The sequence below is a fragment of the Streptomyces sp. NPDC033136 genome, from assembly GCF_055578235.1.
In genome coordinates this window covers 55742-110116 of sequence record NZ_JBVIPD010000007.1, presented here as the reverse complement: position 1 = coordinate 110116, position 54375 = coordinate 55742, and the positions used below count along the sequence as shown (strand labels likewise).

The 54375-nt window shown below is 71.6% G+C and carries 55 protein-coding genes and 4 pseudogenes (2 of these 59 only partly in view); 24 read left to right on the top strand and 35 right to left on the bottom strand.

The genetic code is table 11. The features are described from left to right. On the top strand, positions 1-748 hold the final stretch of the coding sequence (locus ACZ5TL_RS15510; RefSeq protein WP_468590178.1) for a glycoside hydrolase family 15 protein. The gene continues 1088 nt to the left of window position 1, outside the view; 748 of the gene's 1836 nt are visible here — the last part of the coding sequence; its start codon lies off the left edge, out of view; the stop codon is at positions 746-748. Positions 749-752: 4 nt separating this feature from the next. On the opposite strand, the gene ACZ5TL_RS15505 is transcribed toward ACZ5TL_RS15510, so the two are convergent. Continuing rightward, on the bottom strand, positions 753-1712 hold the full coding sequence (locus tag ACZ5TL_RS15505) for a hypothetical protein (RefSeq protein ID WP_468590177.1): 960 nt from the start codon (positions 1710-1712) through the stop codon (positions 753-755). 185 nt (positions 1713-1897) lie between these two features. Between ACZ5TL_RS15505 and ACZ5TL_RS15500 the strand changes: the two genes are divergently transcribed. Both ACZ5TL_RS15500 and ACZ5TL_RS15495 read left to right on the top strand, forming a co-directional pair. Continuing rightward, positions 1898-2113 (top strand): heavy-metal-associated domain-containing protein, encoded by a 216-nt coding sequence (locus ACZ5TL_RS15500; RefSeq protein WP_468590175.1) that lies wholly within the window; start codon positions 1898-1900, stop codon positions 2111-2113. 2 nt (positions 2114-2115) lie between these two features. Further along, positions 2116-4404 (top strand): heavy metal translocating P-type ATPase, encoded by a 2289-nt coding sequence (locus ACZ5TL_RS15495; RefSeq protein ID WP_468590174.1) that lies wholly within the window; start codon positions 2116-2118, stop codon positions 4402-4404. Between the two features lie 12 nt (positions 4405-4416). Here ACZ5TL_RS15495 and ACZ5TL_RS15490 read toward each other — a convergent pair whose 3' ends face one another. After that, positions 4417-5073 (bottom strand): class I SAM-dependent methyltransferase, encoded by a 657-nt coding sequence (locus ACZ5TL_RS15490; RefSeq protein ID WP_468590522.1) that lies wholly within the window; start codon positions 5071-5073, stop codon positions 4417-4419. 162 nt (positions 5074-5235) lie between these two features. On the opposite strand from ACZ5TL_RS15490, the gene ACZ5TL_RS15485 reads away from it, so the two are divergent. Then, positions 5236-5937 carry a phosphatase PAP2 family protein gene (locus tag ACZ5TL_RS15485; RefSeq protein ID WP_468590172.1) on the top strand — a complete coding sequence of 234 codons (702 nt, stop codon included), beginning with the start codon at positions 5236-5238 and terminating at the stop codon, positions 5935-5937. A gap of 351 nt (positions 5938-6288) precedes the next feature. Here ACZ5TL_RS15485 and ACZ5TL_RS15480 read toward each other — a convergent pair whose 3' ends face one another. The 9 genes from ACZ5TL_RS15480 to ACZ5TL_RS15440 all read right to left on the bottom strand — a co-directional run bounded on the left by ACZ5TL_RS15480 (position 6289) and on the right by ACZ5TL_RS15440 (position 16718). Beyond that, positions 6289-7050 (bottom strand): cupin domain-containing protein, encoded by a 762-nt coding sequence (locus ACZ5TL_RS15480; RefSeq protein WP_468590171.1) that lies wholly within the window; start codon positions 7048-7050, stop codon positions 6289-6291. Next, positions 7044-7970 (bottom strand): DUF6807 domain-containing protein, encoded by a 927-nt coding sequence (locus tag ACZ5TL_RS15475; RefSeq protein WP_468590169.1) that lies wholly within the window; start codon positions 7968-7970, stop codon positions 7044-7046. The genes ACZ5TL_RS15480 and ACZ5TL_RS15475 overlap by 7 nt, the downstream gene beginning before the upstream one ends. Beyond that, positions 7967-9082, bottom strand: coding sequence for a Gfo/Idh/MocA family protein (locus tag ACZ5TL_RS15470; protein WP_468590168.1), 1116 nt, complete (start codon positions 9080-9082; stop codon positions 7967-7969). Before ACZ5TL_RS15470 ends, ACZ5TL_RS15475 begins: the two co-directional genes overlap by 4 nt. Before the next feature lie 375 nt (positions 9083-9457). Next, positions 9458-9949, bottom strand: a complete 492-nt coding sequence (locus tag ACZ5TL_RS15465; protein WP_468590166.1) for a hemerythrin domain-containing protein — start codon at positions 9947-9949, stop codon at positions 9458-9460. A 243-nt stretch (positions 9950-10192) separates the two neighbouring features. Next, positions 10193-12181 (bottom strand): DUF2264 domain-containing protein, encoded by a 1989-nt coding sequence (locus ACZ5TL_RS15460; RefSeq protein WP_468590164.1) that lies wholly within the window; start codon positions 12179-12181, stop codon positions 10193-10195. A 22-nt stretch (positions 12182-12203) separates the two neighbouring features. Continuing rightward, positions 12204-13259 carry a LacI family DNA-binding transcriptional regulator gene (locus ACZ5TL_RS15455; protein WP_468590520.1) on the bottom strand — a complete coding sequence of 352 codons (1056 nt, stop codon included), beginning with the start codon at positions 13257-13259 and terminating at the stop codon, positions 12204-12206. A gap of 43 nt (positions 13260-13302) precedes the next feature. After that, positions 13303-14952, bottom strand: coding sequence for an extracellular solute-binding protein (locus tag ACZ5TL_RS15450; RefSeq protein WP_468590163.1), 1650 nt, complete (start codon positions 14950-14952; stop codon positions 13303-13305). Positions 14953-14979: 27 nt separating this feature from the next. After that, positions 14980-15867: a carbohydrate ABC transporter permease gene (locus ACZ5TL_RS15445; protein WP_468590162.1), complete on the bottom strand. Its 888-nt coding sequence runs from the start codon at positions 15865-15867 to the stop codon at positions 14980-14982. Next, positions 15864-16718, bottom strand: a complete 855-nt coding sequence (locus ACZ5TL_RS15440) for an ABC transporter permease (protein WP_468590160.1) — start codon at positions 16716-16718, stop codon at positions 15864-15866. The genes ACZ5TL_RS15445 and ACZ5TL_RS15440 overlap by 4 nt, the downstream gene beginning before the upstream one ends. Positions 16719-17331: 613 nt before the next feature. On the opposite strand from ACZ5TL_RS15440, the gene ACZ5TL_RS15435 reads away from it, so the two are divergent. The 7 genes from ACZ5TL_RS15435 (at position 17332) to ACZ5TL_RS15405 (ending at position 23391) form a co-directional block, all read left to right on the top strand. Then, a complete protein-coding gene (locus tag ACZ5TL_RS15435; RefSeq protein ID WP_468590158.1) occupies positions 17332-18441 on the top strand; it encodes a GDSL-type esterase/lipase family protein in 1110 nt (369 codons plus the stop codon). Between the two features lie 245 nt (positions 18442-18686). Then, on the top strand, positions 18687-20321 hold the full coding sequence (locus ACZ5TL_RS15430; RefSeq protein WP_468590157.1) for a cellulase family glycosylhydrolase: 1635 nt from the start codon (positions 18687-18689) through the stop codon (positions 20319-20321). A gap of 220 nt (positions 20322-20541) precedes the next feature. Next, positions 20542-21660 (top strand): acyltransferase family protein, encoded by a 1119-nt coding sequence (locus ACZ5TL_RS15425; RefSeq protein WP_468590156.1) that lies wholly within the window; start codon positions 20542-20544, stop codon positions 21658-21660. 186 nt (positions 21661-21846) lie between these two features. Further along, a complete protein-coding gene (locus ACZ5TL_RS15420) occupies positions 21847-22422 on the top strand; it encodes a TerD family protein (protein ID WP_468590155.1) in 576 nt (191 codons plus the stop codon). A 77-nt stretch (positions 22423-22499) separates the two neighbouring features. Next, on the top strand, positions 22500-22922 hold the full coding sequence (locus tag ACZ5TL_RS15415) for a hypothetical protein (protein ID WP_468590153.1): 423 nt from the start codon (positions 22500-22502) through the stop codon (positions 22920-22922). Then, a complete protein-coding gene (locus ACZ5TL_RS15410; protein ID WP_468590152.1) occupies positions 22910-23173 on the top strand; it encodes a hypothetical protein in 264 nt (87 codons plus the stop codon). Before ACZ5TL_RS15415 ends, ACZ5TL_RS15410 begins: the two co-directional genes overlap by 13 nt. Beyond that, complete coding sequence (locus ACZ5TL_RS15405; protein WP_468590151.1) at positions 23161-23391, top strand: twin-arginine translocase TatA/TatE family subunit; 231 nt, start codon at positions 23161-23163, stop codon at positions 23389-23391. The genes ACZ5TL_RS15410 and ACZ5TL_RS15405 overlap by 13 nt, the downstream gene beginning before the upstream one ends. Before the next feature lie 12 nt (positions 23392-23403). On the opposite strand, the gene htpG is transcribed toward ACZ5TL_RS15405, so the two are convergent. The 3 genes from htpG to ACZ5TL_RS15390 form a co-directional block, all read right to left on the bottom strand. Further along, positions 23404-25302, bottom strand: a complete 1899-nt coding sequence (gene htpG, locus ACZ5TL_RS15400) for a molecular chaperone HtpG (protein ID WP_468590150.1) — start codon at positions 25300-25302, stop codon at positions 23404-23406. An 85-nt stretch (positions 25303-25387) separates the two neighbouring features. Continuing rightward, positions 25388-26101, bottom strand: a complete 714-nt coding sequence (locus ACZ5TL_RS15395; RefSeq protein ID WP_468590148.1) for a class F sortase — start codon at positions 26099-26101, stop codon at positions 25388-25390. Positions 26102-26217: 116 nt separating this feature from the next. Next, entirely contained in the window at positions 26218-26955 is a 738-nt protein-coding gene (locus ACZ5TL_RS15390; protein WP_468590146.1) for a hypothetical protein, read from the bottom strand. A 263-nt stretch (positions 26956-27218) separates the two neighbouring features. Here ACZ5TL_RS15390 and ACZ5TL_RS15385 point away from each other — a divergent pair, with 263 nt between their 5' ends. Both ACZ5TL_RS15385 and ACZ5TL_RS15380 read left to right on the top strand, forming a co-directional pair. Continuing rightward, positions 27219-27359, top strand: coding sequence for a hypothetical protein (locus ACZ5TL_RS15385; protein WP_468590145.1), 141 nt, complete (start codon positions 27219-27221; stop codon positions 27357-27359). Positions 27360-27365: 6 nt separating this feature from the next. Further along, on the top strand, positions 27366-27719 hold the full coding sequence (locus ACZ5TL_RS15380) for a hypothetical protein (protein WP_468590144.1): 354 nt from the start codon (positions 27366-27368) through the stop codon (positions 27717-27719). A 30-nt stretch (positions 27720-27749) separates the two neighbouring features. On the opposite strand, the gene ACZ5TL_RS15375 is transcribed toward ACZ5TL_RS15380, so the two are convergent. From ACZ5TL_RS15375 to ACZ5TL_RS15365, 3 genes and pseudogenes are all read right to left on the bottom strand, one after another. Further along, positions 27750-28037 (bottom strand): DUF3040 domain-containing protein, encoded by a 288-nt coding sequence (locus tag ACZ5TL_RS15375; protein ID WP_468590143.1) that lies wholly within the window; start codon positions 28035-28037, stop codon positions 27750-27752. A 248-nt stretch (positions 28038-28285) separates the two neighbouring features. Next, positions 28286-28548 (bottom strand): annotated as a pseudogene (locus tag ACZ5TL_RS15370) (arabinose isomerase); the annotation flags it as partial. A 126-nt stretch (positions 28549-28674) separates the two neighbouring features. Further along, a complete protein-coding gene (locus ACZ5TL_RS15365) occupies positions 28675-29088 on the bottom strand; it encodes a helix-turn-helix domain-containing protein (protein ID WP_468590141.1) in 414 nt (137 codons plus the stop codon). A gap of 76 nt (positions 29089-29164) precedes the next feature. Between ACZ5TL_RS15365 and ACZ5TL_RS15360 the strand changes: the two genes are divergently transcribed. The 3 genes from ACZ5TL_RS15360 to ACZ5TL_RS15350 are packed head-to-tail and all read left to right on the top strand — an operon-like array spanning position 29165 to position 31860. Continuing rightward, entirely contained in the window at positions 29165-30016 is an 852-nt protein-coding gene (locus ACZ5TL_RS15360; RefSeq protein ID WP_468590139.1) for a class I SAM-dependent methyltransferase, read from the top strand. Between the two features lie 51 nt (positions 30017-30067). Further along, positions 30068-30778, top strand: coding sequence for a ThuA domain-containing protein (locus ACZ5TL_RS15355; RefSeq protein ID WP_468590138.1), 711 nt, complete (start codon positions 30068-30070; stop codon positions 30776-30778). Further along, a complete protein-coding gene (locus ACZ5TL_RS15350) occupies positions 30748-31860 on the top strand; it encodes a Gfo/Idh/MocA family protein (RefSeq protein ID WP_468590136.1) in 1113 nt (370 codons plus the stop codon). The genes ACZ5TL_RS15355 and ACZ5TL_RS15350 overlap by 31 nt, the downstream gene beginning before the upstream one ends. A 5-nt stretch (positions 31861-31865) precedes the next feature. Here ACZ5TL_RS15350 and ACZ5TL_RS15345 read toward each other — a convergent pair whose 3' ends face one another. Beyond that, positions 31866-33344, bottom strand: a complete 1479-nt coding sequence (locus ACZ5TL_RS15345) for a glutamate-cysteine ligase family protein (protein ID WP_468590135.1) — start codon at positions 33342-33344, stop codon at positions 31866-31868. 121 nt (positions 33345-33465) lie between these two features. Between ACZ5TL_RS15345 and ACZ5TL_RS15340 the strand changes: the two are divergent. The 3 genes and pseudogenes from ACZ5TL_RS15340 to ACZ5TL_RS15330 form a co-directional block, all read left to right on the top strand. Continuing rightward, positions 33466-33893, top strand: a pseudogene (locus ACZ5TL_RS15340) (MFS transporter); the annotation flags it as partial. A 182-nt stretch (positions 33894-34075) separates the two neighbouring features. Further along, entirely contained in the window at positions 34076-34957 is an 882-nt protein-coding gene (locus ACZ5TL_RS15335; RefSeq protein WP_468590134.1) for an SDR family oxidoreductase, read from the top strand. Between the two features lie 55 nt (positions 34958-35012). Continuing rightward, positions 35013-35744, top strand: a complete 732-nt coding sequence (locus tag ACZ5TL_RS15330) for a maleylpyruvate isomerase family mycothiol-dependent enzyme (protein WP_468590133.1) — start codon at positions 35013-35015, stop codon at positions 35742-35744. 6 nt (positions 35745-35750) lie between these two features. Here the strand turns inward: ACZ5TL_RS15330 and ACZ5TL_RS15325 are convergent. Beyond that, positions 35751-35924 (bottom strand): annotated as a pseudogene (locus ACZ5TL_RS15325) (MarR family winged helix-turn-helix transcriptional regulator); the annotation flags it as partial. Positions 35925-36043: 119 nt separating this feature from the next. Between ACZ5TL_RS15325 and ACZ5TL_RS15320 the strand changes: the two are divergent. Next, positions 36044-36328 (top strand): DUF6332 family protein, encoded by a 285-nt coding sequence (locus tag ACZ5TL_RS15320; RefSeq protein WP_468590132.1) that lies wholly within the window; start codon positions 36044-36046, stop codon positions 36326-36328. Here the strand turns inward: ACZ5TL_RS15320 and ACZ5TL_RS15315 are convergent. Continuing rightward, positions 36292-36399, bottom strand: a pseudogene (locus tag ACZ5TL_RS15315) (DNA-binding response regulator); the annotation flags it as partial. The gene ACZ5TL_RS15320 and the pseudogene ACZ5TL_RS15315 sit on opposite strands and share 37 nt — an antisense overlap. A gap of 25 nt (positions 36400-36424) precedes the next feature. Continuing rightward, complete coding sequence (locus tag ACZ5TL_RS15310) at positions 36425-37138, bottom strand: TetR/AcrR family transcriptional regulator (RefSeq protein WP_468590131.1); 714 nt, start codon at positions 37136-37138, stop codon at positions 36425-36427. A gap of 156 nt (positions 37139-37294) precedes the next feature. Between ACZ5TL_RS15310 and ACZ5TL_RS15305 the strand changes: the two genes are divergently transcribed. Next, complete coding sequence (locus ACZ5TL_RS15305; protein WP_468590130.1) at positions 37295-37744, top strand: nitroreductase family deazaflavin-dependent oxidoreductase; 450 nt, start codon at positions 37295-37297, stop codon at positions 37742-37744. Here ACZ5TL_RS15305 and ACZ5TL_RS15300 read toward each other — a convergent pair. Then, positions 37728-38969, bottom strand: a complete 1242-nt coding sequence (locus ACZ5TL_RS15300; protein ID WP_468590129.1) for a geranylgeranyl reductase family protein — start codon at positions 38967-38969, stop codon at positions 37728-37730. The genes ACZ5TL_RS15305 and ACZ5TL_RS15300 overlap by 17 nt on opposite strands. 191 nt (positions 38970-39160) lie before the next feature. Between ACZ5TL_RS15300 and ACZ5TL_RS15295 the strand changes: the two genes are divergently transcribed. Further along, entirely contained in the window at positions 39161-40516 is a 1356-nt protein-coding gene (locus ACZ5TL_RS15295; RefSeq protein WP_468590127.1) for a M20/M25/M40 family metallo-hydrolase, read from the top strand. 62 nt (positions 40517-40578) lie between these two features. Continuing rightward, on the top strand, positions 40579-40836 hold the full coding sequence (locus ACZ5TL_RS15290; RefSeq protein WP_468590125.1) for a hypothetical protein: 258 nt from the start codon (positions 40579-40581) through the stop codon (positions 40834-40836). A 4-nt stretch (positions 40837-40840) separates the two neighbouring features. Here the strand turns inward: ACZ5TL_RS15290 and ACZ5TL_RS15285 are convergent, their stop codons facing one another. From ACZ5TL_RS15285 to ACZ5TL_RS15225, 13 genes are all read right to left on the bottom strand, one after another. Further along, complete coding sequence (locus ACZ5TL_RS15285) at positions 40841-41947, bottom strand: ABC transporter ATP-binding protein (protein WP_468590123.1); 1107 nt, start codon at positions 41945-41947, stop codon at positions 40841-40843. A gap of 26 nt (positions 41948-41973) precedes the next feature. Further along, positions 41974-43071: an ABC transporter ATP-binding protein gene (locus ACZ5TL_RS15280; RefSeq protein ID WP_468590121.1), complete on the bottom strand. Its 1098-nt coding sequence runs from the start codon at positions 43069-43071 to the stop codon at positions 41974-41976. Between the two features lie 32 nt (positions 43072-43103). Beyond that, positions 43104-44096 (bottom strand): ABC transporter permease, encoded by a 993-nt coding sequence (locus ACZ5TL_RS15275; protein WP_468590120.1) that lies wholly within the window; start codon positions 44094-44096, stop codon positions 43104-43106. 78 nt (positions 44097-44174) lie between these two features. Further along, complete coding sequence (locus tag ACZ5TL_RS15270; protein ID WP_468590118.1) at positions 44175-45860, bottom strand: ABC transporter substrate-binding protein; 1686 nt, start codon at positions 45858-45860, stop codon at positions 44175-44177. A 77-nt stretch (positions 45861-45937) separates the two neighbouring features. After that, the gene (locus ACZ5TL_RS15265; RefSeq protein ID WP_468590117.1) at positions 45938-46969 is read right to left on the bottom strand and encodes an ABC transporter permease; all 1032 of its coding nucleotides are present in this window, start codon (positions 46967-46969) and stop codon (positions 45938-45940) included. A gap of 304 nt (positions 46970-47273) precedes the next feature. Beyond that, on the bottom strand, positions 47274-48317 hold the full coding sequence (locus ACZ5TL_RS15260) for an NUDIX hydrolase (RefSeq protein ID WP_468590116.1): 1044 nt from the start codon (positions 48315-48317) through the stop codon (positions 47274-47276). 140 nt (positions 48318-48457) lie between these two features. Beyond that, a complete protein-coding gene (locus ACZ5TL_RS15255) occupies positions 48458-48658 on the bottom strand; it encodes a hypothetical protein (protein ID WP_468590114.1) in 201 nt (66 codons plus the stop codon). A gap of 92 nt (positions 48659-48750) precedes the next feature. After that, positions 48751-48987, bottom strand: coding sequence for a hypothetical protein (locus tag ACZ5TL_RS15250; protein ID WP_468590113.1), 237 nt, complete (start codon positions 48985-48987; stop codon positions 48751-48753). 50 nt (positions 48988-49037) lie between these two features. Further along, positions 49038-49313 carry a hypothetical protein gene (locus ACZ5TL_RS15245; RefSeq protein ID WP_468590112.1) on the bottom strand — a complete coding sequence of 92 codons (276 nt, stop codon included), beginning with the start codon at positions 49311-49313 and terminating at the stop codon, positions 49038-49040. 145 nt (positions 49314-49458) lie between these two features. Beyond that, entirely contained in the window at positions 49459-51861 is a 2403-nt protein-coding gene (locus ACZ5TL_RS15240; protein ID WP_468590111.1) for an ATP-binding cassette domain-containing protein, read from the bottom strand. A 117-nt stretch (positions 51862-51978) separates the two neighbouring features. Continuing rightward, complete coding sequence (locus tag ACZ5TL_RS15235; protein ID WP_468590110.1) at positions 51979-52395, bottom strand: VOC family protein; 417 nt, start codon at positions 52393-52395, stop codon at positions 51979-51981. 10 nt (positions 52396-52405) lie between these two features. Beyond that, positions 52406-52852 carry a helix-turn-helix transcriptional regulator gene (locus tag ACZ5TL_RS15230; RefSeq protein WP_468590109.1) on the bottom strand — a complete coding sequence of 149 codons (447 nt, stop codon included), beginning with the start codon at positions 52850-52852 and terminating at the stop codon, positions 52406-52408. A 230-nt stretch (positions 52853-53082) separates the two neighbouring features. After that, positions 53083-54036, bottom strand: a complete 954-nt coding sequence (locus tag ACZ5TL_RS15225; protein ID WP_468590108.1) for an ROK family protein — start codon at positions 54034-54036, stop codon at positions 53083-53085. Between the two features lie 267 nt (positions 54037-54303). On the opposite strand from ACZ5TL_RS15225, the gene ACZ5TL_RS15220 reads away from it, so the two are divergent. Next, positions 54304-54375, top strand: partial view of a LacI family DNA-binding transcriptional regulator gene (locus ACZ5TL_RS15220; protein ID WP_468590106.1) — the 5' end (the start) only. The gene runs 915 nt beyond the window's last position; the window shows 72 of its 987 coding nt (coding positions 1-72); it begins with the start codon at positions 54304-54306; its stop codon lies off the right edge, out of view.

Here is a 54375-nt window from a genome sequence, read left to right as displayed (position 1 = left end):
CCAGCTCGACATCTACGGCGCGCTGGTCGACTCCGTCTACCTCTACGACAAGTGGGCCCGGCCCATCTCCAGCGACCAGTGGGACGACATGTGCGCGCTGGTGGACTGGGTGTGCGCGCACTGGGACCAGCCCGACGAGGGGATCTGGGAGACCCGGGGCGGGCGCAAGAACTTCCTGTACTCGCGGCTGATGTGCTGGGTGGCGATCGAGCGGGCGATCCGGATGGCCAACCGGCGCGGCCTGCCCGCCGACCTCCCCCGCTGGCGGGAGTGCCGCGACACGATCTACCGGCGGATCATGAGCCGGGGCTGGTCCGAGAAGCGCCGGGCCTTCGTCCAGAACGAGGACGGCGACGTGCTGGACGCGGCCCTGCTGATGATGCCGCTGACGAAGTTCATCGCCCCGACCGACCCGAAGTGGCTGTCGACACTGGACGTGCTCACCGAGGAGCTGGTGTCCGACTCCCTGGTCTACCGCTACGACTCGCGCTCCAGCCCGGACGGACTGCGCGGCGACGAGGGCACGTTCTCCATCTGCTCGTTCTGGTACGTCGAGGCCATGGTGCACGCCGGCCGGATCGACGAGGCGCGCCTGGCCTTCGAGAAGATGCTGACGTACGCCAACCATCTGGGTCTGTACGCCGAGGAGATCAGCCACACCGGGGAGCAGCAGGGCAACTTCCCGCAGGCGTTCACCCACCTCGCCCTGATCAGCGCGGCGTTCAACCTGGACCGGGTGCTCGGCTGAGCACTCAGTGCCCGTGGCCGTCGTCCGCATGCCCCTCGGGGGTACCCGCATCGGCCGCCGCTCCCCCGGCCCGGACGGTGAACGCCGCCGTGTGGACCTTGCCCTCGTGCTGGAAGTCGAGGAACAGGCGGTAGGAACCGGCGCTGGGCGCCGTGGCCGTGAACGAGATGTCCGGGCCGGGCCTGGTGGTGCCGTCGCCGGGTTCGCCGTTCGGGTGGACGTGCAGGTAGGCCAGGTCACCGGAGCGCAGGGCGACCAGGTGGCCGTACGCGCCGAGGTAGGGCTGCAGGTTCGTGACGGGCTTGCCGTCGCGGGAGACCTTCAGCGTCAGTTCGCCCGCCTTGCCGGGACGCAGGGCACCGGCGAGCTCGACCTCGTAGCCGTTGGCGTCGGCCGTGGTGCTCGGTGCGGGCAGGTCCTTCGGCCGGTACGGGCCGGAGGCGGCCAGGTCCGCGCCGAGGGTGAGGTTCCGGGCGTTCTTCGCCGCCGGGGTGAAGTCGGCGAAGACGCGGTAGCCGCCCGCGCTGGGCAGGTCGACGGGGGTGCTCCAGGTGCCGTCGGCGGCGCGGGTGGGGTGCAGGTGGCGGTAGGTGAGCAGGTCGCGCGAGGCGACGACGAGGTGGAGTTCCTTGTCGTGTTCGCGCTGGTAGGCGGTGACCACGCGGCCGTCGGCGTCCCGGACGGCGAAGCGCAGGTCGGCGCGCTGCCCGGCGGTGACGCGCGGGGTCTTCAGGTCGAGGGTGTAGCCGCCCTCGGAGATCTGCAGGCCGCCGACCGGGGGTGTGTCGTGTCCGGCGTGGGCGCCGCCCCCCTCCGGCTCCGGTGACGGCCGGGCATGCTCGTCCTCCTGCTGCGGCAGGCTGTCGGCGACGACGGGGCCGAAGCCCTGGCCGACGCCGTAGGCCGCGCCGAAGGTCGCGGCCAGGGCGGCGGCGAAGGTGCTGATCCTCAGTCCGGTGTTCATGACCGTCGGCTCCTTCAGATACCCGGTCCCCGCTCGGATGCGGGGTCTCCATGCAGCCCACAATACCCCTAGGGGGTATGAAGTCAAACCGTCCCCGCGCTTGTTTCGTATACCCCTCAGGGGTATATATGAGACGGCAGGGGTACCCCCGGCCCGTATATGTGATTCCGATCGAGGAGGCACCGATGCCCGCCACCACCTACATCGTCTCCGGCATGTCCTGCGGCCACTGCAAGGCCACGCTGACCAAGGTCATCGGTGAGCTGGACGGCGTCAGCGGTGTCGAGGTCGAACTCGACACCGGTCGCGTCACCGTCACCACTGCCGGGGAGCCCGACGACGCCGCGATCGCGGAGGTCGTCGACGAGGCCGGCTACGAGCTGACGGGGCGGCGGGTCTGATCATGACCGCCACCACCGGCAGCGGAACCACCGGAATTACCGGAACCACCGGAACCAGAACCGCAGGCACCGAGGTCGAGCTCACCATCGGAGGCATGACCTGCGCCTCCTGCGCGGCGCGCATCGAGAAGAAGCTCAATCGCATGGACGGGGTCACCGCCACCGTCAACTACGCGACCGAGAAGGCGAAGGTCAGCCACTCGGGCGAGGTCTCCGTCCAGGACCTGATCGCCACGGTCGAGGCGACCGGGTACACCGCCCAGGAGCCCGCACCCGCCGAGGAGCCCGGCGCAGAGGCCGCCGGGGCCGACGACGGTCTGCGGCCGCTGCGCGAGCGGCTGGTCACGGCCGTGGTGCTCGCGGTGCCCGTCGTGGCGATGGCCATGATCCCTGCGCTGCAGTTCGAGTACTGGCAGTGGCTGTCGCTCACGCTGGCCGCGCCCGTCGTGACGTACGCGGCGTGGCCCTTCCACAAGGCGGCGTTCACCAACGCCCGGCACGGCGCGGCCACCATGGACACGCTGATCTCGGTGGGCACCTCGGCCGCGTTCCTGTGGTCGCTGTGGGCGCTGTTCTTCGGCACGGCGGGCACGCCGGGCATGACGCACCCCTTCGAGCTGACCATCGAGCGCACGGACGGCGCCGGGAACATCTACCTGGAGGCCGCCGCAGGCGTGACCGCCTTCATCCTGGCCGGGCGGTACTTCGAGGCCCGCGCCAAGCGCAAGGCCGGGGCGGCACTGCGGGCACTGCTGGAGCTGGGCGCGAAGGACGTCACCGTGCTGCGCGACGGCGGACGTGAAGAGACCCTTCCCGTAGCGGAGTTGAGCGTCGGCGACCGGTTCCTGGTACGCCCGGGAGAGAAGATCGCGACGGACGGGACGGTGGTCGAGGGCTCCTCCGCGGTGGACGCCTCGATGCTCACCGGCGAGTCCGTGCCCGTGGAGGTGGGCGAGGGCGACCCGGTCACCGGCGCCACGATCAATGTGGGCGGGCGGCTCGTCGTGCGTGCCACACGGGTCGGTGCCGACACGCAACTGGCGCGGATGGCCCGGCTGGTGGAGGACGCGCAGAACGGCAAGGCCGCGGCGCAGCGGCTCGCGGACCGGATTTCCGCCGTGTTCGTGCCGGTCGTGATCGCCCTCGCCCTGGGCACGCTGGGCTTCTGGCTCGGCAACGGCGCCGGGCTGACGGCCGCCTTCACTGCCGCCGTCGCCGTCCTGGTCATCGCCTGCCCCTGCGCCCTGGGGCTGGCCACGCCGACCGCGCTGATGGTCGGCACCGGGCGGGGCGCCCAGCTCGGCATCCTCATCAAGGGCCCGGAGGCGCTGGAGTCCACGCGCCGGGTCGACACCGTCGTCCTGGACAAGACCGGCACCGTCACCACCGGCCGGATGACCCTGCTGGCCGTGCACACCGCCGACGGCACCGGCGAGGCCGACGTGCTGCGGCTGGCCGGGGCATTGGAGCACTCCTCCGAGCACCCGATCGCCCGTGCCGTCGCCGAGGGGGCGCTGGAGAAGCTGGGCACGCTGCCCACGCCGGAGGACTTCGCCAACGTGCCCGGACTCGGCGTGCAGGGAGTCGTCGAGGGCCACGCCGTGCTCGCCGGCCGGGAGCGGCTGCTCGCCGACTGGGCGATGGAGCTGCCGGAGTGCCTGGCCCGAGCCCGGGCGGCGGCCGAGGACGCCGGGCGCACGGCCATCGCGGTCGCGTGGGACGGCGAGGCACGGGCGGTGCTGGAGGTCGCCGACGCGGTGAAGGAGACGAGCGCGGAGGCGGTCGGCCGGCTGCGTGCGCTCGGGCTCACGCCCCTGCTGCTGACCGGCGACAACGAGGCGGTGGCCCGGTCCGTCGCCCGCGAGGTGGGCATCGAGGAGGTCATCGCCGAGGTGCTGCCGCAGGACAAGGTCGACGTCGTCAAGCGGCTGCAGGCCGAGGGCCGGTCGGTGGCCATGGTCGGCGACGGCGTCAACGACGCGGCGGCCCTCGCCCAGGCCGATCTCGGACTGGCCATGGGCACGGGCACGGACGCCGCGATCGAAGCCGGCGACCTGACCCTGGTCCGCGGCGACCTGCCGGCCGCGGCGGACGCCATCCGCCTCGCCCGCCGCACCCTCGGCACCATCCGCTCGAACCTCTTCTGGGCCTTCGCCTACAACGTGGCGGCCCTCCCCCTGGCCGCGGCGGGCCTGCTCACCCCGATGATCGCCGGGGCTGCCATGGCCTTCTCCTCGGTCTTCGTGGTGGGCAACTCACTGCGGCTGCGGACGTTCCGGGCCGCCGGCTGAGGCGGTAACGGCTCAGCGGCGGTGCCACACCAGCGTGTACCGCCAGAGCAGGCGGCGGCGCAGGCGGGCGCCGGGCAGGGTCGTGCGGGCCTCGCGGGCGATCTCCGGGAACGTCAGGTCCGGCTGCCGCACCGGCGCGGTCATCGCGACCGGGCGCGGGGCCCGGCGGCCCCGGTTCTTCACCAGCGCCATGACGATGTTGAGCGGGATCGACGCCACGCCGAGAAGGTGGTCGGCGGGCGTCGCCTCCCGGGAGACACCGACGATCACCAGGGTGCCGCCCGGAGCAAGGCGGTCGCGGAAGGCCTCCAGGGCCCCGGTGAACGGCAGATGGTGGAGCACGGCGACGCAGGTGATGACGTCGTAGGACCGGTCCGGAAGCCCGGCCGGCGCGTCGGCCACCGTGTACGTCACCGGCGCCGCCGCCGGGGTCAGCTCCCGCGCCCTCGCCGTGATCTCCGGGTCGGCGTCCATCGCGTGCACCCGCTCCGCCCGGCGGGCCAGCAGCCGGGCGAGGTCGCCGCTGCCGCATCCCACGTCCAGGGCACTGCCCACCCGCCGCGGGAGTTGCCGCAGGATCCAGCGGTGGAAGTGGGCGTTGTGGTCCCAGGGGTGGGCGGCGTGGAACCCGTCGAGGGCGCGCGGGACCCGTCGGAGCAGGGGCGTCATCCCCCAGTCCACCAGACGGGTGCACTCGGCCACCGTGTCCCGGATCACCGGGGTGGCCGTCCGCCGACCGGGCACTCGGGAGGTACCGGCTCGCAGGGGCGCCGAGCGTGCGCCCGGCGTGAGCCGGTACCTTGCCGGGAAGGCCACTGCGGGGAGAAGCACATGACCGATCCGACGACCACAGAGGGGGACGCCCTCCGTCCGCTCGCGCAGGACGGGAAGCCCTCGGGCGGGCCCGGCCGGCTCCTGGGCGCCGTGATGAGCGACCTGAGGACCGTGGACGGCGCCCTGTACGCGGCGGTGGCCGCCACCCCCACACCCACCCTCGACCGGACACTGCGCCATCTGTCCCACGCGGCCGACCACTCCAAGATCTCGTTCGCCATCGCCGCCGCCCTGGCCCTGGGCGGCAAGCGGCCGCGCAGGGCCGCGCTCGCGGGTGTCGGCGCGATCGCCGTGGCGTCGGCCTCCGCCAACCTGCTCGGCAAGCGCCTGGTACGCCGCGCCCGGCCGGACCGGGAGGCGGCCCGGGTGACGGTGGACCGGCACGTGCGGATGCCGACGTCGGCCTCGTTCCCGTCCGGGCACACCGCCTCGGCGGTCGCGTTCGCCACCGCCGTCGGCGTGGTCCTGCCTCCGGCGGCCGCACCGCTCGGGGCGCTGGCGAGCGCCGTCGGCTACTCCCGCGTCCACACGGGCGTGCACTACCCGGGCGACGTGGCCGCGGGCGCGGTGCTCGGCATCGCGAGCGCCGCGGCGGCACTGGCGGCGGCAGCGGCCACTCCGTCGGCGAAGACCCAGGCCCTCCTGGAGGCGGCCCGTTCCTGGCCCCGGATCGGCATCGGCAACGCCCTGCGCCGGTGAGCGGCGGGCCGGGCCGGGCGCAGGGCCCGGCCTCCCGGCCCGGCATCCCTGCGCTCAACAGGCAGCGGACCGGCGTACGTCGACGGCGGTGAGCGCCAGGGCCAGCGCCCGGGGGCGAGGAAGGCCAGCGGCACCAGCATCCAGGCGCACAGCGCGGCCGTCGCCACGGCGAGCAGCACCAGACCGCTGCCGCCCGGGTCAGCCGCGGCGTCCCGGGCCGCCCCGCGTACCGCTGCCCGCCAGTCGGTGAGCGACTCGGGGCGTCCACAGGCGCGCAGGGCGCCGGCCATGCCCTCCACCAGGAACCGCTGGAAGGCGAGGAACCCTCAGGCCCCCTCAGGTCCCCGGCCGCTACTCCCCCTGGTACGGCAGCGTGGTGCCCGGCAGCGCGTACTCGTCCCGGCGGCCGCACATGCCGAAGCCGCCGAGCCGGGTGGGCGCGCTCTCGTGGGCGGTGGCCTCGTCGAGGTAGCCGGGGTCGCCGTCGGCCAGCGCGTCGAGCTGGGCGCCGGTGCGTTCGGCGGTGGCCAGGGCGCCCGCCCGCCACAGGGCGCGCCAGGCGGGCACCTTGTCGCGCACGATCCGGGCGGCGGCCCGCTGGAACTCCCGGTACGGGCCGTCGTCCCCGGCGACGAGGGCCTCGCGCAGGACGAGGTAGCCCTCGACCGCGAGGTCCCTGCGGCGCCGGGCGGCCGCCGCCGTCTCCGGTCCCGTGCCGGGCGGCAGGGTCGCCGCGGCGGCGTACTTCCCGGGGTCGGCGAGCACCTCGGGCGGGAAGGTGAAGACGGCGTCCCCGGCTTCGGGCAGACCGCTGTTCTGCATCAGCACGGTGATGCGCAGATCGCCCCCCTGCACCATGCGGTGCACGGTGCCCGGCGTGAACCAGGCGAGGGAGCCGGCTTCGAGGGGGATGTCCCGGTAGCCGTCGGGGCTCAGCGTCTGCACCGCGCCCCGGCCGCCGGTGACGACGTACGCCTCGGTGCACACCAGGTGCAGGTGCGGGCTGCCGCCGCAGGCACCGTCGGCGGCCTCCCAGTCGTAGGCGCTGAGGTGGGACAGGCCGACCGCGCCGGGCAGCGGGTGCGGCAGCCCCTGCTCGGTTTCGCTCACCATGGCAGGCCTCCCAGGTGGGCGCCGACCCGGTCGCGGTCCCAGGCGCCGTCGGCGATCACCAGCCGGTAGCGGTACGCGAAGGACTCGCCCGGCGGCAGCTCGAACTCCTCGAAGAACGCCCAGGAGAAGGCGACCGTCGGAAAGGGCTCGGAGCGGACGAACCAGTGGGACTCGTGGATCGCGGACGTCTCGTCGAGGTTCTCCGGCGCGTGCGCGAACACCAGCGTGGAGTGTCCGTCGATGTCGTCGTGCTCGGTGGTGAACGCGAGCCAGGGGCCCTGCGTGCCCATCAGCTTGCCCGCGTCGGCGTCGGTGTCCGGCGCGAAGACGGTGCCGCCGGTGAAGTCGCGCGGGCCGCGCCACTGCAGTCCGGTGTAGCCGGCCATCTCACGGCCCGCGGTGGTCGGGGAGCCGAAGACCAGTGGTGCGGAACGGGTGTTGGTGAGGCGGAGCGACCAGTCGAGGGCCCAGGAACCGGCCTCCTCGTCCACCGAGTGGACAGCCAGGCCGCGCACCTCGCGCGCCCACTCCTCGCCGCCGTTCTCGATCCAGGTGAGGTTCTCGGTGAGGGTGAGCCGGTCGTCCTCGACTGCGAGGTCCGGGAAGCCGTCGTGCCGCATCGAGCCGACCCGCTCGGGCAGCGGCAGATAGCCCTGGCCGTGGACGTAGCAGTTGCCGCCCCAGAAGTTCTGGCCGGACAGATGGCTCGCCGTCATCTGCAGGCCCTTGTGCCAGCGATGGTCGTTCGGACGGTAGCCGGTGACCGTGCGGCCCGAGAGGGTGCGCACGGGGTGGGCGTAGGGCTTGCGGGACTCGAAGGGGTCCGGGTCGGGGCGGTAGACGTAGCGGAGGATCTCCGTGCCGTTCGCCGCCGTGACGGCGATGTCCTCGCCGTGCGTGTGCGTGACGCGGATGGTCATGCGCGCTCCTTGGGGGCCCAGTCGGGGTACTCGCCGTGCATGGCCTCGTAGAAGGGGTCGCCGGGGGCGATCTCCCCCGCGCGCACCGAGCGGCCGGTGAACGCCGCCTTGTACAGGGCGGCGGCGAACTCGAGGGTGGCGCGGGCGTCGCGGCCGCTGCCCGGTGGCCGGGTACCGGTGTCGTAGGCGTCGAGGAGGGCGCCGAGCTGGGCGGTGTGCGAGCTGGGCACGTCGCGGGCGGGGGTGCGCCAGGCCGTGGCCCGCTCGGAGGCGACGTGCGGGGCCGGGGTGTAGGCCCAGCTGTCGTTGGTGTGGCCGTACAGGTGGGTGAGCTCGACGGTGGCGTCCGCGCAGTCGACGCGGATGCGGCTCACCTCGCCAGGGGACAGCACGCTGTTGACGACGGTGGCGAGGGCGCCGCTACGGAAACGCACCAGCGCGGTGGAGACGTCCTCGCTCTCGGTGTCGTGCACGAGCCGGGCCGCCATCGCCCGGATCTCCTCCCACGGGCCGAGCAGGTGCAGCATCAGGTCGAACTGGTGGATGCCGTGGCCCATGGTGGGGCCGCCGCCCTCGCTGGCCCACCTTCCGCGCCATGGCACCGCGTAGTACGCGGCGTCCCGGTGCCAGGTCGTCTGGCAGTGCGCGACCAGCGGGGCGCCCAGCTCACCGCTCGTGATCAGCTCGCGGGCGTGCACCGCGCCGGAGCCGTAGCGGTGTTGGAAGACGACCGCCGCGTACGCGCCGGAGGCGTCCTCGGCGGCGGCGATCTCGTCGTACTCGGCCAGCGAGAGGGTGAGTGGCTTCTCACACAGCACCCAGGCACCCGCCTTGAGCGCGGCCACCGTCTGCTCGCGGTGCAGGGAGGGCGGTGTGCCGATGAGGACCAGGTCGGGGCGTTCGGCGTCCAGCATCGCGTCCATGGAGGTGTACCGGGCGACCTCGTCCCCGGTCGGCTCGCGGAACGCGTCGAGCCGCTCCTGGTCCACGTCGACGGCGGCCACCAGTTCCACCCGGTCGGAATGGGCCCGCAGCGCGGGCAGATGGCTGCCGCTGACGATGGCTCCGGTGCCGACGACGGCCACGCGGCGGCGGGCGGGGGACAAGGACATGCGGCGCTCCTCGGACGGCCGGCGGACACACGCTGGGAAAGCGCTTGCACTCGGAATGGACCCTAGGCGCGAGAGAATGTCAGGACAACCCCCCTGCAGCGACCTGCACAAGGTCCGCCCGCGCATTCTCCCAGCTTGGGGCGGAGTTTCCGGTTGTTGCCGTGGCCACGGAAACGGCACTCCCCCGCTTCCCGGGCACCGCGAGACGCGCCGCCCTCGCCCTGACGGCCGCCGGTCCCAGCCTGACGGCGCTGCCCGCTACGGCCGGGGCGATCCCCGGCTCCGACTCGCGCACGGCGGAGCCCGGACCCGTCTCAGGCCCGGGCTCCGCCGGCAGGACAGGCGGGGCCGGTCGTCGGGACCGGCCCGCTGGCCTCAGGATTCGACGATCTTGCGCACGTTGTCCACGGAACCGCAGACGGCCTTCAGCTGACGCTCACGCTCCTGCCAGAACGCCAGGCCCAGTTCCTCCCGCCGCTCCATCGCCACGTTCTCCCGCGCACCGTTGAGGATGGTGCGCTCCTCCTCGTCGGCGTGGTGGGTGACGGCCTCGACAAGCTTCTCCAGCTTCTCGTCCCACTCCTCGGAGCCGACCTCCTCGACCTCGAGGAGTTCCAGGAGGGCCTCGTTGCCCTCGTCGTGCTCGTGCTCGCCGTGTTCGACCTCTTCGTTGTCGATGTTCTTGTACCGCTTGAGAGCCGGGTAGACCCTGGCCTCCTCGGCGAGCGCGTGCGCGATCAGCAGGTCCGCGAATTCCCGCAGTGCACCGGACCGGTCGGCTTCGACGCTCCGCATCCGGCGGAAGAGGTCTTCCATGCGCCGGTGGTCCTGGAGAATGAGCTCGACGACGTCTTGTGTATCGGCCATGGAACAGGCACGCCTTTCGTGCAAGAGAATCAGGCCATTTCCCTTTACCCCGTTTCTGACGTTGTGTGCATCACGGGCGGGCCTGCCGGTCTACCAGCGATACCAGCGGTGCTTGCGTCCTGGCGCCCGGCCCTTTGACGAACACACAGTCGAATTTCCGCGTTTCGGCACCGGGATCACGGGCACATGCATCGCTTTGCCCAAGGGGTCCTTTCACTCTGACGACGGGCACCTCGTCCCCGGTCACCCAGCGGCGTCGCTCCCCCCATGGGCGGGTTTCCCGGCTGACACGGACTCCCGTGTGCCGTCGGGGAAACGGATCTCGACGGCCCCGCCGTCCCCGGCCCGGGCCCGGGCCCGGGCCCCGTGAGCCGAGGCGTGCACCGTCGGGTCGGCGCTGAGCACGACCAGCGTCACCAGGAGGTGCGTGCCGCCGGGGTGGGAGGGCAGTGTCAGCAGCGGCGTCGCCGAGTGGTGCCCGTACGCGTTGCTGCCCGCGGCCGCTACCACTGTCCCCTCCTCGTCGCCCCAGCCGTGCAGGCCGACGAGCGCGCTGGTCAGCCCGTCCGAGCGCCGGGCCAGTGCCCGGCCGGGGGCGGTCCGGCCGGCCGGCGGCCCGGTGGCGTCGGCGACGGCCCAGCCGCCTTCGCGCACGGCTGTGCCGGGCGGCGCGTCGACGCGGTGCACCCGCACCTCCCACGGGCCGTGCACCACGCTGACCGTCTCGATGCGGTGCCCTTCACCGCTGCCCGGGAGCACGGCCCGGTGCCAGGAGGCGGCACAGGCCCCCTCGGCCCCGAGCGGGTGGATACGGCCGCGCGAGGTGGGCGTACCGTCGGGGGCGAGCAGGGCGATGTGGTTGTCGGGGCCCGGTTGCGGTGGCCCCGGATGAGGTGGCGGAGGTGTCTCGGGGGCCGTGGCGCTGGAGTAGGCGAACCGGGCGTAGTGCGGGCTGTCCTCCGCCTCGGCCGGCGGGGGCGGCAGGCGGTCGCTGCCGTGGTTGACGAGCCGTACGATCCCGTCGGCCGCCGTGGTGTGCAGGAGCCAGCCCGGCGCCGGCAGCGCGAGGCGTACGTCGTGCGTCTCGACCAGGCCGGGTTCCTCGGGCGCGGTCCACACGGGGTGGCCGGCGGGCAGGAGCAGGCCGAGGAAGGCCTTGCTCGCCCAGTACGGCGAGGCCGGACCCGAGTACCGCTGGGTGACCGGGAGGAACGGCGCGTACCAGCCGAGGGTGAGCAGCCCCTGGGCGTCGGGCACGCCCCGCTCGGCGAAGTGCTTCAGCGCCCCGGAGGCCAGGCGGCGGGTGCGGCCCGGCGGCAGCGGGGTGGCGTCGGCGAGAGCGCCCGCCCACAGGGGCGCGGTCGTGGCGAACCGGTAGGTGAGGGAACGGCCTTGGTGGACCGGTGCGCCGTCGGCGCCGAAGAAGTGCTGGTGATGGTGGAGGAACGACCGCAGGCGCGTCCGGTGCTCCGCCAGCAGCCCGGGGTCGGCGCGCGGTCCGGCGATCCGGGCCCAGAGCACCGGGTACAGGTGCAGCGCCCAGGCGTTGTAGTAGTCGAACTTGCGGCCGTCGCCGTCCGTGTACCAGCCGTCGCCCCGGTACCAGTCCTCCAGGCGCGCCAGGCCCGCGTCGATCTCCGGGCGGCTGTGCGGGGCGCCGACGGAGGCGAGGAACTCCTCGGCGATCACCTGGAACAGCCGCCAGTTGGAGTCGTTGACGACCGCTCCGACGAAGCCGCCCAGCCAGTCGGCGACGCGCTGCCGGACGCGGTCGTCGAGCCGGTCCCAGATCCAGGGCCGGGTCTCGTGCAGGGCGATCGCGACGGACGCGGCCTCGACCATGGGCTGGCTCCGGTCGGTGATCGGCGGCCAGCGGTCGGGGCTGTGCGGGTCGGTGCCGGCCGTGAGCCCGGCCGCGTACCGCTCGATCAGGCCGGGCACACCCTGCCCGCCCGAGCCGGCGATCCGGAACGCGGCGAGCAGGAAGGAGCGGGCGAAGCCCTCCAGTCCGTCCGACCAGGGCCCGGAGTGGCTGGGCGGCCCGGGGAGGCGGTACTGGGCCAGGCCCGGGGAGGCGTAGGGCGTCAGGGCGTCCAGGAGACGGTCGGCGATCGCCTCCCAGTGGGCTCGGGTCCAGCCGGTGAGCGGCGAGGTCAGCGGGTCGGGGGGCGGCAGGTGGGGCAGGTTGGGCAGGTCCGTCGGGTCGGGGAGCGACACGTGCGGCGCGCTCATGCGGGTGTGGTTCCTCCGTTGGTCACAGGGCACGCCCGGGCGGGGGCGGGCCGACGCTGTCACGGACGACGATGTGGGTGCCGAGCAGGTGGTGGGCCCCGGCGGCGTGCTCGGGGTCGCGCAGCGCGATGCGCACGGCGGCGCGCCCGAGTTCCTCGGCGGGGGTGCGGACGGTGGTGAGCGGGGGGTTGAAGTCCTCGGCGAGCGGGATGTCGTTGTAGCCGACGACGGAGATGTCCCCCGGGACGCTCAGTCCGGTGTCGGCGATCGCGCGCAGGGCACCGGCGGCGACCATGTCGTCCCCCGCGACCACGGCGGTGAACTCCCGTGTCCGCTTGAGCAGTTCGGTCATGGCGCGGTGGCCGGCGGCACGGCCGAGGCCGCAGTCGACGACCTGCGCGGCCTCGGGCGGCAGCCCGTGCCCGGCGAGCGCGGCCCGGTAGCCGGCGACCCGGGCGTCGAGGGCGGTGTTGCCGGGCAGCCCGCCCAGGAAGACGATCCGGCGGTGCCCGGCCGACAGCAGATGGCTGGTGACGGCGTGGGCTCCGGCCTCGTTGTCGAACTCCACCACCAGCGCCGGGACGTCCTGGTCGGGCGCGGGCCGGCCGCAGAGCACGAGCCGGGCTCCGGAGGAGTCCAGGGCCTGCGCGTAGTGGGCGACGCGCTCGCGGTAGGCGTCGTCCTCGACGACCCCTCCGACCAGGATCACCAGCCGGGCGCCCTCCTCCCTCATGAGCTGCACGAACTCCATCTCACGCTGGGCGTCGCCGCCCGTGGCGCCGACCACGCAGAGCCAGCCGCGGTCGGCTGCCTCCGCCTCGACGCCCTCGGCGACCTGGGCGTAGAAGGGGCTGGTGACCTGGCGGACGACGACGGCGGCCATCTTGCGGCCGCCGCCGACCAGGGCACGGGCGTGCGCGTTGGCCACGTAGTCCAGGGCGCGGGCCGCGCGCAGGACCCGGGCCCGGGTCGCGGCGGGAACCGGGTGGTTGCCGCTGAGCGCCCGGGAGGCGGTCGCCGTGGACACGCCCGCCCGCTCGGCGACCTCGCGGATCGTGACCCGCCCCTTGGAGCCCATGTCGTTCCCCATCCCCCGCGTCTCCTCTTCCGCCCACGCCTGTTCAGGTGTTGGCCGCGTAGTCCTTCGCGTACTCCTCGGCCATTCTGTCCCCGCCCCGGCTCCGCCACTTCTTCACGGCCGCGTCCCACTCGGACATGGGCACGCGCCCGGCGATGATCCCGGTGATCGTGTCGTCCAGGAAGGACTTGAGGGTGGCGCCGTGGGAGTTGTTCGTCGCGGACTGCAGCCCGAAGGAGGCGTCACGGACGGCGTGCGGTACGACCTTTCGCTGCCAGGTGTGCAGGGCGCGCACGGCGTCGGGCATGCCGGGCACGAACAGCACCTGGGGGCCTTCGGCGAGGTACTTCAGCGGCAGGTTGGTGTTGTTCTCGACCTCGCCGAGTTCGGTGGGTTGGGGCGAGCCGTCCTTGCCGCGGGTGAAGTGGACGCCCTCGACGCCGTAGTGGACGAGCTCCCACTCCTCGCTGCCGAAGGGCGCGGCGAGATAGTCGAGGATGCGCAGCAGCAGCTCGATGCGTTCCTTCTTCGCCTTCTTCAGAACGGTGTAGCCGAAGGAGCGGCGGGCGGCGACGATACCGCCGGGCTCGCCGCCGACGCTGTACGGGAGAGCCGCCGCCGGGGTCATCTTCCCCCTGGACTCCCGGTACTTGGGCAGGTAGGCGCCGAATCCGTCCTGCATGGAGCCGACGGTGCCGTTGTAGTAGAGCGTCGTCAGGTCGATCTGCGAGATGGACGTGGCGTCGGGGTGGTAGGAGCCGTTCTCGCGCAGCTGCGCCTGGAAGGCGATCGACGCCTTGTAGCGTTCGTCGGCCCAGGCGGGCAGGAAGGTGCCGTCCTTGGTGACGGCCCAGCGCTGGGGCGCGTTGTGGGCGGCGGAGTGGAAGCCGTTGCCGAAGAGCGATCCGCTGGCGGCGCCGAGCATGTACGTCTTCCCGCGTGTGCCCTGCCGGGCCACCGCCGTGAAGTCCTCGGCGGTCCACCCCTCCTTCATGCCCGAGTCGGTGAACATGTCCTGGTTGATCCAGAGGGTCGAGCCGGGCAGCGGGCGCTCCAGGGGGATGCCGTAGATGCGCCCGCCGATGCGGCCCATGTCGCGCCAGGCGTGGGTCGGGATATTGGCGAGGTTGGGGTGGTCGGCGATCGCGTCGCCCGACAGGTACGGCGTGAGGTCCTGGGCGCGGCGCTGCACGAACTGCGCCTCCCGGGGCAGGGTGAAGCCGGCGAACATGTTGATGATCTCGGGCAGGGCGTCGGCGTCGCCGGCCATGACCGTCGCCATCTTCTTCTGGTAGTCGGCCTGGGAGATGATCGTGTATTCGATCTTCACGCCGAGGGCCTTCTCCACTGCCGCCCAGAAGCGGTTCGCCGGGGCGGGCTTGGGCGGGGTGCCGAAGGAGACGGTCATGACCCGGACGGTGGAGCCGTCGCCCGGGGTGCGGGAGACGGATTTGACCAGGTCGGACGGGTAGGAGGTGTAGCCGGCCTGGACGCCGGCCCCGGTGGGGGCGAGGTCGGGCCTCGGGCCGGTGGCGGGCTTGTGGGCCGGCCAGGGGGCGAGCTCCTTCCCGGCGTTGGAGACGTCGCCGTCGCCGGATCCCGAGGAGCAGGCGGTCAGCAGACCTGGGACGGAGACGGCGGCGCCACCGGCGGCCACGGTGCGCAGCAGGGTGCGTCGGGACATGCTGGGCATGGGTGAATCACCTCGTGTCGGCTCGGTTCAGCTCTTGATGGCGCCGGTGAGCACGCCCTTGGTGAAGTACTTCTGCAGGAACGGGTAGACCAGCAGGATCGGCACGGTGGCGATCACGAGCACTGCCATCTGCACGGTCTGCGGGGCGGTGACGGTGGCCTCGCCGGTGGTCGCGTCGGTGAGCCCGGCCCCGGCCACCACATAGGTGCGCAGCACCTGCTGGAGCGGCCAGTGGTCGCTCTCCAGGTACAGCGAGGCGTAGAACCAGGAGTTCCAGTAGGCGACGGCGTAGAACAGGCCGACGACGGCGAGCGCGGCCTTGGACAGCGGCAGCACCACCGACACCAGCACCCGCCAGTCCCCCGCGCCGTCCAGCCGGGCCGCCTCGAACAGTTCCTCGGGGACCGACTGGAAGAAGCCGCGCAGGACGACCAGGTTGAACACGTTGACCAGGACGGGCAGCACCAGCGAGGCGTACGAGTCGAGCAGGCCGAGTTCCTTGACGAGCAGGAAGCTCGGGATCATGCCGGGCGGGAAGAGGAACGTGAACAGCACCAGCAGCAGGACGGGCCTGCCGCCGAAGACGCCCGGGCGGGACAGCGCGTAGGCCAGGGCCACCGTGCAGGCGAGGCTGAGCAGGGTGCCCACGAGCGTGACACCGGCGCTGACGCCGAGGGCGTGGGTGACGATGCCGCCGTCGAAGATGTCGCGGTAGGCGTCGAGGGAGGGCTCCGTGGGCCACAGCACCCAGCCGCCGTTGTCGACGACCTCCCGCGTCGAGGCCAGCGACGTCGACACGATCACCAGGAACGGCACGCACACCAGCAGCACGACCGCGGCCAGGGCGAGTGCCTTGGCGGCCTGGGTGAGCGGCCGGGGCTTCTCCATCCAGCCGGGCCGGGCGGACGCGCTCACTTGTAGACCCCCTGTTCGCCGAGGCGGTGGGCGACCTTGTTGGCCGCGTAGACGAGGAGGGCGCCGACGAGCCCCTTGAACAGGCCCGCGGCTGCCGCGAATCCGTAGTCGCCGCCGACGATGCCCTGGTAGTAGACGAAGGTGTCGATGACCTCGGCGGTCTCCGGGCCGACCGCGTCGCGTTGCAGCAGCATCTGCTCGAAGCCGACGGAGAGGATTTCGCCGAGCCGCATGATGAGCAGCAGCACGACCACCGGGCGGATGGCGGGAAGGGTGACGTGCCAGAAGCGCCGCCAGGGTCCGGCGCCGTCGATGGCGGCCGCCTCGTACTGCTGCTCGTCGACCTGGGCGAGCGCGGCGAGGAAGATGATCGTGCCCCAGCCGGCGTCCTTCCAGATGACCTGGGCGACGACGAGCGGCCGGAAGGCGTCCGGGTTGCCGATGATGTCGACGGTGTGCAGACCGGCCCCGCTCAGACCGCTGTTGAGCAGGCCGGTGTCCCCGAGTACCTGCTGGAACAGCGCGACGACGATCACCCACGAGATGAAGTGCGGCAGATACGCCACCGACTGCACGAACCGGCGCACCGAACTCCAGGTGAGGGTGTGCAGCAGCAGGGCCAGGCCGAGCGGCACCGGGAAGTAGAAGACCAGCTGGAGGACGGCGATCCAGAGGGTGTTGAGGACCGAGTCCCAGAACGCCGCGTCCACGAACATCCGCTGGAAGTTGCCGAGCCCCACCCAGGGGCTGCCCCACAGGCCGTCGAACGGCACATACTCCTTGAACGCGATGACGTTGCCGACGAGTGCTCCGTAGTGGAACAGCAGGAAGTAGGCGACGCCGGGGAGCATCAGCAGAAACAGCGCCCGGCTCGTTCGGTTCTGAAAACCTTTACGCTCACGTCGCGCCCGTCCGGAAGGGCGGCGGTCAGGAGTCACCCCCTTCTCACCTGCTGCTTCCCGTAAGGCAGTTGCCACGGCTCCCCCTCACCTCGCCTTGTCCGGTGAGGGGAAGCTAAAACGCTTTCAGTGCGGGGTCAACACTTCTGACAGAGCCGGGACTTCGGACGGAGGGTGGGGCGGGTCAGGCTTCGAGCGGCCCCCTGCCCGCCCGGTCGGAGGAGTCCCGCGCGCCGGGCAGGGCGAAGAAGCGGCCACCGCCGGCCGGGGAGACGTGGTGAAGAGGGTTCGTCAGCCAGCCGGGGCTGCGTCACCTCGAACTGGCGCCACACGTCCGGTCGGCAGCAGCGGAAGACCAGCCCCGTGTCGAGGTCGCCGACAGCGCGGCACCCCGTCTTCGCCGTCACCCCGTTGCGGGGTACGGGAGTTACCCGTCATCGTGGTGCACGGATCGGCGAGCCCGAGGTGGGCCGAGTCCGTCGACAGCGGCACACCTCTTGACGCGTCAATGACAACAATGGCTTGATGTCATGGGAGCGCTCCCACCTCCAGGGAAGGGACCACCATGCGCAGAACCCGTCACACGTCCCCGCACTTACGGATCGTCCCGCTTCTCGGCCTCCTGGCCGCCCTGCTCCTCCCGCTCGGCATGACGTTCGCACCCAGCGCGACGGCCGCCCCCACCGCGGACCCCGTCCGCGTCATGCCGCTCGGCGACTCGATCACCGGCTCTCCGGGCTGCTGGCGGGCCGTGCTGTGGAACCGGCTCGTCGACAGCGGATACAGGGACATCGACTTCGTCGGCACCCTGCCCCCGCAGGGCTGCGGCCAGGCGCACGACGGCGACAACGAGGGCCACGGCGGCGAGCTGGTGACCCGCGTGGCCGACCAGAACCTGCTGCCGGGACGACTGGAAGCGACGGACCCGGACATCGTTGTCATGCACTTCGGCACGAACGACGTGTGGAGCAGCATCTCCCCCGACCGCATCCTCGCCGCCTACAGCAAGCTCGTGGGTCAGATGAGGGCCGCCAACCCGGACACGCGGATCCTCGTCGCGCAGCTCATCCCGATGAACCCGAGCAGTTGCTCCGCCTGTGCGCAGCGCGTCGTCGACTTCAACGCGCGGATTCCCGACTGGGCGAGGGCGATTAGCACGGAGCGCTCGCCCCTCACCGTGGTCGACCAGTGGACCGGCTTCAGCACGGCCGACGACACCTACGACGGCGTGCACCCCAACGCCTCGGGTGACAACAAGATCGCGGCCCGTTGGTTCCCGGCCCTTGCGGCCGTCCTCGACGCGGGTGTCCCGCAGGACCCCGGCGGTCCGGGCGACCCGGGCGAGGACCCCGCCGCCTGCACCGCGCGCTTCCGGGTCGTCTCCTCCTGGCAGGGCGGCTACCAGGGCGAGGTGACGGTGACGAACACCTCCGCCTCCGCCGTCCTGGGCTGGACCGCGACCGTCGTACCGGCGAGCGGCGCGCGCCTCACCCAGGCCTGGAACGGCACCCTCACCACGGCCCCCGACGGCACGGCCACCGTCACGAACGCGGCGTGGAACGGCACCCTCGCCCCCGGCGCGAGCGCCACGTTCGGCTTCGTCGCCACCGCCCCGGCCACGGCCGGCGCCCCGGCGGTGACCGTCACCTGCACGGCGAAGGCGTCAGGCGCCTGACGCCCGGTACACACCGGAAGCGCCCGCCCGGCATCAAGCGACACACGCCAACGACACATCCCAACAGGTCACACACGCCAACGACGCACGCCAACAGGCTCACTCGCAGCTCACGCGCAAGGTATCCGTCACTGCTCGCAGCTCACACGCAAGGAGTTCGCCCCTACGCGCGACTCTCCCGCAAGCGATGCGCCACCCAGGCCACACCCCACCCGCCCCGGCCGACCCCCACCTCTGGAGCCTCCATGAGACCCCGCCCAGGCCCCGCCCCTCGCCTCGCAGTCATGGCCACCACCCTCTTCTCCCTCCTCCTCTCCTTCCTCGCCCTCATCCCGCCGGCCCACGCCGCCCCCACCGGCTTCCGCATCGAGAACGGCCGGCTCCTCGAAGCCTCCGGGAACGACTTCGTGATGCGCGGCGTCAACCACGCTCACACCTGGTATCCCGACCGGATCAGCTCCCTCTCCCACATCAAGGCCAAGGGCGCCAACACCGTGCGCGTGGTGCTCTCCAGCGGTGACCGCTGGACGCGCAACGACACCGCCGACGTGGCGAACGTGGTCTCCCAGTGCAAGCAGAACCGCCTGATCTGCGTCCTGGAGGTGCACGACACCACCGGCTACGGCGAGCAGAGCGGAGCCGTCTCGCTCTCCCGCGCCGCCGACTACTGGATCAGCGTGCAGAGCGCGCTGACCGGTCAGGAGGACTACGTCATCGTCAACATCGGCAACGAGCCGCACGGCAACACCGGTTACGCGGCCTGGACGGGCGACACCAAGGCGGCCATCCAGAAGCTGCGCGACGCCGGGTTCGACCACACGATCATGGTCGACGCCCCCAACTGGGGCCAGGACTGGGCGTTCACGATGCGCGACAACGCCGCCTCGGTGTTCGCCTCCGACCCCGACGCCAACACGATCTTCTCGATCCACATGTACGGCGTCTTCGACACGGCCGCCGAGATCACCGACTACCTGAACCGATTCGTCACCGCCAAACTCCCCATCCTCGTCGGTGAGTTCGGGCACGACCACTCGGACGGCAACCCCGACGAGGACACCATCCTGGCCGTGGCCCAGCAGCTCCGGCTCGGCTACCTCGGCTGGTCGTGGAGCGGCAACAGCGGCGGGGTCGACTACCTGGACATGGTCACGAACTTCGACCCGGACCAGCTCACCAGCTGGGGCCGGCGCCTCTTCGACGGCGCGAACGGCATCGCCGCCACCGCCAAGGAGGCCGCGATCTACTCCTCCGGCGGAGGCGACACCACTCCCCCGACGGCCCCCGGCACCCCGGTCACCTCCGGTGTGACCTCCTCGTCGGTCACGCTGACCTGGGCCGCCGCCACGGACGCGACCGGCGTCACCGGCTACGACATCGTGCGGATCAGCGGCGGCACCGAGACGGCCGTCACCAGCACCACGAGAACCACCGCCACCCTCACCGGCCTGTCCCCCGCGACCTCCCACACCTTCGCCGTCTACGCCCGCGACGCCGCCGGCAACCGCTCCCCCCGCTCGGCCACGGTGGCCGTCACGACCTCCCCCGGCGGCACGCCCTCGGACTGCGGCGTCGGCTACCGGGTGACGAGCAGCTGGCCCGGCGGCTTCCAGGGCGAGATCACCCTGCGCAACACCGGCACGTCGGCGATCAACGGCTGGACGCTGCGCTGGACGTTCCCGGACAGCCAGCGCATCACCAACCTGTGGGGCGGTACGGCGACGCAGAGCGGCTCCGAGGTGAGCGTCGCGGCCGCCTCGTACACCGCGACGATCCCCGCGTCGGGCTCGGTCACCCTCGGCTTCACGGCCACCCGGGCGGCCGCCAACCCCAGCCCCACGGCCTTCACCCTGAACGGCGCCACCTGCTCCCTGAGCTGACCGCGCCCCCGCATGACGGTGCCGCCGCGCCCTCCGACCATCCGGCCCGGCGGCACCGGCACCATTGATGTGATCCGCGCCACACCCACACCGGTAAGCGGTTTACACCGCTCCGCAGGGGTGAGGCGGCGGAAATGTCGCACCGGCACCCCACCGCCCCGTCCCCGGCAAGACGCGTAGGTGCCCCTCCGGGTTCCCCGACCGCCGGGCAGGGGACGGGATGAGCGAGGACACCCTGCGCATGCGCGCGGTCGCGACCGGCGGGGCGGAGCGCGAGGAGTCACCCGCGCCCGACCCGGCCGGGCAGCGGCGGGACGCCTTCTTCGACAACGCCAAGTACCTGGCCATCGTGCTGGTGGCGGTGGGACACGCCTGGGAGCCGCTGCGGGACGGCAGTCGCGCGGTCAGCGCGCTGTACATGGCCGTGTACGCCTTCCACATGCCGGCGTTCATCGTCGTCTCCGGCTACTTCTCCCGCTCCTTCGACGCGAGCCCGGGGCGGATCAGGCGTCTGATCACCGGGCTCGCCGTGCCGTACGTCGTCTTCGAGACGGCGTACACCCTGTTCACCCGGTGGACCGACCAGGAGCCGGACCGCCCGGTCAGCCTGCTGGACCCGCTCTACCTGACCTGGTTCCTGGCGGCGCTGTTCGTCTGGCGGCTGACCACGCCCCTGTGGCAGCGCGTGCGGTGGCCGCTGCCGCTCGCCCTCGCCGTCGCGATGCTGGCGACGCTCTCACCGAACATCGGCAACGACCTCGACCTGCAGCGCACGCTGCAGTTCCTGCCGTACTTCGTCCTCGGTCTGCTGCTGAAACCCGAGCACTTCCGTCTGGTGCGCCGCCGGGCCATGAGGATCGTCGCCGTACCGGTCTTCGCCGGTGCGCTCGCCGTGGCCTACTGGGCGGTGCCCCGGATGACCGGCGCCTGGTTCTACCACCGCGACAGCGCCGCGGAACTCGCCGCGCCCGCCTGGTACGGCCCGGTCATGACGCTGACGACCTTCGGCTGCTCGCTGGTGCTGGTGGCCTGTTTCCTCGCCTGGGTGCCCGGCCGCCGCGCCTGGTTCACCGCGCTCGGCGCGGGCACGCTCTACGGCTACCTGCTGCACGGCTTCGTCGCCCAGGGGTCCAAGTTCTGGGGCTGGTACGAACCGGAGTGGGTCCACCGGCCCGTGGGGGAGATCGTCGTGACGGCTGTCGCCGCACTGATCGTGACCGCGTTGTGCACCCCGCCCGTACGGCGGCTGTTCCGCTGGGTGATGGAGCCCGACATGGCCTGGGCGTTCCGCCGGGAGGAACGCGACAAGGCGCGTGCGTCCCATGCCTCACGCACCTGAGGCGCGCTACTCCTCCCGGCTGAGCCGGAGCAGCAGCACCCCGGGCGTGCGCGGCACGGACACCACCAGACCGTCACCGTCCCGGACGGCCGAAGGTAGAGATCTGTTGGACCGACCCCACTCCTCTCTACAGTCCTGTAGATTCGGCAGTGCACCGACACCGCGCTCGTCAACAAGGAGCATTCCATGGGAGTTTCCCTGTCCAAGGGCGGCAACGTCTCGCTCAGCAAGGAGGCGCCGGGCCTCACCGCCGTCCTGGTCGGCCTGGGCTGGGACGTGCGCACGACCACCGGCACCGACTACGACCTCGACGCCTCCGCCCTGCTCCTCGACGCCTCCGGCAAGGTCCCCTCGGATCAGCACTTCGTCTTCTACAACAACCTCAAGAGCCCGGACGGCTCGGTCGAGCACACCGGCGACAACCTCACCGGCGAGGGCGAGGGCGACGACGAGACCGTCAAGGTGAACCTCGCCGGCGTGCCCGCCGAGGTCGACAGGATCGTGTTCCCGGTGTCCATCCACGACGCCGAGAGCCGCGGCCAGAGCTTCGGCCAGGTCCGCAACGCCTTCATCCGGGTCGTGAACCAGGCCGGCGGCGCCGAGATCGCCCGCTACGACCTGTCCGAGGACGCCTCCACCGAGACCGCGATGGTCTTCGGCGAGCTCTACCGCAACGGCGCCGAGTGGAAGTTCCGTGCCGTCGGCCAGGGGTACGCCTCCGGGCTGGCCGGTATCGCCTCCGACTTCGGCGTCGGCGTCTGACGCGGACCGGCCGCGCCGCCGAGCCCGCCCGCGGGACCCGGCCCTGCGGGCGCATCAGCAACCGACCGGGAGACCCTGTGGCCGATCCGTCCCGCCTCCGCCCAGAGGACCGCGCGGACTTCGAAGCGGTACTGCACCTGGCGCTGGCCGCCGCGGACAACCGTGGCCCCGTCGGCGCCGACCCGACCGGCGGAGCCGCCGCGCACCTGCGCGCCCACGCCCTCGCCCTCGCCCTCGCCCAGGCCGACACCATCACGGCGACGGCCGGCGAGCCGTACCGCGACCATCTCGCCGTACGGAGCGTGGCCCGGCGCGAGCCGCGGTCTCCGTACGGCACGGGCAGTGCGCTGCCGGCCCTCGCGGTGCTCACGCCGCTCGTGGCTGCCACGTCCGCGGGGGCGCTGCTGCTCGGCGGCATGCTCCGGGTCGCCGGCGCGCCGGGCCCGCTGCCCGGTTCGCTCGTCTCGGCCGCTGGACGTTGGCGCTCGTGGCGGCCGTGACCGGTCTCGTCGCCCTGGCCGCGGTGCTGCGTTCGGCCCTGAGCCGGGGCGGCGTCCCGCCGGCCGCCGACCAGGTGGAGCATGCCCGGCTGGTCTGGCGGCAGGCGCTGCTCGACCGCGGCATGCTGCCCCACCTGCGCCGGCACCTGGTCGCGCATCCCGAGGCGGCGACCACGCCGTGCTCCCCGCCCGATACGCTCGCGCCGTGCCCGGCCCGGGCGAGAAAGGACAGGACACCATGTTCGGACTGAGCGAGCTCGCGATCCTCCTCATTGTCGTCATAGCCGTCATCGGGGTGAAGAAGCTCCCCGAGCTGACCCGCTCGGCAGGCAAGGCCGCCCGCATCCTCAAGGCCGAGGCCCGTGCCGCGAAGGACGAAGAGGCCGGGACGGCTCCCGCGCCGCGGATGGTCCAGGGCGAGATCGTCCCGCCCGGCCCCCGGGCGCCGGGCGCCCCGGACCACCCCTGATCCGCCCCGTGGCTACAGCGTGCGCTCCAGGCGGTCCGACACGAGCTTGACGAACTTCGCGGGGTCCTTCGGCTGGCCGCCCTCGGCGAGCACCGCCAGCGTGTGGAGCAGTTCGGCGGACTCGGTGAGTTCCGTACGGTCCTCGCGCTCCTGGTAGGCCTGGTTCAGCCCCTTCACCAGCGGGTGGCCGGGGTTGAGCTCGAGGATCCGCTTGGTGCGCGGCACCTCCTGGCCCATCGCCCGGTACATGTTCTCCAGGGCCGGGGTCAGGTCGTGCGCGTCGGAGACGACACAGGCCGGGGAGACGGTGAGCCGTGTCGACAGGCGCACCTCCTTGATGTCCTCGTCCAGCTGCTCGCCCATCCAGCCGAGCAGCCCGGCGTACTCCTCGGCCTGCTTCTCCCGCTCCTCGCCCGCCTGCTCCGCGCCCTCGGCGTCCAGGTCGATCTCGCCCTTGGTGACGGACCGCAGCTTCCTGCCCTCGTACTCGCCGACGGCGTCGACCCACACCTCGTCGACGGCGTCGGTGAGCAGCAGGACCTCGATGCCCCTGTCGCGGAACGCCTCCATGTGCGGGGAGTTCTCGATGCTCTGCCGGGACTCGCCGGTGATGTAGTAGATGTCGTCCTGGCCGTCCTTCATCCGCTCCACGTACCGGGCCAGCGTGGTCGGCTCGTCGTCGGTGTGCGTGGTCGCGAAGGACGAGACGGCGAGGATGGCGTCCCGGTTGTCGGAGTCGGTGACCAGGCCCTCCTTGAGGACGGTGCCGAACTCCCGCCAGAACGTGGCGTAGCGGTCGGCGTCCTTGGTCATGAGCTCCTTGACCGTGGACAGGACCTTCTTGGTCAGCCGGCGCTGCATCATCCGGATGTGCCGGTCCTGCTGGAGGATCTCGCGGGACACGTTCAGCGACAGGTCCTGCGCGTCCACGACGCCCTTGACGAAGCGCAGGTACGGCGGCAGCAGCGCCTCGCAGTCGTCCATGATGAAGACGCGCTTCACATACAGCTGGACACCGCGCTTGAAGTCCCGGGTGAACAGGTCGTGCGGGGCGTGCGAGGGGACGAAGAGCAGCGACTGGTACTCGAAGGTGCCCTCCGCCTGCAGCCGGATCGTCTCCAGCGGCTCACGCCAGTCGTGGCTGATGTGCTTGTACAGCTCGTGGTACTCGTCGTCGGACACCTCGTCGCGCGAGCGCGCCCACAGGGCCTTCATGGAGTTCAGCGTCTCGGGCTCGGGCGTGCCGTCCCCGTCGCCGGCGTCCGGGACCATCCGGATCGGCCAGGTGATGAAGTCCGAGTAGCGCTTGACGATCTCCCGGATCTTCCACTCGGACGTGTAGTCGTGCAGCTGGTTCTCGGGGTCGGCGGGCTTGAGGTGGAGCGTGACGGACGTGCCCTGCGGCGCGTCGTCGACCTTCTCCAGCGTGTACGTGGCCTCACCGCGCGACGTCCAGCGGGTGCCCTGGCCCTCGCCGGCGCGCCGGGTCACCAGGGTCACCTCGTCCGCCGCCATGAAGCCCGAGTAGAAGCCGACACCGAACTGGCCGATGAGCCCCTCGGCTCCGCCCCCGTCCTGGGCCTCCCGCAGCTCCTCGAGGAACGTGGCCGTGCCCGAGTTGGCGATGGTGCCGATGAGCCGTCCGACCTCGTCGTACGACATCCCGATGCCGTTGTCCCGCACCGTGAGGGTACGGGCCTCCTTGTCGATGTCGATCTCGATGTGCAGGTCGGACACATCGGCGTCGAGCGAGTCGTCCCGCAGCTTCTCCAGACGCAGCTTGTCGAGCGCGTCGGAGGCATTGGAGACGAGCTCGCGCAGAAAGACATCCTTGTTCGAGTAGACCGAGTGGATCATCAGCTGGAGCAGCTGACGGGCCTCTACCTGGAACTCAAACGTTTCGGTCGTCATGGTTCGCGCATCCCTCACAGGTCCCACAGTCGCCTGAACTGGAGCTGTCACTCTAAAACACCAAGTCAGGCCAGGGGCCCGGACGTCAGACGAGGTGGGCGAAGACGACCAGGTTCTCGGTGTAGTCCCGGGCCTGGCGGTCGTACGTGCCCGCACAGGTGATGAGCCGGACCTGGGCGTCGGCGGTGTCGCCGTACACGCGGTCGCTGGGGAAGGCGTCCTTGCGGAACGACTTCTTGTCGTCGACCGCGAAGGTCGCCCTGCTGCCGTCGGCTCGCACCACCTGGAACCGGTCCCCCTTCTTCAGCTCGCCGAGCCCGGCGAACACGGCCGGGGAGGTCGCGGTGTCCACGTGCCCGGCGATGATCGCGGTGCCGGGCTCACCGGGCGAGTGGCCCTTGGCATACCAGCCGACGAGGTTGGTGTCGTCGGGCGGCGGGGGCTCCAGCTGACCCGAACGGCCGAGGGCGAGGTCGGTGAAGGGCGCGTCGACCGAGATCTTGGGGATGAGCAGGCGGACGGGCCGGGACCGCGGCAGATGCGGGCCGGGCGCGGCGGAGCGCTGCTGCGCCGCGGACGGGGACGGTGCGTCGGGCACGCCGGGCGCGGCCGAGGTCGCGGACACGGCCGACGGGGCGTGCGGCGGGCCGCCGGCGTCGGACGAGTCGCCGCGGCCGCCGACCAGGTTCATGGTCAGGGCGAGGGCGGCCACCACCCAAAGCACCGTCACGACGGCGCGGAGTCGCCGCTTCGGCGGCTCGGGACCGGGATCGGGAAGGGCAGGAGAACTGGCTGCCATCAAGGACCACTCCATTCGGGCACGGCAGCGGGCACGGCGCGTGGGAGGACGGGCCGGGCCGCCGCGACGCGCAGGGCGCGTGCGGCGGCCGCGGCGGTGATGAGGTCAGGCGCCGGTCATGCCGCGCCCTGGGAGGCCCTCTGGCGTCGCAGCGCGTACAGACCGGTACCGGCCACCGCCAGTACCGCCAGACCGCCGGCGGTCACGCTCGGCCCGGAGGCCAGCCCGCCGCCACCGGTGTGCATCCCGCCGCGCGGCTTGTCGTGCCGGTCGTGCTTGCCCTCCCAGGAGCCCTTCTCGTGGTCGTCGTACTTGCCGTGGCCGTCGTGCTTGCCCCCGTGGCCTTCCTCGCCGTGCTTGTCGCCCCAGGGGTCCTCGCCGTGCTTGTCGTGCTTGGAGTTGTCCCACTCGTCGTCCGCGTTCACCGCGGCCAGCGCTCCGCCACCCGTGTGCACGCCACCGCGCGGCTTGTCGTGCTTGCCCTTCCAGGAGTCCTTCTCGTGCTTGCCGTGCTTGTCGTAGCCGTCGTGCTTGCCGCTCTCCTCGTGCTTGCCGTGCTCCTCCTTGCCGTGCTCCTCGTGCTTGCCCTCTTCGTCGTGCTTGTCGCCGTACGCGTCCTTGTCGTGCTTGGAGGTGTCCCGGTCGTCGTCCGCGTTCACCGCGGCCAGCGCTCCGCCACCCGTGTGTACCCCGCCGCGCGGCGCGTGGTCTTTGCCGTCCTTGTGGTGCTCCTTGCTGTAGGAAGTGGTGTCGTGGTCCCGGTCACCCATGGCCTCGGCGTAGGCGGCGGGTGCGGCGATCGCGAGGGCCGCGGTGGTCGTGGCCGTCGCGAGCAGCATGCGGGCAGAGCGCATCGGTGAGTCCTTCCGTCGCGAACCGGGCAGCTGGCGCCTTGCCAGCTCACGAGACCCGGCCTCGACGTGAACCACCGTCAGTCATGCCGGGCGGTCGCACCATCCGGGGCGTTCACACGGGTTACGACCACACCCCGACGGCGGTATCCGCCCCCGGGCACTCCCTCGGGAGAACAGGCAACCTCTCGCCCCTGATCACTGTCCACTACGGCGACACGGAGGGGTGAGGACCGCTCTCCCCCGGAGCATCGCGGGAGGCGCACATGGCCATGGTCGGCCTGTTCTGGATCGGCGAGGACTCGGTGTATGTGGGGGCCGAGCCCGTGGGAGCTGTCTCCGGAGTGCGTCTGACCGAGGAGGGCGTCACGGCGCTGGAGGCCGGGGGTGGCAGGTCCTGGACGTAGGACGAGGTGGTCGGGATCGAGACCCGGGCCGGGCCCGTGCGGTCCGGTGTGCGGCGGATGGCGGCCATGGCCTTCGACGCCGTGCTCGTCGCGGTCACGGGAGACGGCGAACTGCCGCCCGCCTTTCTCGTGGAGGTGTCGACGGCCGAGGAGACCGTCGAGGTCAGCGTGCACACGGCCGTCGCCGGAGGGATCTACCCGCCGTCCGAGTACGACCTCTCCGTCACGCTTCTGGAGCGGCTCGCCGACGGCGGTGCCGAGGTCGGCGAGCTTCTCGCATGGGGCCGTGATCACGCGGCCGAGGGCACTCGGCCGCGTGAGGAGCGCGAGGCGCTGCTGCGGAAGTGGGCCGGCGCGTAGGGGGGTGCCCACGCAGGGCACCGGCGCAGGTCACCGTCGCCCGGAGCCCCGGTGCCCCGAGCAGGCCGGGTCCGGGTCGATCAGCTGGGCCGCCATGCCGACGAGCACCAGGCCGCCCGCGATGAGCAGCCCCTGGGCCAGGACGATGCCGGCGCCCAGCACGGCCACACCGAGGGCCAGGCCCCACCAGGCTCCGGTGCGCCGGTACTCCCGGGGCGGGGCCGGGCGGCCGGCCCTCATGGCACGGGCGAACCTGGGGTCCTCCCATTCCAGTCGTGCTTGCAGGTCGCCGAGGCGTGTGTCATCGGGCTGGGGCACGGCTTCTCCTTCCCGGACCCGGCAGCGCTTCGCGGCAGGGCACAGCCGAGGCCAGGGCAAGTCGCGGGGGAGGGTCGGGCCGGGTGAGGGTCCGGAGGGAGACAGTCCGCCGAAACACGGCGCGACCGGTCTCACCAGGGCTTCAGCTGCTCCCCCCTCCGGCGGTGCACGCCATCAGGCCCACCCTTCATCCTTCCCGGCGGCCGGGCCGTACGAACGCCGTTCCGGGAAGCAGGTGTTCGATCGTGCCGGTGGTCGATGCCCAGCAGGCTCGCCACCGCCCGGAAGTCGGCCGCGTGGCGACCGACCGCGCGGGCCCGGTGGTGGCCGACGCCCGTGGCGCTCCAGGCGTCGACCCGTCGCCGGGGGCGCGGCCGAAGTCGACCCGGCTGGTGGTGTTGCCGATCCCCAGCAGCGGTCCCGGTACGACGGCGCCCTCGGAAGTGACGAAGGCCAGGCCGCTGCCCGCGTCCTGGCCCAGTCCGAGCAGGGTGACGGGCCCGGGCCGGAGCCGCCTGCCCTTTCACGGTCTTCAGCGCTGCGGCCTTCCGAAGGCCGCAGCCGAGCCCGGGCCCGGGCCCGGGCAGCGTGAACCGGCCCAGGGGGGACCGGGATCGGGCCAAAGTCGCCGGGTCCGCTACCGGCCGGGGACCCGCCTTCCCGGCGCTGTCGCCTCGTCCAGGAGGCGGCGGAAGGTGGGGCATTGAAGGTGGCTCGGCGCCGGGCACGCGGCGGCATGGCGCAGGGAGTCGCGCAGGACGCCAAGTTCGCGGATCCTGCGGTCCAGCTCGTCCGCCTTGGCCGACAGCATCCGCCGGTCGATCCGCGGCCGCCCGTCCGGCGTGAACATCCGCGCGATCTCGTCGAGCGAGAACCCCGCAGTCCGGCCCAGGGCGATCAGCGCCAGCCGCTCCAGCACGCCCGGATCGTACTGGCGCCGCAGGCCCCGGCGGCCGGTCGAGGCGATCAGTCCCTTCTCCTCGTAGAAGCGCAGCGTCGAGGCGGGTACGCCGGCGCGGTGCGCCACTTCGGTGATGTCCAGGTCCGTCATTGCCTTGACCTCAAGTCGACTTGAAGTAGAACGCTGTCATCCCGTCTCGACGAAGGCAAGCAGAAGGAGAGCGAACATGGACGCTTCGCGCAGGGCCGACGAGGAACAGTCCGCCCGCTGGAACGGGCCGTCGGGCCACGCCTGGGTGGATCTGCAGAAGGTGCTGGACGGGATGTTCCGGCCCTTCGAGGAGCTGCTCGTCGACGCCGTGTCCGCCGAACACGCGGGCAGCGTGCTCGACGTCGGCTGCGGCACGGGCGGCCTCACACGGGCGGTCGCACGACGGGTCGGTCACTGCGTCGGCATCGACATCTCCGAACCGATGATCACCACGGCCCGGGGATACGCCGAACGGGAGGGCGTACCGGCGTCCTTCATCCGGGACGACGCACAGGAGCACGCGTTCGAGCCGGCCGGCTTCGACGCCGTCGTCTCACGCTTCGGCGTCATGTTCTTCAACGACCCCGTCCGGGCCTTCGCGAACATCCGGAGCGCCGTCAAGGACGGGGGCGGACTGCGGCTCGTCGTGTGGCGCGGGCCCGGCGAGAACCCGTTCATGACGACCGCCGAACGCGCCGCGGCACCCTTCCTGCCGGACCTGCCCGCCCGACAGCCCGGCCAGCCGGGGCAGTTCGCCTTCGCCGACCCGGAACGGGTCCACCGCGTCCTGGCGGAGAGCGGATGGGCCGGGATCGACATCCAGCCGGTCGACGTGGTCTGCACCCTGCCCGAGAGGGAACTCGTCCGCTACTTCACCAGGCTCGGCCCCCTCGGCACGATCCTGCCCGACGCCGACGAGCACACCCGGGCACGCGTCGTCGAGACGGTCCGCGCCGCCTTCGAGCCCTATGTGCGGGGCACGGACGTCCGTTTCACCGCGGCCTGCTGGACGGTCTCCGCACGGGCCGCGGCGGCGAAAATTTCGTGACGCCCCGCCCTCTTTGCGGCACGCGGGCGCCCTGCGCATAGTGAGATCACGATGACGCAGAAAAGAGCCCTGGTTGTCCGAGGCGGTTGGGAAGGCCACGAGCCGGTCAAGGCGACGGAGCTGTTCCTGCCCTTCCTCCGGGACAACGGATACGTCGTCCGGGTCGAGGAGTCGACCGACGTCTACGCCGACGCCGCCGAACTGGCCGGGACCGACCTCGTCGTGCAGTGCGTGACGATGTCGGAGATCACACCCGGGCAGCTCACGGGACTGAGCAGTGCGGTCGCGGCCGGCACCGGCTTCACCGGCTGGCACGGCGGCGTCGCCGACTCGTTCCGCGCCTCGGCCGGCTATCTCCACCTGGTGGGGGGCCAGTTCGTCACGCACCCCGGCAAGGAACCGTGCGAGCGGCGGGGCGAGGCGGCGGACAACTTCCTGCCGCACACCATCGCCCTCACCGAGGCCGGCCGCGCGCACCCGGTCACCGCGGGCATCGAGGACTTCGAGCTGCACACCGAGCAGTACTGGGTGCTGCACGACGACCTCATCGACGTCCTGGCGACCACCACGCATCCCACCCGGCCGTGGGAGCCCTGGCACCGTCCGGTCACCTCACCGGCGGTCTGGACGCGCCGGTGGGGCGCCGGGCGGATCGTGGTGACGACACCCGGGCACAGCCTGGAGGTGCTGGAGAACCCGAACGTCCGCACCGTCATCGAGAGGGGCATGCTGTGGGCGACGCGCACCGCATCGGCGTCGTAGGGCTCGGTGTCATATCCCGCGCGTACCTGGACACGCTCGCCGGCCATCCCGCCGTACGCGTCACCGCGGTCGCCGACCTCGACGCCTCCCGGTCGGCCGCGGTCGCCGCCGGCCTGCCCGGCGCCAAGGCGCTGACGGCCGAGGAGTTGCTGGGCAGCCCGGACGTGGACACGGTCCTGAACCTCACCACTCCGGCAGCCCACGCCGGGATCGCCCTCGGGGCGATCCGCCACGGCAAGCACGTCTACGGGGAGAAGCCGCTGGCGGCGAGCCTGGAGGAGGCCCGGGCCGTCCTGGAGACCGCCGCGCGCGAGGGAGTCGGCGTGGGGTGCGCGCCGGACACCGTGCTGGGTACGGGAGTTCAGACGGCCCGGGCGGCCGTGGAAGCGGGGAGCATCGGCCGTCCGCTGTTCGCCTCGGCCGTGATGGTCACCCCGGGCCACGAACGCTGGCATCCCCACCCGGACTTCTACTACACGGCCGGCGGCGGCCCGCTGCTGGACATGGGCCCGTACTACCTGTCGTCCCTGATCCATCTGCTGGGCCCGGTGCGTGCCGTGACCGGGGCGGCCGCCAGGCTGCGCTCCGAGCGGGTCATCGGTTCGGGACCACGCGCGGGCGAGCGCATCCCGGTCGAGGTGGACAGTCATGTCTCCGGTGTGCTGGAGCACGTGAACGGGACGTTGACGACCCTCACGACGAGCTTCGACGGGGTGGCGACCACGGCCGCCCCCATCGAGGTCCACGGTGAGAGGGGAACGCTCGCGGTCCCCGACCCGAACCGCTTCGACGGCGAGGTACGGCTCCACGCGCTCGGTGACACGGGGTGGCACGTCCTGCCCACCGCGGCGGGGTACGAGGACGGCGCACGCGGCGTCGGGCTGCTGGACTTCCTCAGGCCCGGCGGGCGGCGCGCGAGCGGCGCGGTCGCCCTCCATGTGCTGGACACGATGGCGGCCCTCCTCCGCTCCTCAGCCGAGGGACGGCGCATCGGGCTGACGACATCGACGCAGGTGCCCGCGGCCGTGCCGCTGACGGCGGCCGAGGACTGGAGAGACCGGGCCGCTCCCGGCCCCGCGTGAGCCCGTCAGTCCACCGGCCAGGTGTGCGCGGGCGCGTTCATGTGCATGTAGTCCATGTACGTCCTGGTCATCTGCCGCAGTGCCTCACGCCGGTCGGAGACGCCCGCCTTCTCCAGGTGGTGCACCATCTCCGCCTGCCACAGGGCGCCGTTGCGGGCGGTGACGCAGCGCTGCTCGATGATGCCGAGCAGGGGCTCGCGCCACGCGTCGTCCATGCCGGCCAGTTCCAGGCCGTGGTGGGCCAGGGGCAGCAGGCGCCGCAACACCAGTTCCGTGACCGGCACTTCGCCGACGCCGGGCCAGTACAGACGGGCGTCGATGCCGTCGCGGGCCGCGGTGTGCAGGTTCTCCTCGGCGACCGAGAAGGACATCCGCGTCCACACCGGCCGGTCCTCGTCGACCAGGGCGCGGGTCAGGCCGTAGTAGAAGGCACCGTTGGCGATGATGTCGGCCACGGTGGGCCCGGCGGGCAGGACCCGGTTCTCGATGCGCAGGTGCGGGCCGCTGTCGGTGACGGCGTAGACGGGGCGGTTCCAGCGGTAGATGGTGCCGTTGTGCAGGGTCAGTTCGCCCAGTTGGGGAACGCCGCCGTTGTCGAGTTCCTGCTGCGGGTCCTCGTCGTCGCACAGCGGCAGGAGGGCCGGGAAGTAGCGGACGTTCTCCTCGAAGAGGTCGAAGACGCTGGTGATCCAGCGCTCCCCGAACCACACCCGCGGCCGTACGCCCTGGGCCTTGATCTCCTCAGGACGGGTGTCGGTGGCCTGCTCGAACAGGGGGATGCGCGTCTCGCACCACAGCTCCCGGCCGAACAGGAACGGCGAGTTCGCCGCGAGGGCGATCTGCACCCCGGCGATGGCCTGGGCCGCGTTCCAGTAGGGCGAGAACTCCCTGGGGTCGACCTGGAGGTGGAACTGGGTGCTGGTGCAGGCGGCCTCGGGCGTGATGGTGTCGGCGTACGTCGACAGGTGCTCCACGCCGTCGATCTTGAGCCGCAGGTCCTCGCCCCGCGCGGCGAAGATCTGCTCATTGAGCAGCCGGTACCGCGGGTCGCCGGAGAGGGCGGACCCGCTCACGTCGCTCTCCCCCAGGGTCGGCAGGATGCCGACCATGATCAGGTGCGCGCCCACGGCCGCGGCGCGGTCCTCGGCGTGGTTGAGGGCGTCGCGGATCTCCTGCTCCCAGGCGCCGGGACCGCCGGCCGTCAGCTGCCTGGGCGGGATGTTGATCTCCAGGTTGAAACGGCCCAGCTCGCTCGACCAGGCGGGGTCGGCGATGGCCTGGAGCACGTCGGTGTTCCGCATCACCGGGAGCCCGTGGTCGTCCACCAGGTTGAGCTCGATCTCCAGCCCGACCTGGGGACGCTCGCTCTCGAAGCCCGACTCGCGGAGCATCCGCGCCAGTACCTCGAGGTCGGTGTGCATCTTCTCCCGGTACCGACGGCGGTCCTCCCGTGTGAACACCAGGGCCGGCACGTCGCGTCCCATGGGGCCCTCCCGCGTCCTCGGCTGGATCGGTCTGGTCCCAGCGTCGCACCTTGTCGCCGCCCCCGCACCCACCCGGCCTGAATTTGTGCCGCAAATAAACAAACCCCGTACGCGCAGTGCCGTGCCGGGCAACGGCAACCCGCTCGCCCGACTCCGTGTCACCCTCACCGCCTTCTTCGCCCTGGACGGCTTCGTGTGCGCCGGCCGGGCCGTCCGGACCCTCGCCGTCAAGGAGCGGACCTGCGCCTCCGCCGGCACCCTCGGTCTGCCCCTGCTGGACGTCTCGGCCGGTGCCGTCATCACCATGACCCTCACCGGGCGCCTGTGCCACCGCTACGGAAACCACCAGGTCACCGTCGTCTGCGCGGTCCTGCTCTCCCTCAGCGTCACCCTGTCCCCACTCACCCGTTCGGCTCTCGCGCCCGGCCTCGTCCTGCTGCTCTTCGGGGCCGCGTACGGCGGGATCAACGCCGCCTTCGACAGCGTCGCCGGCGGCTGATGGCCGCGCTGGGGCGGCCGATCATGCCGGTCGGGGCGCTGGTGGGGGCGGCCGCGCTCCGAGCCGGCGACTGAACGGTCGTACCCCCATTCGGGTGATGGACAGCCCGGCCGACGCGCTCACCGGCCTCCCCGCCCGAGAAACGGGGATCGGCCATGCCGTGATCCTGGGTACCCATCGCCACGCCCGGTGTGATCACCGGGCCGCACGTCATGAACCAGGAGGCAGACCCGTGAGCGAACAGCAGCAGCACCCCGGCGAGCAGCACCCGGTCCCGGAGTTTCCCTCCCAGGACCAGCCGCACCCCGGGTGGACGGGCCCCATGGACCCGCCCCCGGACCACGGTGAGGAGACCTACCGGGGCAGCGGCCGGCTGGACGGCCGCAAGGCCGTGATCACCGGTGGGGACTCCGGGATCGGCCGCGCGGTCGCCCTGGCGTTCGCCCGGGAGGGAGCCGACGTGCTCTTCACCCACCTGGAGAACGAGAAGGACGACGCCGCCGAGACCGCCCGCCTGATCGAGGAGACCGGCCGGCGTGCCCTGCCGGTCTCCTGCGACGTACGCGAGGAGGAGAACTGCCGGGCGCTGATCGACCGGGCCGTGGCGGAGTTCGGCCGGATCGACGTCCTGGTGAACAACGCGGCGTACCAGATGTCGCAGCCGGACGGCATCGAGGCGATCTCCACCGAGCAGTTCGACCGGGTCATGCGCACCAACCTGTACGGCATGTTCTGGCTGTGCAAGCTGGCCGTGCCGCACATCCCGCAGGGCGGCAGCATCATCAACTCCACGTCGGTGCAGGCGTACAAACCCAGTCCGCATCTGCTGGACTACGCGACGACGAAGGGCGCGATCGTCACCTTCACGCAGGGGCTGGCGCAGATGCTGATCGACCGGGGCATCCGCGTCAACGCGGTCGCGCCGGGCCCGGTGTGGACCCCGCTGATCCCGGCGACGCTGCCGGACACGCGGGAGTTCGGTGAGCAGGCGCCGATCGGACGGCCAGCGCAGCCGGCCGAGATGGCCCCGGCGTACGTCTTCCTCGCCTCGCAGGACGCGTCGTACATCACCGCCGAGATCGTCAACGCCACGGGCGGTACACCGCTGCCGTAGCGTCCCCCGGGAAATTCCGGTGCTTGGAGCGTGCTCCATACGACAGACTCGCTCCATGGAGACCGCCGAGTTCCTTCATGTGCTGGAGACAGAGGGCCCGTTGCTGGCCGCGGCCGCCGAGGAGGCCGGGACGGACGCGAAAGTGCCGACGTGCCCGGAGTGGCAGGTGCGTGACCTGCTGCGGCACACGGGCGCGGTGCACCGCTGGGCCGCCGCCTACGTGGCGGAGGGGCTCACCGAACGCCGTCCCCTGGCCGAACCCGCCGGCCTCGACGGCGCGGAACTCGTGGCCTGGTACCGCGACAGCCACCGCCACCTCGTCGGCACGCTGGCCGGCGCCTCGCCCGACGTGGAGTGCTTCACCTTCCTGCCCGCGCCGTCCCCGCTGGCCTTCTGGACCCGGCGGCAGGCACACGAGACGGCGGTGCACCGCCTCGACGCGGAGTCCGCCCGCGGCGGCGGCACCACCACCACCGTCCGCCCGGACTTCGCGACCGACGGCATCGACGAACTCCTGCTCGGCTTCCACGCCCGCCCCAGGAGCCGGGTCCGCACGCCCGAGCCGCGCTTCCTGCGCGTACGCACGGACGACACCGGCGCGGTGTGGACCGTACGGCTGTCCCCGGAACCGCCCGTGACCACACGCGGCGAGGCCGGGGACGCCGAGTGCGAACTGTCCGGCCCGGCAGAGCAGTTGTACCTGGCGCTGTGGAACCGGGCTCCCCTGCCGTCGGTCACCGGCGACCGGGCGCTCGCCGAGCTGTGGCGGGAGACATCAGGAATCTGACCGGGCTCAGCCGTCCGCCGGCATCCGAGCCGGCACCGCGCGCCGCACGGGCAGCACCTCACCGTGCTGCGCGCGCCCCTTCGCCGTGAGCGCGACCTTCACGCCCCGCCAGTCCCCGGGGAACATGCCTCGCGCGACGAGCTCCTCCTTCTCCAGCCGGGCGATCAGCCGCGACAGACAGCGCGCTCCGACTCGATTGACTTCCTGCCTCGCTGAACGCTCCCAGGGTGACCCGCCCCGGGCCGTGTGCCCGGCGGGCTGCCTTGCCCCGCCGGGCACACCCCTGCTTGACTCGCCGTATGACCAGTAACGGGGGACGGCGTACGCAAGCCGAACGAGATGCGATCACCGTCGAGATCGGGTACGCCCTGTGCAGTGCGGCCTTCGCGGCGGCGGTCCTCTTCGGGGCCGTGGCCGGGCCCGCATTGCTCTTCGACCTGCCGGACACGCCGGAGTACCTGCTGCTGCGCGCCGGGCTGGTGCTCGCACCCGTGCTCTTCGTCGCCCGGGTCGCGAGTGTGCTGCTCCGGTTCAGCAGCGCGGCTGAGCCCAGCCGGCGCGGCCGCACCAGCCCCGACTCGTAGGCGCCCGCGACCGGTCGGGCCCGGTCGCGGGCGCCGAGCCGCACCATCGTGCGGCTTCCGTGGGTCTTCGCGTGAGAGAAACCTCAGGGGAAACGGTCAGCGCGGCACCGGGCCCCGCTGCGGATACACCAGCCCCACCCCGTGGGCCAGTTGTCCCACCGCGTGCCGGAAGAACGTCTCCCGGTCCTCCACCACCCGGTTGAACTGCCCGAACAGCTCGAAGCCGACCAGCCCGTACAGCTGGGCCCAGGCGGCGACGAGGACCGTGACCACCTCGGGCGGAAGGTCCGGGGCAAGGTCGGCGGCCATGCGCTCGGCCTCCGGTCGCAGGTCGGCCGGCAGGGCGGGCCGGGCCAGACCGAGACCCTGGTAGGCGTCGCGCACGATGCCGATCAGCAGGAGCCCGACCCGGGCGGCGGCCGGGACGGTCGTGTCGGGTGCGGTGTAGCCGGGGACGGGCGATCCGTAGATGAGGGCGTACTCGTGGGGGTGGGCCAGCGCCCAGCCGCGCACTGCCTCGCACACCGTGATCCAGCGCTGTAGGGGACCGGTATCGGCGGCTGCCTCGTGGGCCGCTTCGGCGGTCTCGCCCAGGGAGTCGTAGGCGTCGATGATGAGCGCGGTCAGCAGGTCGTCACGGCTGGGGAAGTAGCGGTACAACGCGGAGGAGGCCATACCGAGTTCGCGGGCCACCGCCCGCAGGGAGAGCTTCGCGGCGCCCTCCGCCGCGAGCTGCCTGCGGGCCTCGTCCTTGATGGCCGCCGTGACTTCGGTCCTGGCCCGGGCACGGGCTCCGTGTGCGGTGCTCATGCGGGCCAAGTGTGCCACGAAAGCAGAGCAGTGCACACAAACGAGAGCGGTGCTCTTGCTTGGGCGCACGGATCTCATGCAGACTGGCATCAGCCAAAGCGAGAGCAGTGCTCGCAAAAGAGAGCACCGCTCCCCGGCGATCACAAAGGGGACTCCATGTCCACGCACGTCCAGAAGCCCGGCTGGTTCACCGTCAACGTCTTCAACCGTCTCGTAGCCTGGCTGACCCGCCGCGGCATCAGCGTCTGGGGCTCCCGTGTCCTCGCCGTCCGCGGCCGCAAGAGCGGCCAGTGGCGCACCACCCCGGTCAACCTGCTCACCCTGGACGGCAGGCAGTACCTGGTCGCCCCCCGCGGCCACGTCCAGTGGACGCACAACATGCGCGCCGCGGGCGGCGGCGAGCTGCACCTCGGCAAGCGCGTGGACACCTTCACCGCCACCGAGGTGGGTGACGACGCCAAGGCACCGATCCTGCGCGCCTACCTCAAGCGCTGGAAGGCGGAGGTCGGGGTCTTCTTCAACGGCGTCGGCCCCGACTCCACGGACGACCAGTTGCGCCGCGTCGCCCCCGACCACCCGGTCTTCGAGATCATTCCGACGAACTGACCTCGCCGCCCGCGGCGGGACGGCGGTCCAGCGCGGTCAGCGCCCGCTGGGCCAGCGGATGCGTGCGGACGAGGTCGCCCAGCGAGGTCGAACCCTGCGTGATGTCCTTGAACGCCTTCCAGGCGGGGCGCAAGCCCGTCAGCGCCGCGTGGAACAGGCCGGGACGGCGCTCGAACGCCGTCAGCATCCGCTTGCCGACGCTCATCTCCACACCGAGCCCGGCCTTGACCGCGAACGCGTAGTTGAGGGCCTGCCTGCGCGTGTCCACCGCGTCGTGCGCCTCGGCGATGCGCACCGCCCACTCCCCCGCGAGCCGGCCGGAGCGCAGCGCGAAGGAGATGCCCTCGCGGGTCCACGGCTCCAGCAGTCCGGCCGCGTCACCGCACACCAGCACCCGCCCGCGCGACAGCGGCGAGTCGTCGGCCCGGCAGCGGGTCAAGTGCCCCGAGGAGATGCTGGGTTCGAAGCCGGCGAGGCCCAGCCGCCCGATGAACTCCTCCAAGTACCGCTTCGTCGCGGCGCCTTCACCGCGCGCCGAGATCACCCCGACGGTCAGGGTGTCGCCCTTGGGGAAGACCCAGCCGTAACTGCCGGGCATGGGGCCCCAGTCGATGAGCACCCGCCCCTTCCAGTCCTCGGCGACGGTCTCCGGCACCGGGATCTCCGCCTCCAGGCCGAGATCCACCTGGTCGACCTTGACCCCGACGTGCGCCCCTATGCGGCTGGCGCTGCCGTCGGCACCGACCACGGCCCGGGCGAGCAGCACCTCGCCGCCCTGCAGGACCACGGCGACCGTGCGCCGGTCCGGCACCGCCGAGCCGTGCTGCTCGACCCGCTGGACCGTGACACCGGTACGCAGCTCGGCACCCGCCTTCTGCGCGTGCTCGACGAGCTGCTGGTCGAACTCGGGCCGGTTGATCAGCCCGAACAGCATGTGCTTGGACCGGCGCGTCCGGGTGAAGCGGCCGTTGTTCGAGAAGGTCACCGCGTGCACCCGGTCCCTGAACGGCAGCTCGAAGCCGGGCGGCAGGGCGTCGCGCGAGGGGCCGATGATGCCGCCGCCGCAGGTCTTGTAGCGCGGCAGCTCCGCCTTCTCCAGCAACAGCACGCGTCTTCCGGCGACCGCCGCCGCGTACGCGGCCGAAGCGCCCGCGGGTCCCGCGCCCACCACGACGACGTCCCACACGTGCCGCACGTCGTCCGCCGAAGAGTTCTCGCTGCTCACGATGGTCTACTGCTCCCGATCAAGCCGCCTGCCGCTGTCTCAAGCATCCTACGGCGGCGGTCACCGCAGGCCGCTGTGGGAGGATCGGCGACGTGGGTGGCCCCTACACCGGGACACGCCCGCATCCGCACGATCACCGCGTACCGAGAAGTACGCATCCGTACAACGTCGCACCCACGAGGAGCGTGCCCATGTCGTCGAATCCGGTCGCCGAGACCGTCGCCTCGCTGATGCCCAGGGCGAAGGAGGAGCTCACCGAACTGGTGGCCTTCCGGTCGGTGGCGGACTTCGACCAGTTCCCGAGGGGCGAGAGCGAGGGCGCCGCCCGCTGGGTCGCGGACGCGCTCACCGCCGAGGGCTTTCAGGACGTGGCCCTGCTCGACACCCCCGACGGCACGCAGTCGGTCTACGGCTACCTGCCCGGCCCGGCGGGTGCGAAGACCGTCCTGCTCTACGCCCACTACGACGTGCAGCCGCCGCTGGACGAGGCCGCCTGGACGACCCCGCCGTTCGAGCTGACCGAGCGCGACGGGCGCTGGTACGGGCGTGGGGCCGCCGACTGCAAGGGCGGTCTGATCATGCATCTGCTGGCGCTGCGCGCGCTGAAGGCGAACGGCGGCGTTCCCGTCGGCGTCAAGGTGATCGCCGAGGGCTCCGAGGAGATGGGCACCGGCGGTCTGGAACGGTACGCCGAGGAACACCCGGAGCTGCTGGAGGCGGACACGATCGTCATCGGCGACGCCGGCAACTTCCGGGTCGGGCTGCCCACCGTCACCTCCACCCTGCGGGGTATGACCATGGTCCGCGTGCGGATCGACACGCTCGCGGGCAACCTGCACTCGGGCCAGTTCGGCGGTGCCGCGCCCGACGCGCTCGCCGCGCTGATCCGGGTCCTGGACTCGCTGCGCGCCGAGGACGGTTCGACGACCGTCGAAGGGCTCACCGGGGGCGCGGCCTGGGAGGGGCTGCGGTACGAGGAGGAGCAGTTCCGGCAGGACGCCAAGGTGCTGGACGGTGTGGAGCTGATCGGGTCCGGGACGGTCGCCGACCGGATCTGGGCGCGCCCGGCCGTCACGGTGATCGGGATCGACTGCCCGTCCGTCGTCGGCGCCACCCCCTCCGTGCAGGCGAGTGCCCGGGCGCTGATCAGTCTGCGGGTGCCGCCGGGGGTGGACGCGGGCGAGGCGACCAAGCTGCTCCAGGCGCACCTGGAGGCGCACACGCCGTGGGGTGCGCGGGTCAGCACCGAGCAGATCGGTGAGGGGCAGCCGTTCCGCGCCGACACCACCAGCCCGGCGTACCAGGCCATGGCCGCGGCGATGGCGGTGGCGTACCCGGGGCAGGAGATGCAGTACGCGGGGCAGGGCGGATCCATACCGCTGTGCAACACGCTCGCCGCTCTCTATCCGCGTGCGGAGATCCTGCTCATCGGGCTGAGCGAGCCGGAGGCGCAGATCCACGCGGTGAACGAGAGCGTGTCCCCCGAGGAACTGGAGCGGCTGTCGGTGGCGGAGGCGCTGTTCCTGCGCGCCTACGCGGCGAGCTGACCGCTCTGCCCGCAGCAGAAGGCCCTCGTCCTCGGACGGGGGCCTTCTGCTGCGGTCGTCCCATGGACGTCATCGAGCCGCTCCCCCGCCTGCACCTGCTGCGGTTCCCGGTCGGCCAGGCCTACCTCTGGCGCGACGGTGACGCTGATCGACGCCGGAACGGCACGGTGATGCCGGGTGTGTTCAGCCTCGACCGCGCGGAGGTCCGTGCCGCCTGCCGGAGGCTGGCGGACCTCGGCACGGACGTCGCCTGCTTCGGTCACGGGGATCCGGTGACGCGGCGGGCGGACCGGGCGCTGCGGTCCCTGGCGGACGCCTGAGCGATCAGGGGCTCTGCCTCGCCTCCGCGAGCGCCGGGTCCAGGACGATGTCCTCCTCGCGCGCGGCGACCGTGGGCTCTCCGGGGAAGTGGCAGGCGGTGCGGTGGCCCGGGGGGCTGCCCTCGACGCGCACCAGCCGCGGTTCCTCGGTGGCGCACCTGTCCTGGGCCTTCCAGCAGCGGGTGCGGAAGCGGCAGCCGGAGGGCGGGTCGATCGGTGAGGGCACGTCCCCGGCCAGCCGGATGCGCTCGCGCCGCTCGGTGGCGTCCGGGTCGGCTTCGGGGACGGCGGACAGCAGAGCGCGGGTGTAGGGGTGCCGGGGCCGGGTGTAGAGGGACTCCCGGCCGGCGACCTCGACGATCTTGCCGAGGTACATGACGGCGACGCGTTCGGAGAAGTGCCGCACGACGGCGAGGTCGTGGGCGATGAAGACGAAGGCGATGCCGAACTCCCTCTGGAGGTCCTGGAGCAGGTTGACGACCTGTGCCTGGATGGAGACGTCCAGCGCGGAGACGGGTTCGTCGGCCACGATCAGCTTCGGCCGCAGGGCGAGGGCGCGGGCGATGCCGATGCGCTGGCGCTGGCCGCCGGAGAACTCGTTCGGGTAGCGGTTGTAGTGCTCGGGGTTGAGTCCGACCGTCTCCAGGAGTTCCTGGGCGCGTCGTTTGTGGCCCTGGGACGGTTTGATGCCGTTGAGCCGCATCGGCGTCTCGATGATGGTGCCGACGGTGTGCCGGGGGTTCAGCGAGGAGTACGGGTCCTGGAAGATCATCTGGAGGTTGCGGCGCGCCTCCCGCATCCGCCCGGGAGACCGGTGGGTGATGTCCTCGCCGTCGAAGACGACGGTGCCACCGGTGGGTTCGAGCAGCCTGGTGATCAGGCGGCCCGTGGTGGACTTGCCGCAGCCGGATTCGCCGACCAGGCCCAGCGACTCGGCCGGCCCGACGGAGAAGTCGATGCCGTCGACGGCGCGGACGGCCCCGACCTGCCGCTGGACGATGATGCCCTGCCGGATGGGGAAGTGCTTGTGCAGACCGCGCACTTCGAGGAGGTTCTCGCCGGTGGGGCGGTCGGTGGTCTGCCCGGTGAGGGGCTGGGCGGTGGGGCTCACGGCATGTTCCCTTCCGTCGAACGCCGTCACTGCGCGGTCCGTGCGGTTCCGGCGTGGCCCTCCGGGCGGGCCCCGCCGCGGATCTCCTGCTTGGCCTCGTCGGTGAGGTGGCAGGCGGCGATGTGCCGTTCGGTGCCGGGGACGAGGCGCAGTTCGGGCCGTTCCCCGGTGCAACGGCCCTGGGGCACCCAGCCCTTGCAGGCGCAGCGCGGGTGGAAGGAGCAGCCGGCCGGCAGGTTGATCAGGCTCGGCGGGGTGCCGGGGATCGGGTCGAGCCGTTCGCCGACATCGCCCGTGAGGTGCGGCATCGACCGCAACAGACCCCAGGTGTAAGGGTGCTGGGGCTGCCCCAGGACGTCACGGGTGGTGCCGTACTCGATCCTGCGGCCGCCGTACATCACCAGGATGTCGTCGGCGATGTCGGAGACCACGCCGAGGTCGTGCGTGATGATGACGACGGCGGAGCCGAACTCCTCCTGCAGGTCGCGGATCAGGTCCAGGATCTGCGCCTGGACGGTGACGTCCAGGGCGGTGGTGGGTTCGTCGGCGATGAGCAGGGCGGGGTCGCAGACCAGGGACATGGCGATCACGGTGCGCTGGCGCATGCCGCCGGAGAACTGGTGCGGGTAGTCCCCGGCCCGGCGTTCGGGCTGCGGGATGCCGACCCGCTTCAGCATCTCCACCGCGCGGTCCTGCGCCTCCTTCCTGGAGACCTTGTGGTGCACGCGGTAGGCCTCGGCGATCTGGGCGCCGACGGTGAAGAAGGGGTGGAGCGCGGACAGCGGGTCCTGGAAGATCATGGAGACCGTGCGGCCGCGCAGGGCGCGCATCTCGGCCTCGGGCAGGGCGACGAGTTCCCTGCCCTCCAGCCAGATCTCGCCGGAGACCCGGGCGCAGGTGCCCTTGTGCAGTCCGAGCAGGGCCAGCGAGGTCACCGACTTTCCGGAGCCGGACTCGCCGACGATGCCGAGGGTCCTGCCCTTCTCCAGGGTGAAGGAGACGCCGTCTACGGACCTGACGAGGCCGTCCTCGGTCGGGAAGTGCACCCTCAGGTCGCGTACGTCGAGGAAGGGTGCGGGCGCGGGCGTGACGTCCGCGGGTTGCGGTGAGGTCTGAACGGACACGGGTGTTCCTAGGGACGGGGACGGGGACGGGCTCAGGCGAGGCGCACGCGCGGGTCGACGAGGCCGTACACCAGGTCGACGACGACGTTGGCGAGGACGACGAACGTCGCGGCGAAGAGCGTGGTGCCGAGGATGACGGGCAGGTCGGAGTTCAGAACGGAGTCGACCGCGAGCTTGCCGATGCCGTTGATGCCGAAGACGGACTCGGTGATGACCGCGGAGCCTCCGATCAGGGAGCCGACGTCCATGCCGAAGATGGTGATGACCGGGGTGACGGCGGCCCGCAGGCCGTGTTTGAGGACGACCTTGCCGGCGGGCAGGCCCTTGGCGCGGGCGGTGCGCATGTAGTCCTCGGCGAAGACCTCCAGCATGGAGGAGCGGGTGAGGCGGGTGTACATCGCCAGGTAGACGATGACCAGGGTGACCCACGGCAGGATGAGCCCCTTGAACCAGCCGGCCGGGTCCTCGGTGATCGGCGTGTAGCCGGAGGTCGGCAGGATCCGGAACCTGTCGACGAAGAGGTACAGCAGGAGCAGGCCGATGAAGTAGATCTGCACCGACACGCCGAACAGGGCGAGTCCGACCGCCGCCTTGTCGGCGGCCCTGCCCCTGCGCACCGCGGCGACGGTGCCGAGGCCGACGCCCAGGACCAGGAAGGCAACCGCGGCGCCGAGGCCGAGGGAGAGGTCCGCCGGGAAGTCCGACAGCAGGGTGGTCAGGACGGGTGTGTCGGTCTGGAAGGAGACGCCGAGGCAGGGCGCGCCACAGTGGATGCGCACGCTCTGGTCGCCGAAGTCACGGCCTGCGAGCAGCCCCTTGAAGAACTCCCAGTACTGCGTCAGGTAGCTCTGGTCCAGGCCCAGCGAGTGCTTGATCTCCGCGAGGCGGGAGGGCGAGCAGGTCTTTCCGCAGGCCAGGAGTGCGGGGTCGGACGGCAGCGCGAAGAAGATGAAGAAGGTGATCGTGGTGATCACCAGCATGATGACGACCGCTGCCAGGAGGCGTCTGATGAGGTAACGAAACATGGTGTGCCGGGACCTGACGTGAGTGGGCTGCCCGCCGGCGGCCGGAGCCGCCGGCGGGGTGCGGTGGAGACGGTTCCGTCAGTGCTTGATGTAGACGTGGACCAGGCTGGGCTCGGCCAGGATCGTGTCGGGGATGACCCCGCCGACCTTGGAGCCGGACATGTCGCTGAAGTTCATGTACATCAGCGGGACCACGGCGGCGTCCTTGAGGATCTGCTGGTCGGTCTGCCCGTAGGTGGCGTTGCGCTGCTCGACGTCCGTCATCCTGGCGGCCTTGTCGATCAGCGCGTTGACCTTCGGGTCGTTCAGGTAGGACAGGTCCTGGTTGGACTGCGGGTTCTTCCTGATCAGCCGGCCGTCGAAGAGGGTGGGCAGCACCGTGGAGGCGTTCGGCCAGTCGGCGATCCAGTCGCCCCAGGTCAGGTCGTACTGGTTCTTCGTGTTGTTGACGGTGCTGAAGTAGTTCGACGCGTCGATCGGGGAGATGTTGACGTGGATGCCGATGTGCTCCAGCGCGGTCTTCAAGGCGTCGGCGAAGTGCTCCTCGGTGGGGGTGTTCTCCACGGCGATCGACAGGGTGGGTTTCGGGTTGCCCGCCTGCCTCATCATTTCCTTGGCCTTGGCGAGGTTGCCCGCCGGGTTGGCGCTGTACGGGTTGAACTTCCTGTAGCCGCCGATGCCGGGGCTGAGCATGGTGGTGGCGTAGTCGCCGTACGCGGAGCCGCCGAAGGCGCCGCGGACCGTGGTCTTGTCGATGGCGTACTCGATCGCCTGGCGGACCTTGAGGTCATTGACTCGGGTGGTGTTGATGGCCAGGTAGTTGATACCGGGCGCGGGAATCTTGTAGTAACGGCTCTTCAAAGAAGGGTCGTTGGCGAGCTGGGAGAGGTCGGAGCCCGCGATCGGCCACTGCTGGATCGAGGTCTGGGCGGTTCCCGCGTCGGCCTTGATCTGCTGGTCGATGGCCGACTCGTCCTGGCCGAACCTGACGTCCATCTCGTCGACGTTCTGCTGCCGGATCGGGTCGGTCGCCTGGGACCAGTGCGTGTTCCGGGTGAGGACGAGTTCCTTGTTCTTGGTGTAGGACTTGATCATGTACGGACCGTCGGACCAGACCTTGGTGTCGTAGGTCGAGCCGGTGTCATGGGCCTTGGGCACGGCCGCCCAGCCGGTCATCGAGGTGGTCTCGTTGAAGTCGGCCACCGGCTGGTTCAGATGGAAGACGATCGTGTACTTGTCCGGTGTCTGGATGGAGTCGAGTTCCCTGCCCTGGTACGGGCCCTTGTAGTCGGCGCCGCCGACGAGCCACTGGGCCGCGTAGGGCGGGCCGCCGTTGATGTCGGAGGAGAAGAACCGCTCGACGCCGTACTTGACGTCGGGTGCGGTGACCTCGGTGCCGTCCTGGTACTTGATGCCGTGCCGCAGGTGGAAGGTCCAGACCGTGGCGCCCCTGGACGGCGTTCCGGTGTCGGTGGCCAGGTCGCCGACGAGTTTCGGCTTCGAACCCGTCTCGTCCCAGCCCGTCAGGTCCCGGACGATCTCCTGGTCCATGCTCGAGCCCTCGGTCGTGTAGACGCGCTGGGGGTCGAGGTGGTCGTAGTCCGCCTTGTTCAGGACGGTCAGCGTGCCGCCCTTGCCGGGCGTGCCGCTGTCACTGCCGCCGCTGTCGCTGGAGGACCCTCCGCATGCGGTGGCCCCCAGGGCGATCATCAAGGCGGAGGCCGTGAGAGCGACCGTGCGCGATCTGCGCGTGCTGCGCGTCATTGAGGAAACTCCGTTCTCGCTACGGGCTCGGCGGCCGTTCGTGGGACCGCCGGGCCGATACTCGGGAGGTGGCTGCGTCAGCCGCGTCGGGCGCGGGGGTCCAGGACGTCCCGGACGCCGTCCCCGAGGAGGTTGAGCGCCAGGACCAGCAGGAAGAGCAGGACACCGGGCACGAAGAGGTACGTCGGGTCCTGGAGGAAGAACTGGGAGGCGTCCGACAGCAGGGCGCCCCAGTCGGGGTGGGGCGGGATGACGCCGACGCCCAGGTACGACAGCGCCGCCTCGGTGGTGATGTTCTGCGGGACGGCGAGCGCGAAGGAGATCAGGATCGGCGCCCACAGGTTGGGCAGCAGCTGCCGGAAGAGGATGTGCCGCCGCCCGGCGCTCATCAGCCGCGCGGCGTCGACGAACTCCCGCTCGCGCAGGGACAGTACCTGTCCGCGGACCAGGCGGGCGGTGTAAGCCCAGGCGAAGGCCGCGATGTTGAGGACCAGGACGAGCAGCCGGAGGTTCTCGTCGGTGCCGCCGTGGCTGTCGGTCTGCAGCGCGTTCTGGATGACGGGGGTGAGCGCGATGATGAACAGCAGCTGCGGGAACGCCAGCATCACGTCCATGACCCGGGACAGCAGGGAGTCGGCCCAGCCGCCGAAGTAACCGGCCGCGAGCCCGGCCACGACACCCACCGCGGTGGACAGCAGGGCCGAGGCGAACCCCACGTAGAGGGAGGTGCGCAGACCGTAGACGATGCGGGCGAACAGGTCGTAGCCGGTGCCCGGTTCGACGCCGAGCAGGTGCTGGGCACTGACACCGCCGAGCGAACCGTAGGGGAAGTTGCCCGTGTCCGGGTTGATCGCCCTGTTGTCGGGGGTGATCGGTCCCCAGCCGGTCAGGGTGGTGAGGACCGGTGCGAGCAGCGCGATCGCGATGAACAGGAGGGTGGCCGCCAGGGCGGCCATGGTGACCTTGTCCCGCCTGATCCGCTTCCATGCCATGCGGGCAGGTGAGCGGCCGGCGACGACCGTGCCGCCGCGTCTGGGGTCCTGCGTCGGCGGCCCGGCCGGCAGCGCGGTGCCGCCGCCGGTGTCGGCCGGCTGGTGTTGCGTGGTCATCGTACGGACATCCCGGATCTGCCCCTGGGGCAAGGAAATTGAAGTGGCGGTCGTGATTTCCGCCGTGAGACTCTGCGGACTTTCGCAATGCCGTGCGAGTCCGGTCAAGCCGCGCAGGGGTGAGAAAAGGGATTGTTTGCGGTCATGGGAAAGTGTTGACGAAATCGGGGAATGCGATGACCCGCCGCGTGAAGGAGTGCGGGAGATTCCTTGGGCACTGCTTGGCCGTGGCGCCGCCGTCGTTTTCTTTTGCTTTTCCCCCGGAATCCCCCGTGCAGGGTAAAGAGCCCGGCTGAAACAGGCGTCAGCCGACGGGTGTCCCGGCTTCCAGGTAGTACGCCGCTCCGCGTTCCCGCGCCCGAAGTGCCCAGCGGAGCCGCTCGTAGCGCACCGGTGGCAGCAGGTCCGCGGCCTCCTCCTCGGTGACGAACCGGCAGTCGCGCAGCTCCGGGCCGGGCAGCAGCAGCCGTCCCGCCTCCGCCGAGTCGAGGGGTCCGCCGTCGAAGAGGAGCCGCAGGCCGCCGAAGCCGGGGGGTGCGGGACGCTCCCAGTCGACGACGAGCAGGCTCGGCACCTCGTCGAGGTGGAGGCCGGTCTCCTCGGCGACCTCGCGCACACCGGCCCGCGCGGGCGCCTCTCCGGGCTCGACGACGCCGCCGGGGAACTCCCAGCCGGCCTTGTAGGTGGGGTCGACGAGCAGTACCCGGCCCTGCTCGTCGAAGAGCAGTACACCGGCGGCGACCGTCTCGGCGGTGGGCTCGGGCGTCTGGACGATGTCGCAGACGGGCACGGAGCCGCTGTGCACGGCCTCGGCGATCCGGACGGCGGTGTCGTACGGCGTGAGGCCGCTGGTGTCGACCGGGTGGGCGTCGGCGGTGAGCCAGGAAGCGAGCGCGGCCCGGTACGGCTCGATGTGGTCGAAGGACCACTGGCGTATTCGCATCTCGCCGTCGGGGAGGTCCGGCGGAACCTCGCGCTGCGCTATGCGCTCCCGCAGTATCGTTTCGGCCGGGGCGAGCAGGATGTGGCTGACCGGAATCCTGCGTGCGGCGAGGCCGCCGAAGATCTCGTCCCGGTACTCCTGGCGCAGCAGGGTCATCGGGACGACGAGCGTCCCCCCGAGCTCGGCGAGTATCGCGGCCGCCGTGTCGATCACGAGCCGTCGCCAGATCGGCAGGTCCTGGAAGTCGCCGACCTCGGCGAGGTGCTTCGGCGGCAGCAGGTACCGGAGCGCTCCGCCGATGACCTCGGGGTCGAAAAGCGTGCTGTTCGGGATCAGTTCGATCAGTTCCTGTGCGGTGGTGGTCTTCCCCGCACCGAACGCGCCGTTGATCCAGACGACGGTCACAGGTCCCCCTCTTCTGTTGGCCCCCTGAGGCTTGCCCGCTCCACCCTGCCACGGAAACCAGCCGCAGTTGAGGGCGCATGACGACGGCGCCGACGCCCCCTTGTGCGGGAGCGCCGGCGCCGTGGGCCGGGAGCGGCTCGTCAGCCCCTGTCCTTCTTCTGGGCACCGTCCTCACGGTCCAGGGACAGGCTGTCCTTGGCGACCGTCTCGTCGAGGGACTTGAGGGTCTCGTCCACGCTGAGGGTGCCGAGGCTCTCCCCGAGGGCGTGCGACGGGGTGACCGCCGCGACGACGAAGCCGGTGGCGAGGGAGGCGATGGCGAGCATGCTGCGCTTCTTCATGCCCGGCACAACGGCCGGACCCGCTCCGGGGTCACGCAGTGGCATGCCCCCGGGCGGGAAACGGCACGCGGCGGCATGGGGGACGAACGGCCTCACGCGGAGTCGCCGTCCCGGCCGCTGCCCCAGGTGCCGGGGCCGCCGCCGCGCCACTCGATCAGCCCGGAGGCCGCCACGTACGCCTCGTCGGCGTCCTCGATCCCGGCCCGCCGCAGGAACTCGGCGATGTCCAGCGGCCCGTAGGCGATCCCGAGGAACTGGTCGTCCACGCGGACCCGCCGGCCGCCGTCCGCAGCGGGCGGGTAGACCACGACGGGTTTCGCGGACGCCATGGCACCAGCGTGCGCGAGACCGGCGCCGGGCGCTCGCCGGGGTGGGCCGTTCAGCTGGCCTGCTGCGTCCGGCGGAGCTCGTGGACGTCGGCGGTGAGCGTGCCGTCGTGCTGTTCGTAGTGGGACAGCGCGAGTCCGAGCCCGAAGAACGTGGGCGCCCACTCGCCGACGAAAATGCCCCAGCGGTCGGCGCGGGCGACGTTCGTGCCGGGTTCCATCTTCAGGGAGCCCGCCCAGGCGACGACACTGAGGCCGATGGAGGCCATGGCGGCGATGTAGGCGTGCTCGCTGCGGACGCCCATCTCGTGCATCTTCTTGATGATCATCAGTGGCTCCGTTCTGTGGGGGATCAGGAGACGGAGTGCCCCCGAGGACGCACAGATATTCACCTTTTCGCACTTTATGTACGAAAACGGGGGCCGTGGGGGGAGCCTCGACGTGCTCGCCTCACGGCCCCGAGCGGAAGCGCCGTCAGGTGCCCACGTACGCCGCCAGGTGCTCCCCGGTCAGCGTGGAGCGGGCCTCGACGAGGTCGGCCGGAGTGCCCTCGAAGACGATCCGGCCGCCGTCGTGTCCGGCACCGGGGCCGAGGTCGATGATCCAGTCGGCGTGCGCCATGACCGCCTGATGGTGCTCGATGACGATGACCGACTTGCCCGAGTCCACGAGCCGGTCGAGGAGGCCGAGCAGCTGCTCGACGTCAGCGAGGTGGAGGCCGGTGGTCGGCTCGTCGAGGACGTACACGCCGCCCTTCTCGCCCATGTGCGTGGCCAGCTTCAGCCGCTGCCGCTCGCCGCCGGACAGGGTGGTGAGCGGCTGGCCGAGGGTGAGGTAGCCGAGCCCTACGTCCGCGAGCCGCTCCAGGATCTTGTGCGCGGCGGGCGTGCGGGCCTCTCCGCTGCCGAAGAACTCCTCGGCCTCGGCCACGGGCATCGCCAGCACCTCGCTGATGTCGCGGCCGCCGAGGCGGTACTCCAGCACCGACGCCTCGAACCGCCTACCCTCGCACTCCTCGCACGGGGTGGCGACGCTCTGCATGATCGCCAGGTCGGTGTAGATGACACCGGCACCGTTGCAGGTGGGGCAGGCACCCTCGGAGTTGGCGCTGAACAGCGCCGGCTTCACCCCGTTGGCCTTGGCGAAGGCCTTGCGGACCGGGTCGGCCAGCCCGGTGTACGTCGCCGGGTTGCTGCGCCGGGAGCCGCGGATCGGGGTCTGTTCGATCGCCACCACGCCCTCGGCCCCTGCTTGCCGGGGCATCGCGCCGTGCACGAGCGAGCTCTTGCCCGAGCCGGCGACACCGGTGACCACGGTGAGGACGCCGAGCGGGATGTCGACGTCGACGCCCTGCAGGTTGTTGGCCGCGGCACCCCGGATCTCCAGCGCGCCGGTGGGCCTGCGGACCGTCGCCTTGATCTTGGCCCGGTCGTCGAGGTGCCGGCCGGTGACGGTTTCGCTGCCGCGCAGCCCCTCCAGGGTGCCCTCGAAGCAGACGGTGCCGCCCGCCGTGCCGGCGCCGGGGCCGAGGTCCACGACGTGGTCGGCGATGGCGATCGTCTCCGGCTTGTGCTCCACGACCAGCACGGTGTTGCCCTTGTCGCGCAGGCGCAGGAGGAGGTTGTTCATCCGCTGGATGTCATGGGGGTGCAGGCCGATGGAGGGCTCGTCGAACACGTAGGTGACGTCGGTGAGCGAGGACCCGAGGTGGCGGATCATCTTGGTGCGCTGTGCCTCGCCGCCGGAGAGCGTGCCCGAAGAGCGGTCGAGCGAGAGGTAGCCGAGGCCGATCTCCACGAACGAGTCGAGGGTGTGCTGGAGCTTGGCGAGCAGGGGCGCCACCGACGGCTCCTCGAGCCCGCGCACCCACTCCGCCAGGTCGCGGATCTCCATCGCGCAAGCGTCGGCGATGCTGACCTTGCCGATCTTCGAGGAGCGGGCGAGCTCAGTGAGCCGGGTGCCGTCGCAGTCCGGGCACCGGGTGAAGGTGACCGCCCGGTCCACGAAGGCCCGGATGTGCGGCTGCATCGACTCGCGGTCCTTGGACAGGAACGACTTCTGGATCTTCGGGATCAGCCCCTCGTAGGTGAGGTTGATGCCGTTGATCTTCACCTTGGTCGGCTCGCGGTAGAGGAAGTCGTGCCGCTCCTTCTTGGTGTACTCGCGGATCGGCTTGTCCTTGTCGAAGAAGCCCGACTCGGCGATGACCCGCACCACCCAGCCGCCCCCGGTGTAGGTGGGGATGGTGAACGGGTCCTCGGAGAGCGACTTGGAGTCGTCGTAGAGCTGGGTGAGGTCGATATCGGAGACCGTCCCACGGCCCTCGCAGTGCGTGCACATGCCGCCGGTGCGGCTGAAGGTCACCTTCTCCGTCCTGGTCTTGCCGGCGCCGCGGTCGACCGTCATGCCACCACTCGCCGAGACCGACGCGGTGTTGAAGGAGAACGCGCCGGGCGGGCCGATGTGCGGCGTGCCCAGCCGGCTGAAGAGAATCCGCAGCATCGCGTTGGCGTCGGTGGCGGTGCCGACCGTGGAGCGGGGGTCGGAACCCATGCGCTGCTGGTCGACGGCGATCGCGGTCGTCAGCCCGTCCAGCACGTCGACCTCGGGCCGGGCCAGGTTCGGCATGAAGCCCTGCAGGAAGGCGCTGTAGGTCTCGTTGATCAGCCGCTGCGACTCCGCCGCGATCGTGTCGAACACCAGCGAGCTCTTGCCCGAGCCGGAGACACCTGTGAACACCGTGAGCCGGCGCTTCGGGATCTCGATGCTGACGTCCCTGAGGTTGTTCTCGCGCGCGCCGTGCACGCGGATCACGTCATGGCTGTCGGCAACGTGCGGCCCGGGCGACTGTCTGTCCGTCGTCGTGGCCTTGCTCATGGTGCCTCCATCTGTCGGGCGGGGCTGCCGCGCTCGGACGATCTCGTTCCCCCGCGCCGGTCGCCGAGGGACGGCGCGGGGAATGCGGTGCGGGGGAGGGGAATGCGGTGCGGGGGACTACTGCGCCTTCAGCTGCTGGATGCGGACCATGTTGCCCGCGGGGTCGCGGAAGGCGCAGTCGCGAACGCCGTAGGGCTGGTCCACCGGCTCCTGGACCACCTCGGCGTCGCCCGCCTGCACCCGCTCGAAGGTGCCGTCGACGTCGGTGGTGGCCAGGACGATGCTGGCGTAGGTGCCCTTGGCCATCATCTCGGCGATGGTGCGGCTCTCGTCCTCGGTGATGCCGGGGTCGGCGGCCGGCGGGTGAAGCACGATGTTCGTGCCGGGCTGGCCGACGGGACCGACCGTGATCCAGCGCATGCTTTCGTATCCGACGTCGTTCCTGACTTCGAAACCGAGGGTGTCGCGGTAGAACGCCAGGGCGGCGTCCGGGTCGTCGTGCGGAAGGAAACTGGCGTGAATGTGAAGGTCCATGGCCATCACGCTAGTTTCGGCTCGGGGCGGGCGCTTCTCGATTCCTGACCGGTCTGGTGACCTGCTTCGCCACGCACGACGGAATGCCCGCCGTCGCGCGCGCCGCCTCGCGCCGGTAGGCACTGGGCGGCATGCCGACCAGCTCGGTGAAACGGGTGCTGAAGGTGCCCAGCGACGCGCAGCCGACCTCGAAGCACACCTCGGTGACACTGAGGTCGCCACGGCGCAGCAACGCCATCGCGCGCTCGATGCGCCGCGTCATGAGGTAGCTGTACGGCGACTCCCCGTACGCCTGCCGGAACTCACGGCTGAGGTGCCCGGCCGACATGTGCACACCTCGGGCGAGCGCCTCGACGTCCAGGGGCTGTGCGTACTCCCGGTCGATCCGGTCCTTGACCCGGCGCAGGCGGGCGAGGTCGCGCAGGTGCCGCGCCGGATCGGATCTGCTGCTGCTCACATGCGCGATCGTGTCACATGCGCCCGCGCATGCGGTCGGTTTCCGCGACAGAGCCCGCCGCCCCGGACCGGTCCCCGTCGGCTGCCGTAGATGTCGAACGATCCCCTCCACCATGCCGCGGGCGGCAGCACGCACAGGCGCCCGCCCGTCGTGATCCCCCTCCCCGCATCGGGGCCGGGTGCGGTCCGAGAGTTCCGCCGTCCTCGGTGCGTGAACGTTCCTGCTCGGTCTCAGACGCCTGCCGCCGCCGCGTCCGGCCGCTTCGCCAGGGCTGCCGCCGCCGCGCCCACCAGCCCGGCGTCGGTACCCATCTGGGCCGGAGACACGGCCAGGTGCTGGACGAAGGAGAGCGTCGCGTAGGCACTCAGGGCCTTGCGCAGGGGAGCGAAGAGGACCTCGCCCGCCTTGCCCACTCCCCCGCCGATGACGGCGATGTCGACCTCCACGAGGGTCGCCGTGGCGGCGATCCCGGCGGCCAGGGCCTGGGCGGCCCGCTCGAAGGAGGCCACGGCGACCGGGTCGCCGGCCCGCGCGGCGGCGGCCACCGCCGCGGCTGACGTGTCGCCGTCGGGGCCGGGCCGCCAGCCGTTCTCCAGTGCGCGCCGGGCGATGTTGGGGCCGCTCGCGATGCGCTCCACGCAGCCGTGCGAGCCGCACGGGCACAGGTCACCATCGAGGTCCACGCTGATGTGGCCGATGTGACCCGCGTTGCCGGTAGGCCCGGGGTGCAGCCGGCCGCCGAGCACCAGACCGCCGCCGACGCCCGTGGAGACGACCATGCACAGCGCGTTGTCGTGGCCGCGGGCGGCGCCCTGCCAGTGTTCGGCCGCCGTGATCGCCACTCCGTCGCCGATCAGCTCGACGGGCAGGTTCCCGGCCGCGGCCCGTACCCGGGCGACGAGTGGGTAGTGGCGCCAGCCGGAGACGTTCACCGGGCTCACCGTGCCCGCCGAGGCGTCCACGGGCCCGGCGCTGCCGATCCCGACGGCCGCGGCGCGTTCCCACAGCGGCGACGCGGTGAGCTCGCCGAGCACCTCCTCCACGGCCCGCATCACGGTCTCGCCATCCTCCCGGGCGGGCGTCGGCCGCTGGGTGCGGAGCAGGATCCGGCCGTGGCCGTCCACCAGAGCGCCGGCGATCTTGGTGCCGCCGATGTCGAGCGCGGCCACGAGGTCGGTGTGCATCAGTGTCGGATCTCCCCGTCAGCGATCAGAAAAACGCCGAGAACAGCCATCGAGCAGGGCGAACTGCGAACCGGCCGCGCGGCGTCACGTGGGCCGGAGATGGCGGTGGATAGTCTCCCCCGAGCCTGACAACGTTGTCCAGGCCCTATGCTCGAGGCCACATCCTCATACGAACCCGGGGACCGACGCACCCCGTGGACGACAGGACAGGACACCGTGCCCCAGACCCACCCGCGATCCGCAACGCGCTACGGCAACCGTCCGACCATGAAGGACGTGGCCGCCCGCGCCGGGGTCGGCCTCAAGACGGTCTCGCGGGTCGTGAACGGTGAGCCCGGG

Excerpts from the sequence above, each read along its gene's own strand:
- ACZ5TL_RS15420 (WP_468590155.1), top strand. The coding sequence starts at position 21,847 with ATGGGAGTTTCCCTGTCCAAGGGCGGCAACGTCTCGCTCAGCAAGGAG.
- ACZ5TL_RS15480 (WP_468590171.1), bottom strand. The coding sequence starts at position 7,050 with ATGGTGAGCGAAACCGAGCAGGGGCTGCCGCACCCGCTGCCCGGCGCG.
- ACZ5TL_RS15365 (WP_468590141.1), bottom strand. The coding sequence starts at position 29,088 with ATGACGGACCTGGACATCACCGAAGTGGCGCACCGCGCCGGCGTACCC.
- ACZ5TL_RS15465 (WP_468590166.1), bottom strand. The coding sequence starts at position 9,949 with ATGGCCGATACACAAGACGTCGTCGAGCTCATTCTCCAGGACCACCGG.
- ACZ5TL_RS15270 (WP_468590118.1), bottom strand. The coding sequence starts at position 45,860 with ATGACGCGCAGCACGCGCAGATCGCGCACGGTCGCTCTCACGGCCTCC.
- htpG (WP_468590150.1), bottom strand. The coding sequence starts at position 25,302 with ATGACGACCGAAACGTTTGAGTTCCAGGTAGAGGCCCGTCAGCTGCTC.
- ACZ5TL_RS15295 (WP_468590127.1), top strand. The coding sequence starts at position 39,161 with ATGTCGTCGAATCCGGTCGCCGAGACCGTCGCCTCGCTGATGCCCAGG.
- ACZ5TL_RS15225 (WP_468590108.1), bottom strand. The coding sequence starts at position 54,036 with ATGCACACCGACCTCGTGGCCGCGCTCGACATCGGCGGCACCAAGATC.
- ACZ5TL_RS15475 (WP_468590169.1), bottom strand. The coding sequence starts at position 7,970 with ATGACCATCCGCGTCACGCACACGCACGGCGAGGACATCGCCGTCACG.
- ACZ5TL_RS15310 (WP_468590131.1), bottom strand. The coding sequence starts at position 37,138 with ATGAGCACCGCACACGGAGCCCGTGCCCGGGCCAGGACCGAAGTCACG.
- ACZ5TL_RS15240 (WP_468590111.1), bottom strand. The coding sequence starts at position 51,861 with ATGAGCAAGGCCACGACGACGGACAGACAGTCGCCCGGGCCGCACGTT.
- ACZ5TL_RS15450 (WP_468590163.1), bottom strand. The coding sequence starts at position 14,952 with ATGCCCAGCATGTCCCGACGCACCCTGCTGCGCACCGTGGCCGCCGGT.
- ACZ5TL_RS15345 (WP_468590135.1), bottom strand. The coding sequence starts at position 33,344 with ATGGGACGCGACGTGCCGGCCCTGGTGTTCACACGGGAGGACCGCCGT.
- ACZ5TL_RS15500 (WP_468590175.1), top strand. The coding sequence starts at position 1,898 with ATGCCCGCCACCACCTACATCGTCTCCGGCATGTCCTGCGGCCACTGC.
- ACZ5TL_RS15265 (WP_468590117.1), bottom strand. The coding sequence starts at position 46,969 with ATGACCACGCAACACCAGCCGGCCGACACCGGCGGCGGCACCGCGCTG.
- ACZ5TL_RS15385 (WP_468590145.1), top strand. The coding sequence starts at position 27,219 with ATGGCCATGGTCGGCCTGTTCTGGATCGGCGAGGACTCGGTGTATGTG.
- ACZ5TL_RS15390 (WP_468590146.1), bottom strand. The coding sequence starts at position 26,955 with ATGCGCTCTGCCCGCATGCTGCTCGCGACGGCCACGACCACCGCGGCC.
- ACZ5TL_RS15355 (WP_468590138.1), top strand. The coding sequence starts at position 30,068 with ATGACGCAGAAAAGAGCCCTGGTTGTCCGAGGCGGTTGGGAAGGCCAC.
- ACZ5TL_RS15250 (WP_468590113.1), bottom strand. The coding sequence starts at position 48,987 with ATGGCGTCCGCGAAACCCGTCGTGGTCTACCCGCCCGCTGCGGACGGC.
- ACZ5TL_RS15485 (WP_468590172.1), top strand. The coding sequence starts at position 5,236 with ATGACCGATCCGACGACCACAGAGGGGGACGCCCTCCGTCCGCTCGCG.
- ACZ5TL_RS15470 (WP_468590168.1), bottom strand. The coding sequence starts at position 9,082 with ATGTCCTTGTCCCCCGCCCGCCGCCGCGTGGCCGTCGTCGGCACCGGA.
- ACZ5TL_RS15505 (WP_468590177.1), bottom strand. The coding sequence starts at position 1,712 with ATGAACACCGGACTGAGGATCAGCACCTTCGCCGCCGCCCTGGCCGCG.
- ACZ5TL_RS15430 (WP_468590157.1), top strand. The coding sequence starts at position 18,687 with ATGAGACCCCGCCCAGGCCCCGCCCCTCGCCTCGCAGTCATGGCCACC.
- ACZ5TL_RS15405 (WP_468590151.1), top strand. The coding sequence starts at position 23,161 with ATGTTCGGACTGAGCGAGCTCGCGATCCTCCTCATTGTCGTCATAGCC.
- ACZ5TL_RS15290 (WP_468590125.1), top strand. The coding sequence starts at position 40,579 with ATGGACGTCATCGAGCCGCTCCCCCGCCTGCACCTGCTGCGGTTCCCG.
- ACZ5TL_RS15305 (WP_468590130.1), top strand. The coding sequence starts at position 37,295 with ATGTCCACGCACGTCCAGAAGCCCGGCTGGTTCACCGTCAACGTCTTC.
- ACZ5TL_RS15360 (WP_468590139.1), top strand. The coding sequence starts at position 29,165 with ATGGACGCTTCGCGCAGGGCCGACGAGGAACAGTCCGCCCGCTGGAAC.
- ACZ5TL_RS15455 (WP_468590520.1), bottom strand. The coding sequence starts at position 13,259 with ATGGGCTCCAAGGGGCGGGTCACGATCCGCGAGGTCGCCGAGCGGGCG.
- ACZ5TL_RS15425 (WP_468590156.1), top strand. The coding sequence starts at position 20,542 with ATGAGCGAGGACACCCTGCGCATGCGCGCGGTCGCGACCGGCGGGGCG.
- ACZ5TL_RS15495 (WP_468590174.1), top strand. The coding sequence starts at position 2,116 with ATGACCGCCACCACCGGCAGCGGAACCACCGGAATTACCGGAACCACC.
- ACZ5TL_RS15440 (WP_468590160.1), bottom strand. The coding sequence starts at position 16,718 with ATGCTCCCCGGCGTCGCCTACTTCCTGCTGTTCCACTACGGAGCACTC.
- ACZ5TL_RS15275 (WP_468590120.1), bottom strand. The coding sequence starts at position 44,096 with ATGTTTCGTTACCTCATCAGACGCCTCCTGGCAGCGGTCGTCATCATG.
- ACZ5TL_RS15235 (WP_468590110.1), bottom strand. The coding sequence starts at position 52,395 with ATGGACCTTCACATTCACGCCAGTTTCCTTCCGCACGACGACCCGGAC.
- ACZ5TL_RS15460 (WP_468590164.1), bottom strand. The coding sequence starts at position 12,181 with ATGAGCGCGCCGCACGTGTCGCTCCCCGACCCGACGGACCTGCCCAAC.
- ACZ5TL_RS15255 (WP_468590114.1), bottom strand. The coding sequence starts at position 48,658 with ATGAAGAAGCGCAGCATGCTCGCCATCGCCTCCCTCGCCACCGGCTTC.
- ACZ5TL_RS15435 (WP_468590158.1), top strand. The coding sequence starts at position 17,332 with ATGCGCAGAACCCGTCACACGTCCCCGCACTTACGGATCGTCCCGCTT.
- ACZ5TL_RS15330 (WP_468590133.1), top strand. The coding sequence starts at position 35,013 with ATGGAGACCGCCGAGTTCCTTCATGTGCTGGAGACAGAGGGCCCGTTG.
- ACZ5TL_RS15490 (WP_468590522.1), bottom strand. The coding sequence starts at position 5,073 with ATGACGCCCCTGCTCCGACGGGTCCCGCGCGCCCTCGACGGGTTCCAC.
- ACZ5TL_RS15320 (WP_468590132.1), top strand. The coding sequence starts at position 36,044 with ATGACCAGTAACGGGGGACGGCGTACGCAAGCCGAACGAGATGCGATC.
- ACZ5TL_RS15245 (WP_468590112.1), bottom strand. The coding sequence starts at position 49,313 with ATGATCATCAAGAAGATGCACGAGATGGGCGTCCGCAGCGAGCACGCC.
- ACZ5TL_RS15395 (WP_468590148.1), bottom strand. The coding sequence starts at position 26,101 with ATGGCAGCCAGTTCTCCTGCCCTTCCCGATCCCGGTCCCGAGCCGCCG.